49 protein-coding genes (2 of these 49 only partly in view) are annotated in these 56,352 nt (G+C 68.5%); 16 read left to right on the forward strand and 33 right to left on the reverse strand.

What is annotated here, in order from left to right; genetic code table 11:
- Window positions 1–13, reverse strand: partial view of a CGNR zinc finger domain-containing protein gene (locus tag KHO18_RS03955; protein ID WP_211942797.1) — the beginning only. It extends 638 nt beyond the left edge of the window; the window shows 13 of its 651 coding nt (coding positions 1–13); the start codon lies at window positions 11–13; the stop codon falls past the left edge of the window.
- A gap of 57 nt (window positions 14–70) precedes the next feature.
- Window positions 71–1,042 carry a LysR substrate-binding domain-containing protein gene (locus KHO18_RS03960; RefSeq protein ID WP_211942798.1) on the reverse strand — a complete coding sequence of 324 codons (972 nt, stop codon included), beginning with the start codon at window positions 1,040–1,042 and terminating at the stop codon, window positions 71–73.
- A gap of 91 nt (window positions 1,043–1,133) precedes the next feature.
- On the opposite strand from KHO18_RS03960, the gene KHO18_RS03965 reads away from it, so the two are divergent.
- Complete coding sequence (locus tag KHO18_RS03965) at window positions 1,134–2,489, forward strand: D-serine ammonia-lyase (protein WP_144197007.1); 1,356 nt, start codon at window positions 1,134–1,136, stop codon at window positions 2,487–2,489.
- Here KHO18_RS03965 and KHO18_RS03970 read toward each other — a convergent pair.
- The 5 genes from KHO18_RS03970 to KHO18_RS03990 all read right to left on the reverse strand — a co-directional run bounded on the left by KHO18_RS03970 (window position 2,461) and on the right by KHO18_RS03990 (window position 8,331).
- Window positions 2,461–3,444, reverse strand: a complete 984-nt coding sequence (locus KHO18_RS03970; protein WP_144197008.1) for a Bug family tripartite tricarboxylate transporter substrate binding protein — start codon at window positions 3,442–3,444, stop codon at window positions 2,461–2,463. The two genes, KHO18_RS03965 and KHO18_RS03970, sit on opposite strands and share 29 nt — an antisense overlap.
- Before the next feature lie 120 nt (window positions 3,445–3,564).
- Window positions 3,565–5,886 (reverse strand): caspase family protein, encoded by a 2,322-nt coding sequence (locus KHO18_RS03975; RefSeq protein WP_211942799.1) that lies wholly within the window; start codon window positions 5,884–5,886, stop codon window positions 3,565–3,567.
- Window positions 5,887–5,903: 17 nt separating this feature from the next.
- The gene (locus KHO18_RS03980) at window positions 5,904–6,578 is read right to left on the reverse strand and encodes a matrixin family metalloprotease (RefSeq protein ID WP_211942800.1); all 675 of its coding nucleotides are present in this window, start codon (window positions 6,576–6,578) and stop codon (window positions 5,904–5,906) included.
- Window positions 6,579–6,606: 28 nt separating this feature from the next.
- Window positions 6,607–7,374 (reverse strand): hypothetical protein, encoded by a 768-nt coding sequence (locus tag KHO18_RS03985; RefSeq protein WP_186296804.1) that lies wholly within the window; start codon window positions 7,372–7,374, stop codon window positions 6,607–6,609.
- A 12-nt stretch (window positions 7,375–7,386) separates the two neighbouring features.
- On the reverse strand, window positions 7,387–8,331 hold the full coding sequence (locus tag KHO18_RS03990; RefSeq protein ID WP_211942801.1) for a hypothetical protein: 945 nt from the start codon (window positions 8,329–8,331) through the stop codon (window positions 7,387–7,389).
- 234 nt (window positions 8,332–8,565) lie between these two features.
- Here KHO18_RS03990 and KHO18_RS03995 point away from each other — a divergent pair, with 234 nt between their 5' ends.
- Window positions 8,566–9,030, forward strand: a complete 465-nt coding sequence (locus tag KHO18_RS03995) for a RidA family protein (RefSeq protein WP_144197011.1) — start codon at window positions 8,566–8,568, stop codon at window positions 9,028–9,030.
- Window positions 9,031–9,053: 23 nt separating this feature from the next.
- Here KHO18_RS03995 and KHO18_RS04000 read toward each other — a convergent pair whose 3' ends face one another.
- From KHO18_RS04000 to KHO18_RS04020, 5 genes are all read right to left on the reverse strand, one after another.
- Complete coding sequence (locus KHO18_RS04000) at window positions 9,054–10,349, reverse strand: CaiB/BaiF CoA transferase family protein (RefSeq protein ID WP_144197012.1); 1,296 nt, start codon at window positions 10,347–10,349, stop codon at window positions 9,054–9,056.
- Between the two features lie 5 nt (window positions 10,350–10,354).
- Window positions 10,355–11,512, reverse strand: a complete 1,158-nt coding sequence (locus tag KHO18_RS04005) for an acyl-CoA dehydrogenase family protein (protein WP_144197013.1) — start codon at window positions 11,510–11,512, stop codon at window positions 10,355–10,357.
- Window positions 11,513–11,539: 27 nt separating this feature from the next.
- The gene (locus KHO18_RS04010; protein WP_144197014.1) at window positions 11,540–12,526 is read right to left on the reverse strand and encodes a Bug family tripartite tricarboxylate transporter substrate binding protein; all 987 of its coding nucleotides are present in this window, start codon (window positions 12,524–12,526) and stop codon (window positions 11,540–11,542) included.
- Window positions 12,527–12,552: 26 nt separating this feature from the next.
- Window positions 12,553–13,761 (reverse strand): acetyl-CoA C-acetyltransferase, encoded by a 1,209-nt coding sequence (locus tag KHO18_RS04015; RefSeq protein ID WP_211942802.1) that lies wholly within the window; start codon window positions 13,759–13,761, stop codon window positions 12,553–12,555.
- Window positions 13,762–13,826: 65 nt separating this feature from the next.
- On the reverse strand, window positions 13,827–15,158 hold the full coding sequence (locus tag KHO18_RS04020) for an acetyl-CoA hydrolase/transferase family protein (protein WP_144197016.1): 1,332 nt from the start codon (window positions 15,156–15,158) through the stop codon (window positions 13,827–13,829).
- 236 nt (window positions 15,159–15,394) lie between these two features.
- Between KHO18_RS04020 and KHO18_RS04025 the strand changes: the two genes are divergently transcribed.
- Together KHO18_RS04025 and KHO18_RS04030 are read left to right on the forward strand one after the other, a co-directional pair.
- Window positions 15,395–16,561, forward strand: coding sequence for an acyl-CoA dehydrogenase family protein (locus KHO18_RS04025; RefSeq protein WP_144197017.1), 1,167 nt, complete (start codon window positions 15,395–15,397; stop codon window positions 16,559–16,561).
- Between the two features lie 99 nt (window positions 16,562–16,660).
- A complete protein-coding gene (locus KHO18_RS04030) occupies window positions 16,661–18,193 on the forward strand; it encodes a class I adenylate-forming enzyme family protein (protein ID WP_144197018.1) in 1,533 nt (510 codons plus the stop codon).
- A 9-nt stretch (window positions 18,194–18,202) separates the two neighbouring features.
- Here the strand turns inward: KHO18_RS04030 and KHO18_RS04035 are convergent, their stop codons facing one another.
- Window positions 18,203–19,105, reverse strand: a complete 903-nt coding sequence (locus KHO18_RS04035; protein WP_092297325.1) for a LysR family transcriptional regulator — start codon at window positions 19,103–19,105, stop codon at window positions 18,203–18,205.
- A gap of 396 nt (window positions 19,106–19,501) precedes the next feature.
- Here KHO18_RS04035 and KHO18_RS04040 point away from each other — a divergent pair, with 396 nt between their 5' ends.
- Window positions 19,502–20,272: an alpha/beta fold hydrolase gene (locus KHO18_RS04040; RefSeq protein WP_144197019.1), complete on the forward strand. Its 771-nt coding sequence runs from the start codon at window positions 19,502–19,504 to the stop codon at window positions 20,270–20,272.
- Between the two features lie 58 nt (window positions 20,273–20,330).
- Window positions 20,331–21,233 (forward strand): ketopantoate reductase family protein, encoded by a 903-nt coding sequence (locus KHO18_RS04045; RefSeq protein ID WP_211942803.1) that lies wholly within the window; start codon window positions 20,331–20,333, stop codon window positions 21,231–21,233.
- Window positions 21,234–21,272: 39 nt separating this feature from the next.
- Here KHO18_RS04045 and KHO18_RS04050 read toward each other — a convergent pair whose 3' ends face one another.
- From KHO18_RS04050 to KHO18_RS04060, 3 genes are all read right to left on the reverse strand, one after another.
- The gene (locus tag KHO18_RS04050) at window positions 21,273–22,775 is read right to left on the reverse strand and encodes a tripartite tricarboxylate transporter permease (RefSeq protein WP_144197021.1); all 1,503 of its coding nucleotides are present in this window, start codon (window positions 22,773–22,775) and stop codon (window positions 21,273–21,275) included.
- A gap of 10 nt (window positions 22,776–22,785) precedes the next feature.
- A complete protein-coding gene (locus KHO18_RS04055; RefSeq protein ID WP_144197168.1) occupies window positions 22,786–23,247 on the reverse strand; it encodes a tripartite tricarboxylate transporter TctB family protein in 462 nt (153 codons plus the stop codon).
- 275 nt (window positions 23,248–23,522) lie between these two features.
- Window positions 23,523–24,482, reverse strand: a complete 960-nt coding sequence (locus tag KHO18_RS04060) for a Bug family tripartite tricarboxylate transporter substrate binding protein (RefSeq protein ID WP_144197022.1) — start codon at window positions 24,480–24,482, stop codon at window positions 23,523–23,525.
- Window positions 24,483–24,653: 171 nt separating this feature from the next.
- Between KHO18_RS04060 and yddG the strand changes: the two genes are divergently transcribed.
- Entirely contained in the window at window positions 24,654–25,574 is a 921-nt protein-coding gene (gene yddG / locus KHO18_RS04065; RefSeq protein WP_144197023.1) for an aromatic amino acid DMT transporter YddG, read from the forward strand.
- A gap of 3 nt (window positions 25,575–25,577) precedes the next feature.
- Here yddG and KHO18_RS04070 read toward each other — a convergent pair whose 3' ends face one another.
- The 10 genes from KHO18_RS04070 to KHO18_RS04115 form a co-directional block, all read right to left on the reverse strand.
- The gene (locus KHO18_RS04070; protein ID WP_144197024.1) at window positions 25,578–26,555 is read right to left on the reverse strand and encodes a Bug family tripartite tricarboxylate transporter substrate binding protein; all 978 of its coding nucleotides are present in this window, start codon (window positions 26,553–26,555) and stop codon (window positions 25,578–25,580) included.
- Window positions 26,552–27,868, reverse strand: coding sequence for a DUF1254 domain-containing protein (locus tag KHO18_RS04075; protein ID WP_144197025.1), 1,317 nt, complete (start codon window positions 27,866–27,868; stop codon window positions 26,552–26,554). Before KHO18_RS04075 ends, KHO18_RS04070 begins: the two co-directional genes overlap by 4 nt.
- Before the next feature lie 30 nt (window positions 27,869–27,898).
- The gene (locus KHO18_RS04080) at window positions 27,899–29,218 is read right to left on the reverse strand and encodes a DUF1254 domain-containing protein (RefSeq protein ID WP_211942804.1); all 1,320 of its coding nucleotides are present in this window, start codon (window positions 29,216–29,218) and stop codon (window positions 27,899–27,901) included.
- A 23-nt stretch (window positions 29,219–29,241) separates the two neighbouring features.
- Window positions 29,242–31,395 (reverse strand): acetate--CoA ligase family protein, encoded by a 2,154-nt coding sequence (locus KHO18_RS04085; protein WP_211942805.1) that lies wholly within the window; start codon window positions 31,393–31,395, stop codon window positions 29,242–29,244.
- Between the two features lie 99 nt (window positions 31,396–31,494).
- The gene (locus tag KHO18_RS04090; protein ID WP_377731544.1) at window positions 31,495–32,568 is read right to left on the reverse strand and encodes a porin; all 1,074 of its coding nucleotides are present in this window, start codon (window positions 32,566–32,568) and stop codon (window positions 31,495–31,497) included.
- A gap of 46 nt (window positions 32,569–32,614) precedes the next feature.
- A complete protein-coding gene (locus KHO18_RS04095) occupies window positions 32,615–33,622 on the reverse strand; it encodes a Bug family tripartite tricarboxylate transporter substrate binding protein (RefSeq protein ID WP_211942835.1) in 1,008 nt (335 codons plus the stop codon).
- A 106-nt stretch (window positions 33,623–33,728) separates the two neighbouring features.
- Window positions 33,729–34,886 (reverse strand): acyl-CoA dehydrogenase family protein, encoded by a 1,158-nt coding sequence (locus tag KHO18_RS04100; protein WP_244844516.1) that lies wholly within the window; start codon window positions 34,884–34,886, stop codon window positions 33,729–33,731.
- A gap of 65 nt (window positions 34,887–34,951) precedes the next feature.
- The gene (locus KHO18_RS04105) at window positions 34,952–36,148 is read right to left on the reverse strand and encodes an acyl-CoA dehydrogenase family protein (protein WP_244844518.1); all 1,197 of its coding nucleotides are present in this window, start codon (window positions 36,146–36,148) and stop codon (window positions 34,952–34,954) included.
- A complete protein-coding gene (locus KHO18_RS04110) occupies window positions 36,141–36,851 on the reverse strand; it encodes an enoyl-CoA hydratase/isomerase family protein (protein WP_211942807.1) in 711 nt (236 codons plus the stop codon). Before KHO18_RS04110 ends, KHO18_RS04105 begins: the two co-directional genes overlap by 8 nt.
- Window positions 36,848–38,077: a CaiB/BaiF CoA transferase family protein gene (locus KHO18_RS04115; protein ID WP_211942808.1), complete on the reverse strand. Its 1,230-nt coding sequence runs from the start codon at window positions 38,075–38,077 to the stop codon at window positions 36,848–36,850. Before KHO18_RS04115 ends, KHO18_RS04110 begins: the two co-directional genes overlap by 4 nt.
- A gap of 193 nt (window positions 38,078–38,270) precedes the next feature.
- Between KHO18_RS04115 and KHO18_RS04120 the strand changes: the two genes are divergently transcribed.
- From KHO18_RS04120 to KHO18_RS04145, 6 genes are all read left to right on the forward strand, one after another.
- Window positions 38,271–39,272: a LysR family transcriptional regulator gene (locus tag KHO18_RS04120; protein ID WP_244844520.1), complete on the forward strand. Its 1,002-nt coding sequence runs from the start codon at window positions 38,271–38,273 to the stop codon at window positions 39,270–39,272.
- A gap of 200 nt (window positions 39,273–39,472) precedes the next feature.
- The gene (locus tag KHO18_RS04125) at window positions 39,473–40,735 is read left to right on the forward strand and encodes an alkyl sulfatase dimerization domain-containing protein (protein ID WP_211942809.1); all 1,263 of its coding nucleotides are present in this window, start codon (window positions 39,473–39,475) and stop codon (window positions 40,733–40,735) included.
- Between the two features lie 9 nt (window positions 40,736–40,744).
- Window positions 40,745–41,770 carry a Bug family tripartite tricarboxylate transporter substrate binding protein gene (locus KHO18_RS04130; protein WP_211942810.1) on the forward strand — a complete coding sequence of 342 codons (1,026 nt, stop codon included), beginning with the start codon at window positions 40,745–40,747 and terminating at the stop codon, window positions 41,768–41,770.
- 107 nt (window positions 41,771–41,877) lie between these two features.
- Entirely contained in the window at window positions 41,878–43,029 is a 1,152-nt protein-coding gene (locus tag KHO18_RS04135) for a catalase family peroxidase (RefSeq protein ID WP_244844522.1), read from the forward strand.
- Window positions 43,026–43,568: a cytochrome b gene (locus KHO18_RS04140; protein WP_144197029.1), complete on the forward strand. Its 543-nt coding sequence runs from the start codon at window positions 43,026–43,028 to the stop codon at window positions 43,566–43,568. The genes KHO18_RS04135 and KHO18_RS04140 overlap by 4 nt, the downstream gene beginning before the upstream one ends.
- 7 nt (window positions 43,569–43,575) lie before the next feature.
- The gene (locus KHO18_RS04145) at window positions 43,576–44,856 is read left to right on the forward strand and encodes a chloride channel protein (RefSeq protein WP_211942811.1); all 1,281 of its coding nucleotides are present in this window, start codon (window positions 43,576–43,578) and stop codon (window positions 44,854–44,856) included.
- Here KHO18_RS04145 and KHO18_RS04150 read toward each other — a convergent pair.
- The 3 genes from KHO18_RS04150 to KHO18_RS04160 are packed head-to-tail and all read right to left on the reverse strand — an operon-like array spanning window position 44,840 to window position 48,642.
- Window positions 44,840–46,018, reverse strand: coding sequence for a thiolase family protein (locus tag KHO18_RS04150; RefSeq protein WP_144197031.1), 1,179 nt, complete (start codon window positions 46,016–46,018; stop codon window positions 44,840–44,842). The two genes, KHO18_RS04145 and KHO18_RS04150, sit on opposite strands and share 17 nt — an antisense overlap.
- A 33-nt stretch (window positions 46,019–46,051) precedes the next feature.
- A complete protein-coding gene (locus KHO18_RS04155; RefSeq protein WP_211942812.1) occupies window positions 46,052–47,620 on the reverse strand; it encodes an AMP-binding protein in 1,569 nt (522 codons plus the stop codon).
- 11 nt (window positions 47,621–47,631) lie between these two features.
- On the reverse strand, window positions 47,632–48,642 hold the full coding sequence (locus KHO18_RS04160; RefSeq protein ID WP_144197033.1) for a Bug family tripartite tricarboxylate transporter substrate binding protein: 1,011 nt from the start codon (window positions 48,640–48,642) through the stop codon (window positions 47,632–47,634).
- 71 nt (window positions 48,643–48,713) lie between these two features.
- Here KHO18_RS04160 and KHO18_RS04165 point away from each other — a divergent pair, with 71 nt between their 5' ends.
- Window positions 48,714–49,460: a FadR/GntR family transcriptional regulator gene (locus KHO18_RS04165; protein WP_186296805.1), complete on the forward strand. Its 747-nt coding sequence runs from the start codon at window positions 48,714–48,716 to the stop codon at window positions 49,458–49,460.
- On the opposite strand, the gene KHO18_RS04170 is transcribed toward KHO18_RS04165, so the two are convergent.
- Window positions 49,457–49,921, reverse strand: a complete 465-nt coding sequence (locus tag KHO18_RS04170) for a winged helix-turn-helix transcriptional regulator (RefSeq protein ID WP_211942813.1) — start codon at window positions 49,919–49,921, stop codon at window positions 49,457–49,459. The genes KHO18_RS04165 and KHO18_RS04170 overlap by 4 nt on opposite strands.
- A gap of 103 nt (window positions 49,922–50,024) precedes the next feature.
- Here KHO18_RS04170 and KHO18_RS04175 point away from each other — a divergent pair, with 103 nt between their 5' ends.
- Together KHO18_RS04175 and KHO18_RS04180 are read left to right on the forward strand one after the other, a co-directional pair.
- Window positions 50,025–51,173, forward strand: coding sequence for an MFS transporter (locus tag KHO18_RS04175; protein ID WP_211942814.1), 1,149 nt, complete (start codon window positions 50,025–50,027; stop codon window positions 51,171–51,173).
- Between the two features lie 125 nt (window positions 51,174–51,298).
- Window positions 51,299–52,591, forward strand: a complete 1,293-nt coding sequence (locus KHO18_RS04180; protein ID WP_144197037.1) for a phospholipase D-like domain-containing protein — start codon at window positions 51,299–51,301, stop codon at window positions 52,589–52,591.
- Window positions 52,592–52,595: 4 nt separating this feature from the next.
- Here the strand turns inward: KHO18_RS04180 and KHO18_RS04185 are convergent, their stop codons facing one another.
- The 3 genes in view from KHO18_RS04185 to KHO18_RS04195 are tightly spaced (at most 4 nt apart) and all read right to left on the reverse strand, a layout consistent with a single transcriptional unit that may run on beyond the window.
- The gene (locus KHO18_RS04185) at window positions 52,596–53,180 is read right to left on the reverse strand and encodes a glycerol-3-phosphate responsive antiterminator (RefSeq protein ID WP_144197038.1); all 585 of its coding nucleotides are present in this window, start codon (window positions 53,178–53,180) and stop codon (window positions 52,596–52,598) included.
- Between the two features lie 4 nt (window positions 53,181–53,184).
- Window positions 53,185–54,735: an FAD-binding oxidoreductase gene (locus KHO18_RS04190; protein WP_144197039.1), complete on the reverse strand. Its 1,551-nt coding sequence runs from the start codon at window positions 54,733–54,735 to the stop codon at window positions 53,185–53,187.
- On the reverse strand, window positions 54,732–56,352 hold the 3' portion of the coding sequence (locus KHO18_RS04195; protein WP_144197040.1) for a glycerol-3-phosphate dehydrogenase/oxidase. It continues 59 nt past the right edge of the window; the window shows 1,621 of its 1,680 coding nt (coding positions 60–1,680); its start codon lies off the right edge, out of view — the gene reads right to left on this strand; its stop codon occupies window positions 54,732–54,734. The genes KHO18_RS04190 and KHO18_RS04195 overlap by 4 nt, the downstream gene beginning before the upstream one ends.

Raw genomic sequence — 56,352 nt, forward strand, 5'->3', positions numbered from 1 at the left:
TAGAGGCGGGCATGGCGTTCTCCTGTGCCGATCCAATGTAACCGATTAAATGTCGGTGTCCAAGTTACGGTCATTTGGGGGCGGAACCGTCCAGCGCCAGCAGGCGCCGCCTTGCCGTGTCGAAGGCGGCACCTTCGGCCAGCAGCCAGGTTTCGACCTCCGCCACCTGCGGCGAGGGGGTGGGCGTGGGGGCGCGCACAAGGTGGTAGGCCGCCTCGCTGCGCACGTGCAGGCCCCACAGGTCCACCAGCCGGCCCGCGGCCAGTTCGTCCAGGACCAGCGCCGTGCGGCCCATTGCCACGCCCTGGCCGGCCAGCGCGGCGCCGATGGCCAGTTGGGACAGGTTGAAGTGCTGGCCCCCGGCCATGTCTGGCAGCGCCACGCCCGCATGCCGCAGCCAGACCTGCCATTCGTGGCTCTCGCCGGCGCCTTCCCACGGGCTGGCATCGTGCAGCAGCATCGAGGCGCGCAGGCCGTCCGGCGAACGGAGTGCCGGGTGGGCCGCCAGATAGGCCGGGCTGGCTACCGGCAGCAGCCATTCGTCGAGGAAGGGCGTGGCGCGGAGGTCGGGGTAGTGGCCGGGGTCGAAGCGCACGGCGGCGTCGATGCCCTCGCGCAGCATCCGCGAACGGTCCAGCGCGTGGAACTCGCCATGCACGCGCAGGCCGATGTCCGGATGCTGGCGGAAGAAGTCGCCCAGACGCGGCGTGAGCCAGACCATGGCGAAGGAGGGCGAGCAGGACAGCGCCACCGGCGGGCGATGCCCGGGCTTGCGCAGTTGCGTCAGCGTGCTCTCCAGCGCCTGGAACGACTCGCGCGCCACACCGCGCAGGCGCTCGCCCTCGGGCGTCAGCACCAGCGCGCGCGGCGTGCGCACGAACAGCGGTCGTTCGAGCCACTGTTCCAGCTTGTTCACCTGCTGGCTGACCGCGCCCTGCGTCACGCACAGCTCGCGGGCGGCCAGCGTGAAGCTGCCATGGCGCGCCGCCGCCTCGAAGCAGCGCAGCCAGCTCAGGACGGAGGCGTTGAGGGTGTTTGTCATCAACAAGACTAATGCATCGATCAGTACAAATGGTTTGTCGGGCGGGGCGGTGGGGTCAACAATGAGCGGTCTTCCTTCCCCTCCATGCGCCATGACGCTCCACCTGTCCTCGATTTCGGCTGCATTGCTGGCCGACCTGCAAGCCGCCCGCCCGCTGATGTGGACGAATCCGCACCGCAGCGCGGAGGCCGACGTCCAGACCGTGGTGGATGGGCGGCGCATTAGTCTAGCTGATATGCGTGCGGCGCAGGCGCGGTTCGCCCGCTTCGCGCCGCTGCTGGCGCGGCTGTTCCCGGAACTGGAAGCCAGCGCGGGGCGGATCGAATCGGACCTGCTGGGCGCGCCGGGCATGCAGCAGGCGCTCGGGCTGCCCACGCGGCACGGCTCGTTGTGGATCAAGGCCGATCACAGCCTGCCCATCGCCGGGTCGATCAAGGCGCGCGGCGGCATCCACGAGGTGCTCGAATTCGCCGAAGCGCTGGCGCTGCGCCACGGGCTGGTCGATGTCGATGGCGACTACCGCGTGCTGGCCGACGCCCCGGCGCGCGCGCTGTTCGGCCGCTATCAGGTGGCGGTGGGCTCCACCGGCAACCTGGGCCTGAGCATCGGCGTGATGGCCTCGGCGCTGGGCTTCCGGGCGGCGGTGCATATGTCCGCCGACGCCAAGGCATGGAAAAAGACGCGTCTGCGCGCGCGGGGGGTGGAAGTGGTGGAGCACACGGGCGATTACGCGGCGGCGGTGGCCGCTGGCCGGCGCGAGGCGGAGGGCGATCCGTACAGCTATTTCGTCGATGACGAGCGCTCGCTCTCGCTGCTGCTCGGCTACAGCGCTGCGGCGCTGCATCTGCACGATCAGTTCGAAGCGGCCGGCCTGCGCGTGGACGCGGACCATCCGCTGTTCGTCTACCTGCCGTGCGGCGTGGGCGGCGCGCCGGCTGGCATCGCTTTCGGGCTCTGGCAGCTGTACGGCCCGCACGTGCATGCGTGCTTTGTCGAGCCGACCCAGTCGCCGTGTTTTCTGGTGGAGATGCTGGCGCCCGGCGCCTCGGTCTATGACGTGGGCCTGACCAATCGCACCGAGGCCGATGGGCTGGCGGTGCCGCGCGCCTCCGAACTGGCCGCCGAGGCCATGGGGCCGCTGCTGGCCGGGGTGTGCACGGTGCCGGATGAACGGCTGTTCCTGGACCTGCACCGGGTGCGCGAGTCGGAAGGGCTGCGCATCGAGCCCTCCGCCGCCGCCGGTTTCAGTGGGCCGCGCATGCTGACGGACAGCGCCGCCGGCCGCGCCTACCTCGCCCGGCACGGCCTGGATGCGGTGATGCCGCAGGCCACCCATCTGGTGTGGACTACCGGCGGCCTGTTCGTGCCGCCGGACGAGTACGCGCGATTCGCCGAACGCGGGGCAGCCTTGACTTCGCCTACTCCGGCTGAATCCCCGCCAGCTTGATCATGCGCTGCCAGTTGGCCTGGTCCTCCACGATGGCCTTGGCCAGTTGCGCGCCCGACGCCGGGTAGGGGTTGGTGCCGCGTTGGGTGTGATGGGCGGCGGCTTCCGGCGAGTTCACGAATTCGAGGGTCCAGGCCTGCAGCTTGTCCACCACCTCGGGCGGCGTGCCCTTGGGCGCGAACAGGCCGGTCCAGCTCACCACGGAGATGGCCGGCAAGCCGGCTTCGGCCATGGTCGGCACATCGGCCATGGCCGGCACGCGGCGGTCGCTCATCACTGCCAGCGCGCGCATCTTGCGCGATTCGATCATCGGCACGGCGGCGGAGATCTCCAGCACGGTGAAGTCCAGCGTGCCGCCGAGCAGGTCGGGCAGCAGGTTGGCCATGGCCTTGTAGGGCACGTCCTGGGTGCGGATGCCGGCGGCGTCGTTGAAGGCGGCCAGCATCACCCGGTAGCCGGCGCTGCTGGTGCCGTAGTTGAGCGCGCCCGGCCTGGCGCGCGCGGCGGCGGTCAGGTCGGCCACGTTGCGGTAGGGCGAGTTTGCCGACACCACCAGCGCCACGGGCACGGTGGAGAGGCGCGCCACGGGCACGAAGTCGCGCGGGCTATAGGGAATCGACTTGAACAGGAAGGGGTTGGCCGCCATGGTGGAGGCCGACGCGAACAGCAGCGTGTAGCCGTCCGGCGCCGACTTGGCGACGTAGTCCGCCGCGATCATGGTGTTGGCGCCGGGCTTGTTCTCGACGATGAAGCTGCGCCCGGCCTTCTTGTGCAGGTATTTGGCGAGCAGGCGGGTGTAGTCGTCGATGCCGGTGCCGGCGCTGGTTACGGACACGATCTTGACCGGCCGGTCGGGGTAAGCCTCGGCATGGGCGGGGGTGGGCGCCGTGACGGGCAGCGCACCCAGCAGGATGGCAGCGGCCAGCCACCGCGTCAGGAAGGTATTGCGTAGCATTCCGGTCTCCGTGTCAGCGCAGTCGAGCGATGCGCGATCATGGCGCCGGATGCCAGCTTCATGCCTCCCCGAGGCGGGGGGGCAGGGTCTGCCCTGTGGTGTCGGCGCCCTCCCTCCCGTTCAGGCCGTCAGCACCCGCAGGCCGGCAGGCGGTACGCTCGCGCGGAGTGACCGGGCCGGCACGGCGCGCAGGCTCTCGGTGGCGGTCTGGCGCAGGCTGTCGTCGGCGGCCCAGACCATCAGCGGCGGCAGGGCAGTCTGCGCCACCACGCGCCGCCACATCGCCTCGGGAATCCAGTCCTCGCGCCGCTGGGCCGCCGCCACCAGCAGCTTCCAGCTGCGCTGGAACATCGGCGGGCCGGTCAGGGGGGCGAAGCGCCGCAGGCTCGCCGTCGCGCATTGCTGGCCGAGCGCGGCCACATCGGGATGGCTATCGCCCACCAGCTTGCGCAGGCGCGTCACCACCACGTCGAGCAGGGAGATGTCACGGCCGGGGTCGCGTTCGCGCTCCACCAGCAGCAGATGGCCGCCGATCAGGCCGCCAATCGGGTTGGTGCAGTTGCGCAGCAGGATGTCCTCCAGTTCCGCGCTCAGGATGCGCCGCTCGTCGGCCAGCGCCAGCCGGGCGGTCTCGATGATCTTCTCCAGCGCGGCATCCGGCTGCTGGTCTGGCCGCCGCATCATCAGCGACACCCGGGGGCGCGCGCTGGGCGCGTGCTCGCCGGGTTGCGTGCGGCGCAGCACGTAGGCTTCCAGCCCCCATGACTCGCAGGCGATCAGGCTCTGTTCGATGACCGGGCCGTTGTCCACCTTCTGCCGCAGGTAGTAGACGCCGGGCGGCACTGCCTGCACGGCGCAGGCGTGGGAGTCCGCATCGGTGTGGCGCGCGCTGCCGCGCTCCATGCTGATGACGAGGTTGTCGTCGGCATCCACCACCTGCACGTCCCGCCAGGGCGCGATATTCCGCTGCGGCACCTCGGTGCTGCTCGCGGCGCGCGCCATCACCATCAGCGTGGCCTGCTTGCCGTCGCCCTCGCGCAGCAGGCGCAGTGCGGTGGCCAGCGCCGTCTGCCGGTCGCGCTCCTGGGCGCCGTCCTCGGGCAGGCCCACCGGCGGCAGCACCGACGAGGCGGGTTTGGCGATCTGCGCGGCGGGCAGCGGTGGCCGGCCACTGTCGAGCAGGATCACGTGCTGCGCCAGGCTGCGCCCGATCCGGGTCTTGATCTTGAAGAGGCCGAAGGGCAGCGGCGTGGAGAGCTTCGACATGCCGTTATCCACCAGCGAGAAGCGGCTGTCGATGACGAAGATCTCGGCGGCGGGGTCGGCCGGGTCGATGTCGAGCGGGAACATCGTGCCGTCGGGGGCCGGCGTAACGGGCGGGCCGGTGGCCGTGATGGCAATCGACACATTGTTGGTGACCTCGAACCCCTGCCGGAGGCCGGCCTCGGGCACTTCCACCACGTACAGGCCGGGCGTCAGCGGCAAGGTCATGGCGGGCTGTGCCGTCATCGCCTCCGCGCGGGGCGGTATGCCGGACCACAGCCGCAGCGGCTTGCCGGCGGCCTCGAGCGGCAGGGTGAGCGTGACCGTGTAGCGCGGCGGCGGCACCCCGCGCGCGAAAATCAGCCCGGCATCTTCCTGCACGATCTCCGGCTCCTTGGCCACGTCGCCATCGCGCAGGTGCGCTGGCGTCATGCGGGCGCAGAGGGCGTTGCGCAGCCAGTCCGCCAGGCTGCGCCCGGTGACGCGCCCGTTGGCGTCGGACGCCGCCCCGCGCAGCCCTTGCAGCAGCGCCCAGGTAAAGGCGCCGTGGATCTTGTCGCCGTCTTCGGGAATGCCGATCTCGATGGCCTTGAGCGGGCGCTGCGCCGCAAAGGCGACGAAGGTGGCCGCCGGCGGGTCCGTGGCCTGCACCGGAGACAGTTGCGGGTCGCGCGGCTGCAGGAAGGAGACCCGGTTCATGCAGCAGTCCATCCACAGCACGAACTCGCGGAAGTAGCCGGCGTCCTGCAGCCAGTTCAGCCAGCCCGTGGCGTGCACGTTGAAGGTGCCGAGCGTGGCGCTGGCATTGGCCGCGAACAGGCAGCCGCGTTCGCGCCCCGGCGAGAAGCCGTGGCCGGAGACGAAGATGTACAGCCGGCGGCCCACCCGCAGCCCGCGCCGCTGGGCCTGGTTCTGCCGGGCGATGGCGTTGAGCCGGCCAAAGGCGGTCTCGATCTCGTCAGTGGTGGGCAGCGCGGTGTCGCCCGCCTCGGTCAGGCGGGACTTGATCACCTGGATCTGGTCTTCGCTGGCGAAGGCGCCGCCGTTGGGGTCCATCAGCCACGCCTTCACGGCATCGACATCGTTGGCGGGCCCCTGGAGATTCGCGTCCGCGCCCGGCTCGCCCAGCTGCGGGTAATGATTGATCCCGATCAGGATGGCGCGGTCGTCGGCATTCATGGCGCGGCAGGCAGGCCCTACTGCGGATAGGCCTGGCGGATGAAGTCCTTGTCCGACTCGGACAAGGCCGAATTCATACCCGCCGTCACGCCGTTCAACGTCCACGTGGCCGGGATCGGGTACATCATGATCGAGGTCGGGTCCACCGCCGTGCCGGCCACGTCATCGGGATTGAACGCCGCGAACATATTGTTCTCGATGGTGGTCTTGTCCCAGTTGTTCGGCGGCCCGGACAGGTCGCGGATCACCTGCTCGCGGTTCCACTGGATGGCGTTGAGCGGATTCTGGTGCTCGTGAATCAACCCGATGGCGTGGCCGAACTCGTGCAGGGTCACGCGCAGGATCTCGTCTTCCTCGGTGTCTTCGGTGAACCAGCCGTAGTTCATGGTTGGCTGCGGCGGCTGGATCAGCCGGGCGTCGGTGCCGATGAACGACCACGAACCCTTGCCCTCCAGGAAGTCGATGCGGATGTCGGTGGGGCCGCTGTCCCGCACATCGAACTGGAGGTTGGCGAACTGCAGCCAGAGATTGGCGGCGTTCATCACGCGGTCCTGCAGCGTGCGGGAGCCGGACAGGAAGCTGATGGTGAGTACCGTGCCCGGCTGCCACCGTTTGCCGGTCAACATGGCTATCTTGCCGGGTACGCCGTTCGTCATCGGGAAGCCCGCGCAGAAACGCTTGTCGTTGCTCATGGTGCATGCTCCATTTGTGATGACCGGCCTACGCGAGCAAGCCGGTGATAACGCCCACCGCCTTGGTGGCACGATCGATCAGTTGCGACGCCTTGGTCAGCACGTCGGTGGCCTGGCGCATCTCCTGCGCCGTGCGCGTGATGTCGCTGGTGATGGCCGCGAGCTGCGCCAGGCTGGCGCGCACGGCATCTGACTCCAGGATGTCTCGCAGCCGCAGTTGCGCCAGGGCGTCGAGCTGGTCGGTGATATCGGCCAGACTGGCCTGGAGGGGGTTGCGCTCGGTATCCGTGGACGCGAGGCCGATGCGGCGCAGCAGCTCGCGCTGGGCCTCGGTCAGCGCGGTCAGCGTCTGGTCGCGGGCGGCGTTCAGGCGCGCGCGGGGGGAATCCTCGATGGGCTGGGGGGCACCGAAGGCCACCGGCGCGGCCGGGGCGGCGGGGCGCTGGGGCGCCATGGGGGCGGTCGTCGCGCGCACTTCCCCCGGGATGGTCCAGCCATCGGGCAGGGCCTTGCGGCGCCCGTCGAGAAACCAGGTGGCGTCGAACTGGTCCGACCGCGCCACCATCAGCACCAGCACCAGGAAGTAGGCGAAGAAGCCCACCGCGAGGCCTACGCCGTAGTAGCCGAACAGGGTGCCGCTGGCGCCGCCGAACAGCGCCGTCACGGCCGCGCCGCCAATCACGCCCAGCAGGGCGATGAGGTCGCTGAACTGCACGTCCCCCTTGCGGTAGCGATTGGTGAAGTACACGAACCAGCCCAGCACCACCCCAAACGCGAAGGCTCCACATTCGGCCATGTCTGTCTCCGATCAGCTCGCAAAGGCTTCCTGAACCGCGCGGGCTTTCTCGCGGAAGGTCTTCAGGGCGGTGACCACGGCGGCCACCTGCCGGGTGTCGTCGTTGAGCGCCTGCGCCAGCGCGGCATGCGCCTTGACCATGTCGTCAGCCGCCGCGCGCGCGTTGGTGCGCCTCAGCGTTTCGATGGCGTCCGTCTTCGCCTGCAAGGTGGTCAGCGCAGCCGTGTAGTCGTCCGGGCTCATGCTGGCGTTGATCTGGCCGGCCATGGTCGTGCCCGCCAGCAGCAGCCCGTCGGCACGCGCCTTGCGCAGGGTGTCCAGCGCCTGCCCCATGGCATCGCCGAGCACGGCTACGGGCTCGTTGGCGGCGGTCACGCCGCGCTTGAGCATGTCGAAGCGCCGCTGGTTGAGCGTGGCCACGCCCACGCTGAAGGCCAGCCCGGCAATCGCGCCGAACTCGTTCGGCAGGCCCACCTTGGCCGTGCTGGCCAGCCCGGCGAGCGAGCCGGTCAGCTTGGAATTCGCGGCCTCCAGCGCTTCCTGGTCCTGGGCATTGGTGATGGCGGCGAGGGCATCGGCGTAGTCGCGCAGCGCGTGGATCAGCGGCGCGGCGGAGGTGGACTCGCGCGGGGCCGACTGGCGCGGCGCCATCGCGGGGTCGGCCGGCTGCAGGGCGCAGGGCAGCGTGTTGTCCGCCGCTGGGGCGGCCGAGACCGTGGCCGGCAGCGCGCATCCGGGGCTCAGCGCCACGCGCGTGCGCGTTGGCGTCAGTTGGGTCTGCTGGATGACAGCCCGTTCCGCCGCCACACCCTTCGTGCCGGACTGGTAGGCCGTGGCGAGGTCATTGACCCCGGCGCGGAAGCTCTCGACTTCGGACTTGTAGAGGTAGGGCGAGCAGGCGGCGAGGCAAGTGCACAGGCAGGCGGCCAGCATGCCGAGCGGCGTGGATCTGCGCATGCTGGCTCCTTTGGCCGGGAATCTCATCAGGGATAGATGATAAAAATGCCAAAGGAAACATTTCTGTGTTCGGTGGCGAACGGAAGCAAATCAGCATGTGCGCCTTGCTAGGCCGGCCGGGCGGACTTGTTCCGCCGTGTATCAAATCAAGTTCTGCCCAGCGGGTTTATCGGCACATGGCGCGCTCCTATAGTGGCTTCCAAGGAACCGCTGTATCGATATAGGAGCTTGATCATGACCGTCGAATCCAGACTCGCCGCACGCGGCCTGACGTTGCCGCCGCCCCCGCAGCCGCTGGGCAGCTATACCGCCGTCAGCCGGGCCGGCGACCTGTTGTTTATCTCCGGCCAGCTACCGTTGCAGGACGGCAAGGTGGTCTGGCAGGGCCAGGTCGGCAAGGACCTGACCGTGGCGCAGGGCCGGCAGGCGGCCGAGCTGGCCGCGCTGAACGTGCTGGCGCAGATCCACGCCCATCTGGGCGGCTTCGAGCGGCTCGACCACATCGTCCGGCTGGAAGGCCATGTGACCAGCGCGCCGGGGTCGTTCGATCAGCCGGCGGTGCTCGACGGCGCGTCCGACCTCTTCGCCGAGGTGCTGGGTGACAAGGCCGGCCATGCCCGCGCCGCCTATTCCCAGACCCAGCAGCCGGGGAATGCGGCGGTGATCCTGGTGGTGATCGCGCAGGTCAAGGGCGCCTGACCGGGGATTTTGTCGGCGTGCCGCTACACCACGCCCTTGGCCCGCAGCGCGGCCACGTCCTGCGGGGCGAGTTTCAGGTAGTCGCGCAGGACCTCTTCCGTATGCTGGCCGAGCGCCGGCGGCGCGTAGCGCAGCGTGGTGGGCGTGTCCGAGAGCCGCAGCGGGCTGGCGGTGGTGCGCACGCGGCTGACCGGGTCGCCGGCACGGGGTTCGTCGGCGCGGTAGCGCGCCTGCTCGATTTGCAGCCCACGGTGCTGCACGTGCGGGTCGGCGAACGCCTGCTCGACGTTGTTGATGGGGCCGCAGGGCACGGACCTGGCTTCCAGCAGGCGGATCCAGTCGTTCGTGGGCTTGCCGCGCGTGACGGCGACCATCATCGGAATCAGGGTCTTGCGGTGGACCACGCGGGCGCTGTTGGTGGCAAAGCGCGCGTCCGTCGCCCAGTCGACCTCGGCGGCCTCGCAGAAGCGGGCGAACTGGCCGTCGTTGCCGATGGCGAGCAGCATGTTGCCATCCGCCGTCGGGAAGTCCTGATAGGGCACCACGCTGGGATGCACATTGCCCTGCCGCGTGGGCACGTTGCCCGCGTTCAGGAAGCCGGCGCCCTGGTTGGCCAGCACTGCCATGGCCACGTCCAGCAGCGCCACGTCGATGCACTGGCCGCGCCCGGTGTGGTGGCGGGCTTCCAGCGCGCCGAGGATGGCCGTGGTGGCGTACATGCCGGTGAACAGGTCGATCACGGCCACGCCCACCTTCATCGGGCCGCCGCCGGGCTCGCCGTCCGCATGGCCGGTGATGCTCATCAGCCCGCTCATGGCCTGCACCAGCAGGTCGTAGCCGGGGCGGGCCGCGTACGGGCCGGTCTGGCCGAAGCCGGTGATCGAGCAGTAGATCAGGCGCGGGTTCAGCGCGCTCAGGGTCTCGTAGTCGAGCCCGTAGCGCTTGAGGCCGCCGGTCTTGAAGTTCTCGACCACCACGTCGCTCTGCTTGGCCAGCTCGCGGATCATGGCCTGGCCCTCGGGCGTGGACATGTCCACGGTCACCGAGCGCTTGTTGCGGTTGCACGCCGCGAAGTAGCTGGCCTGCGCGGTCGGGCCGTCATCGCCGGCGAGGTAGGGCGGGCCCCAGAGGCGGGTGTCGTCGCCTTCGGCTGGCTTCTCGATCTTGATGACGTCGGCGCCCATGTCCGCCAGGTTCTGGGTGCACCAGGGGCCGGCGAGCACGCGCGAGAGGTCCAGCACGCGCAGGTGGCTGAGGGCGCCGGTCTGCGGGGACGGGCGGGGCAGGTCGGGGTGGGTTTGGGCTTGGGGTGTGGTCATGGGGCTCAGCCGTTGCGCGCGTCGCGGATCATGTTGCGGGCGATGATGACCTGCTGGATCTGCGTGGTGCCTTCGTAGAGGCGGAACAGGCGCACGTCGCGGTAGAAGCGCTCGATGCCGTACTCGGCGATATAGCCCGCGCCGCCCAGGATCTGCACCGCGCGGTCTGCCACGCGGCCCACCATCTCGGTGGCGAACAGCTTGCAGCAGGAGGCTTCGGTGGAGACGTTGCGGCCTTCGTCGCGGCGGCGTGCGGCGTCGATCACCATGCACTCGGCGGCGTAGAGTTCGGCCTGGCTGTCTGCCAGCATGGCCTGGATCAGCTGGAAGTCGCAGATCGGCTGGCCGAACTGCTGGCGCTCGACGGCGTAGTTGAGCGCATCCCGCAGCACGCGCTTTGCCACGCCCACGCTGACGGCCGAGATATGCAGGCGGCCCTTGTCCAGCACCTTCATGGCGGTCTTGAAGCCCTGGCCTTCCTTGAGCCCGATCAGGTTGGCGGCCGGCACGCGCACGTTCTCGAAGATCACGTCGCAGGTGTGGGCGCCTTTCTGGCCCATCTTCACGTCGCGCTTGCCGAAGCTGATGCCCGGCGTCTTCGCATCGACAATAAAGGCCGAGACGCCGGCCGAGCCCTTGATCGACGGATCGGTGCGCGCCATCAGCGTGAACATGCCGGCCTGCGGCGCGTTGGTGATGAAGCGCTTGGTGCCGTTGACCACGTAGTCGTCGCCATCCCGCACGGCGGTGGTGCGCAGCGAGCCGGCGTCCGAGCCGGCGTCCGGCTCGGTCAGCGCGAAGGAGGCGAGGATCTCGCCCGTGGCCAGCCGGGGCAGCCACGCGGCCTGCTGCTCGGGGGTGCCATCCATCAGGATGCCCTGCGAGCCGATGCCAACCGTGGTGCCCAGCAGCGAGCGAAAGGCCGGTGCGGTCTGGCACAGCTCCATCACCACGCGGGCCTCTTCCTCCATGGTCAGCTCCAGGCCGCCGAAGCGTTCGGGGATGGTCATGCCGAACAGGCCCATCTCGCGCATGTCCTGCACGATGTCCTGGGGGATTTCGTCGGTTTCGGCCACGAGCGCCTCGGCCGGGACCAGCCGCTCGCGCACAAAGCGGCGCACGCTGTCTAGCAGGGCTTCGAGGGTGTCGTTATCGCGGATCATGGTTGGTCGTCCTTTGCTTCGTCTCGGTCAGTCAAGTGTCACGCCCTGCAGCACGCTGGCCCATTGGGTGCGCTCGCGTGCGGCGGTGCTGACGAGATCCTCGGTGGTGCCGTTCCACTGCTCGTACCCCAGTTCGGCGTAGCGCTTGCGCAGGTCCGGGTCGGCCACGGCGTGCTTCACGGCGGCGGTCAGCTTCTGGGCGACCTCGGGCGTCAGGGCCTTGGGCGCGTAGATGCCGTACCAGCCGCCGGCCTCGTAGTCCTTCAGGCCGGCAATGCCGGATTCGCGGAAGGTGGGCACGTTGGGCAGCGCCGTGCTGCGGTTGGGCGAGCCCACGGCGATGGCGCGGACCTTGCCGCCGTGCACGTAGCCGCTGGCGGTGCTGATGATGTCGAACAGCATGTCGATCTGGCCGCCGATGGTGTCCGTCATGGCCGGCGCATTGCCCTTGTACGGGATGTGGTTCAGCTCGACGTTGGCCTGCCGGGCGAACAGCGCGGCGGCCACGTGGTTGGAGCTGCCCACGCCTGACGAGCCATAGCTGAGCTTGCCCGGATGCGCCTTGGCGTAGCTGACCAGCTCCTTGGTGGAGGTGAACGGCTCGCTGTTGTTGACCACCAGCATGTTGTAGTAGCGCGCCACCGGCGCGATCGGCGTGAGGTCCCTGGCCGGGTCGAACGGCATGCGCTTCATGATGTTGGGCGCCACCGTGATGGCGGCGCTGGCCGCGAACCACAGCGTGGTGCCGTCGGGCTTGGCGCGCACGACCTCGTTGCCCGCCAGCGTGGCGTTGGCGCCGGGCTTGTTGTCCACCACCACCGTGGCGTTGAGGGCCTTGCCGAGCGCGGCGGCGAACAGCCGCGCGCCCTGGTCAGCCGGGCCGCCGGCCGCGTAGCCCACCACCAGGCGGACCGGCGGGTTGGACTGGGCCATGGCGGCGCCCGCGCCCAGCACGGCGGCGCCAAGGATCAGGCCCGAAAGCAAGGTCCGTCGAAGTCGAAATGATGTGTGCATGGTTGTCTCCTTCATCCTTCTTGTTGTCAGTAGCGCTCGAAAACGGCCGCAATGCCCTGGCCGCCGCCGATGCACATGGTTTCCAGGCCGTAGCGGCCGCCCCGGCGTTGCAGTTCGTGCAGCAGCGTGGTCAGGATGCGTACGCCCGTGGCGCCAATCGGATGGCCGAGCGAGATGCCCGAGCCGTTGACGTTGAGCTTGCTGTCGATCTCGCCCTGGTCCTGCCAGTCCCAGCCCTTCAGCACGGCCAGCACCTGGCAGGCGAAGGCTTCGTTGAGTTCGACCAGATCCATCTGGTCCAGCCGCAGGTTCAGGCGGGCCAGCAGCTTCTTCACCGCCGGCACCGGGCCGATGCCCATGTGCGAGGGCTCGCAGCCGGCGGCGGCCCAGCCGACCAGCGTGGCCATCGGCGTCAGGCCCAGTTCGGCCAGCTTGTCTTCGGCCACGATCAGGCAGGCGGCGGAGGCGTCGTTCTGCTGGCTGGCATTGCCAGCGGTCACGGTGCCGCCCGGCATCAGCGCGCGCAGCTTGCCGAGGGATTCGGTGGTGGATTCGGGGCGATAGCCCTCGTCACGCGCGAAGCGCAGGGCTTCGCCCTTGCGCTGCGGCACGGAGACGGGAACGATCTCGGCGTCGAAGCGGCCGGCTTCCCACGCGGCGGCGGCGCGCTGGTGGCTGCGCAGCGCGAAGGCGTCCGCGGCTTCGCGGCTGATGCCGTAGTCACGCGCCAGGTTCTCGGCGGTTTCGATCATCCCCGAGATCTCGCCGAAGCGCGACACCGGCTGGGAGCGCTCGCGGCCCCGGTCGAGCCGGTCATAGAAGCGGACGTTGCCCGAGCGCGCGCCCCAGCGCATATCGGTGGTGTAGTACTCGATATTGCTCATGCTCTCCACGCCGCCCGCAATGACCACGTCGGCGGCGCCGCTCTGCACCATCATCGCCGCCGTGACCACGGCCTGGAGCCCGCCACCGCAGCGGCGGTCCAGCTGCATGCCCGGCACTTCCACCGGCAGGCCGGCCTGCAATGCGGCCCAGCGGCCCACGCAGGGGACTTCGCTGTTGGCGTAGGACTGGGCAAACACCACATCGTCGATGCGCGCGGGGTCGATGCCGCTGCGCTCCACCACGGCACGGACGGTGGTGGCGGCCAGTTCCTCGACGGGCACCGGGCGCAGGCTGCCGCCGAAGGTGCCAACCGGGGTGCGGACGGGGGTAACGATTGCGGCTCTGCGCATGGGGAGTCTCCTGTGAATCTGGTCTGGGATGGAAATCGGTGGGAATCGATAGCAATCGATAGCAATCAGGCGGCGGCCGGCACGGTGACGAAAGCGGCGCCGCACTGGCGCAGCAGGGCGTGGGCCTGGCGGTCCAGCGCCTCGCGGTGTTCCGGTGCGGCGATGTCGATCATGCGGCGCACGCGGCGCGACAGGGGCAGCCCGCGCAGGTCGGCCACGCCGTATTCGGTGACGATCAGCCCGGCGTCCGATCTGGCCGTGCTGACCGGGCCGGACAACTGCGCGACGATGCGGCTGGCGCCCTTGGTGGTGGCGCCCATGGTGGTGGCTCCTTTCGCGGTGGCCGGCAGCGCGATGATCGGCAGGCCGCCGTGGCTGCGCGCGGCACCGCGCAGGAAGTCCGCGGCGCCGCCCACGGCGCCCATGTAGACGCCGCCGGCCACCTCGGCATTGATCTGGCCGGTCAGGTCCACCTCGATGGCGCCGTTGATGGCCGCCAGCTTGTGCTGGCGCGCCAGCACCTCGGGGTCGTGGGTGTAGGTGGTTTCGCGCAGCTGCAACAGCGGGTTGCGATGCGCCCAGCGGCGCAGGCGCGCGCTGCCCATCAGGATGCCGCCGATGCCGATGCCGGTATCGACGGTCTTGCGTGCGTGCGTCAGCGCGCCGGACTCGGCCAGCGCCACCATGCCGTCGCCCACGGCGCCGCTGTGCAGCCCCAGGTCACGGTGGCCGTGCAGCGCCGCCAGCACCGCTTCGGGCAGGTTGCCGATGCCCATCTGCAGGGTGGCGCCGTCCTCGATCCGGCCGGCGATGTGGCGGGCAATCGCCAGTTCCACTTCCGAGGGGGCGCCGCGTTCGAGGTCGATCGGGCCAAATTGCGCATCGACGGTCAGGGCGATGTCAGCGGCGGTCAGGTAGTGGCTGCCATGGGTCCACGGGATGTCCGGGTTGACCTCGGCGATGATCACGCGCGCCCGGTCCAGCACGGCGGGGAGATATTCGTGCACCAGCCCGAGGCTATGGCGGCCCTCGGCGTCAGCCGGGGAGACCTGCACCAGCGCCACGTCCACCGGCAGCGTGCCGGCCCGGATCAGCCCGGGCAGGTGCGAGTAATGGCTCGGCACGATGTCCAGCAGGCCGGCGCGCGCCAGCTGGCGGTGCGGGCCGCTGGCGGCGTAGCCGAAGAAGTCGATCACATCGGACTGGTCCGGCTGCAGTGTGTCTGACTGGCCGATGCCGACAAAGACACCCAGCCGCCCGCCCTGGGCGATGGCGTGGCGATGGGCGACCAGCGCCCGCGTGAGCGTAAGCGGCTCGGCGGTGGCCTGGCCCCACCAGATGCGGTCGCCGGGGCGGATCAGGGCGCGCAGCGCGGCGGCCAGCGAGTGGGCATCCATGTCCGGCGTGTCTCCTGTTTGTCATTTTTGGGTATGGGCTGGAGCATGTTGGCATTTGCGCGTCGGCGCTATTTGAGAATGCCAATGGTGGACTTCGCCTGTTGCGAAATCAGCCTCCCGGCGCGGCCTGGCGGGCTGTCTTCTGCTCCGGCAAAGGCCCGGTTCCGCAAACGTTGATTGCGCCACACGGCAAACCTGGCGAGCATGGCAACGCCAACAAAAGCGGGAGACGCGCCATGATCGAACAGACCCAATCGAATAACTTCCAGGAAATCCGGGACGCCGTGCGCAGCCTCTGTGCGGCGTTTCCCGACGAGTACTTCCGCAAGATCGACGAGCAGCGGGGCTACCCGGAAGCCTTCGTCAATGCGCTGACCGACGCCGGCTGGCTGGCGGCGCTGATTCCGCAGGAGTACGGCGGCTCGGGGCTCGGCCTGACGGAAGCTTCGGTGATTATGGAGGAGATCAACCGCTGCGGCGGCAACTCGGGTGCCTGCCACGGCCAGATGTACAACATGGGCACGCTGCTGCGCCATGGCTCGGACGCGCAGAAGCAGAAATACCTGCCGAAGATCGCCTCGGGCGAGTGGCGCCTGCAGTCCATGGGCGTGACCGAGCCGACCACCGGCACGGATACCACCAAGATCAAGACCCGGGCCATCAAGAAGGACGGCCGCTACGTGGTCAACGGCCAGAAGGTGTGGATCAGCCGCGTGCAGCACAGCGACTTCATGATCCTGCTGGCCCGCACCACGCCGCTGGACGAGGTGAAGAAGAAGAGCGAGGGCATGTCGATCTTCCTGGTGGACCTGCACGAGGCCCAGAAGAAGGGCATGGTGGTGCGCCCGATCCCGAACATGGTCAACCACGAGACCAACGAGCTGTTCTTCGAGGATCTGGAGATTCCCGAGGAAAACCTGATTGGCGAGGAAGGCAAGGGCTTCAAGTACATCCTCGACGGCCTGAACGCCGAGCGCACGCTGATCGCCGCCGAGTGCATCGGCGACGGCTACTGGTTCATGGACCGCGTGACCAAGTACGTGACCGAGCGCCAGGTCTTCGACCGGCCCATCGGCCGCAATCAGGGCGTGCAGTTCCCGATTGCCGAGTCGTTCATCGAACTGGAAGCCGCCAACCTGATGCGCTGGAAGGCGTGCGAGCTGTACGACGCGCACGCGGCGATGGGCGCGCAGGCCAATATGGCCAAGTACCTCGCCGCCAAGGCGAGCTGGGAGGCAGCCAATGTCTGCCTGCAGTTCCACGGCGGCTTCGGCTTCGCCTGCGAGTACGACATCGAGCGCAAGTTCCGCGAGACGCGCCTCTATCAGGTGGCGCCGATCTCCACGAACCTGATCTACTCCTATGTGGCGGAGCACATCCTGGGCCTGCCGCGCTCGTTCTGAGCGGCAATCGACCTTGTCCGTTGCACGCCAGATGCACCGCCCCTACACTGGCGGCACTCAAGCCAAAGCCAGCCTTCATTGATCGAGGAAGACCCAGACATGTGTTCGGACCGAACCCCCGCCCAACGCATCAGCGACATCCCCCGTCACTGGGCGCTCGCCACGCCTGACCGCCCGGCGGTGGTGGAGGAAGGGCGCGCCGTGTCTTATGGCGAACTCTGGGCCGATATCGAGGCCGCGCAGCAGTACCTGCGCACGCAGGGCGTGGCCGGCGGCGACCGGGTGATGATCGTCGCCGAGAACTCGCTGTCCGTGGTGACGCTGCTGTTCGCGCTGTCGGAGATCGGCGCGTGGCCGGTGGTGGTCAATGCGCGGCTGTCCGAGCGGGAGGTGGAGGTCATCCGCGCGCATTGCCGGCCCCGGCTGATGCTGTTCACGCACGGCGCCTCGCCCGATGCCCTGCGGCACGGCGTGACCTACCGCGCCCGGGAAACCGCGCCGCCGGGCCTGGGCCCGCTGATGGCCGGCGCGGTGGACCCGACCAGCGAGCGCGTGCCTGAGGCACTGGCGCAGGAAGTGGCGGCGCTGATCTACACCTCGGGCACCACCGGTCAGCCGAAGGGGGTGATGGTGTCGCATCGCGGCCTGCTGCACTTCGCGCGGGTCACCGTGGCGTCGCGGCGCATGGTGCCGGACGACTGCGCCTACGCGGTCATGCCGATGTCGCACATCTTCGGCATGGGCACGGTGCTGCTCGCCACCTTCCAGGCGGGCGCCAGCCTGTACCTGTCGTCCCGCTTCAATGCGGCGGATGTGACGCAGGCCATCGAAGCCGGCGCGATTTCCATCCTGCAGGGCGTGCCGACGATGTTCCACCGCATCCTCGCCCATCTGCGGGCGGCCGGCGTGCAGCGGCTGGCCTCCACCCGGCTGCGCTATTTGTACACGGGTGGCGGTCCACTCGACCCGACGCTCAAGCAGGAAGTGGAGGGCATGTTCGGCCAGCCGCTGCATCACGGCTATGGCATGACCGAGTACGCCGGTTCGCTGTTCGTCACGCATATGGATCGCCCGCGCACCGATTGCGCGGCGGGGGAGATCGTGGAAGGGGCCGAAGTGCGGCTGATCGGCGCGGATGGCCAGCCGGTGGAGACGGGCACGCCGGGCGAAATCTGGGTCCGGGGGCCGGGTGTCATGCTTGGCTACTATCTCGCGCCGGAACTGACCAGGCAGGTCATCAGCGAGGACGGCTGGCTCAATACCGGCGATATCGGCCGGCTCGGGCCGGACGGCGCGCTATACATCGTCGGCCGGACCAAGGACCTGATCATCCGCTCGGGCTTCAATGTCTACCCGATCGAGGTGGAGTCGGTGCTCAACGCCCATCCGGCGGTGCTGGTGTCGGCGGTGGTTGGCGTGCCGACGTCGGACGGCAACGAGGAAGTGGTGGCCTTCGTCGAGATCAAGGAGGGGGAGAGCTTCGACGCGGACGCGCTGCGTGCCTTCGTGATGGACCGGCTGTCGCCCTACAAGCGGCCGGAGCGCTACCTGCGGCTGGGGGCGATTCCGAAGACGGCCAGCGGCAAGCTGCTCAAGCACCAGCTGCGGGAAATGCTGGCCGGGCAGGGGTAACTTCTTCGCCTAGTCCTGGCGGCCCTGGCCGTCCTCGACCAGCAGATCCACCAGCTTGCGGGCGAACAGCGGCAGCGCCGCCAGATCCGCCACGCAGATCTGGAGGCGGCGCTCCGCCCAGTCGTCCTCAAGCTGGACGATGCTCAGCGCCATCGACTTGGCGTGCCGGACGGCCGTGCTCTCCGGCAGCACGCCGATGCCCACGTTCGCCTCGATCATCCGGCAGGCCGTCTCGAAATTGCTGACCTGCACCCGCCAGCGCAGCGAGCGCTGGAGGTCAGCGGCGGCGCCTTGCAGGAAGGTGTGGATGGCGCTGGCCTCGGGCAGGCCGATGATGTCGTACTTCAACGCCTCGATGAACCCCACGCGCTTGCGCTGCGCCAGCGGGTGGCTGAGTGCCACCGCCAGCACGAGGCGGTCATTCCGGTAGGGCATCATCTCCACCCCTTCGGCACGGAGATTCCCCGCGACGATGCCGATATCGACGGCGCCTTCCTGCACCGCACGCAGAATGTGCGGGCTCAGGCGCTCCTGCATGTCGATCGTCACGTCCGGATGATTCACCAGATAGGTCCGCAGCACGGCCGGCAGGTACTCGCTCATCGCCGTGGTATTGGCGAACACCCGCACGTGGCCTTTCACGCCGGATGCGTATTCCTGAAGGTCGCCACTGAGCTGTTCCAGCTGGCGGATCACGCGCCGTGCATGGGCCAGCAGCGTTTCCCCCGCGCCGGTGACCTTCACGCCATGACTGCTCCGGCTGAGCAGCTTCACGCCCACGTGTTCCTCCAGATTCTTGATCCGGGTGCTGGCAGCCGCGAGCGAGAGATGAGAACGTTCGGCGCCGCGAGTGAGGCTGCTGGCCTCCGCGATATGCGTGAAGAGTTTCAGGTCGACGAGATCAAAGCGCACGAGTGGGTTCGCGGAGGCGGGAAGCGCCCGGGAATGAAAAGATGAATTGGGGGGATTTTGCGCTTGCAGCCGGCCTATTGCAAAGGCATGGAAGGCTTGTTCTGCCTTGCAGTATGGCGCAGCAGGTCAGGCACCTTTTGCGGGATGCCGGCTGCGGGAGGGGCTTCAGCGCATCGCGCGGCGGATTCCGGTAGCATCCGGCTCGCTGTAGATCGGGACTGGCCCCCGGCGCCTTTGTATCGGTTTGTATCCGGGGTGGGCGCCGATACATGGGCATACCGATCCACGCATTCATCACATCGGGGCGATACATGGCGGCGCTTCAATCCATGCAGGGCAGGCGGCCGTCACGCACAGCCCGTCTCCTGTGTCCCATCACCCATTGAAAGGATCGACATGTTGAATCGCACGCTTGCATCGCTGGCCGTCGCGGCCCTCGCTTTCTCGGCCGGCTCGGCCGCCTACGCAGCAGAGAAGGCCCCCACCTCGGTCGTGATCGTGCACGGCGCGTTTGCCGATGGCTCGGACTGGGCCAAGGTGATTCCGCTGTTGCAGGCAAAGGGCATCAAGGTGCAGGCCGTGCAGAACGGGCTCAATTCGCTGGGCGATGACGTGGCGGCCACGCGCCGCGCCATCAACAACCAGCCGGGCAAGGTCGTGCTGGTGGGCCATTCGTGGGGCGGCACGGTGATTACCGAGGCGGGCGCCGCCGACAAGGTCTCCGCGCTCGTCTACGTGGCCGCCTTCGCACCGGATGCGGGGCAGTCCACGGAGGAAGTGGGCAAGGCTCACCCGCCGGCGCCGGGTATCGGCAAGCTCGTGGCCGATGCGGAGGGCTACCTGTCGTTGCCGCCCGACGCGCTGGCCAGCGATTTCGCGCAGGACGTGCCGGCCGCCCAGGCACGGGTCATGGCCGCCACGCAGGGCCCGATCCAGGCGAAGGCGTTTGGCGAGAAGACCACCGTTGCGGCATGGAAGACGCGGCCCTCCTGGTACATCGTCAGCCAGAACGACCGGATGATCCCCCCGGCGCTGGAGCGCGAGATGGCCAGCAAGATCGGCGCGAAGGTGACCACGCTGCCGACCAGCCACGTGCCGCAGCAGTCGCGGCCGGCCGAGGTGGCGAAGGTCATTCTTGACGCCGTGCAGACGGTGCAGCGGCAGTAAGGCGCGCGGCAAGGCACTCCGCCGCGCAGGCAATTCCAAGCAATGCGAGGAACATCAAATGAAAATCGCGGTGATTGGCGCAGGTGCGGTGGGCTGCTTCTATGGCGGGATGCTGGCGCGGGCCGGTCAGGACGTGGTGCTGATCGGCAGGCCGCGGCATGTCGATGCCATCCAGGCGCGCGGCCTTCGATTCGAGTCGCTACAGTTCGATGAACAGGTGAGCGTCGCGGCAAGCCCCCATGCGGCGGCCGTGGAGGACGCCGATATCGTGCTGGTCTGCGTGAAATCCGTTGACACGGAGCAGGTTGCCGACGAGATCCGCGGCCACCTCAAGCGCGAAGCGCTGATTGTGTCCCTGCAGAACGGCATCGACAATGCGGATCGGCTGGAGGCGGCGTTGGCACGCCCCGTGATTCCTGCCGCCGTCTACGTCGCCAGCGAGATGGCCGGCGATGGGCACCTCCGGCATCACGGCCGGGGTGACCTGGTGATCGGGCCGGAGCAGGGCAGCGAGCTGGTGGCGCGCCTGTTCCACGACGCCGGCGTGCCAACGATTGTCTCGGCCAATGTGGCCAGCGCGCTCTGGGAAAAGCTGATCCTGAACTGCGCGTACAACGCCTTGTCCGCGATCGTCAATCTGCCTTACGGCGAGATTCGCGGCGTGGCGTCCGCCGAGGAAGCGATGCGCAACCTCATCGCGGAGTGCCTCGCCGTGGCGCGCGCCGAAGGCGTCGATATCGACCTCGATGCGGCCAGCCAGCTCGAACGGATTCGCCGCACCATCCCTCTTGGCCAGTACTCGTCGATGGCGCAGGACTTCGCCCGGGGCCGCGCCAGCGAGATCACGGCCCTCAATGGCGCCATCGTCCGTCGTGGCAACGCGCGGGGCGTGCCAACGCCGGCCAACCAGCTGATCGTCGCGCTGGTGGCGCTGCTGGAAAACCAGTACCGCCAGAAATAACCAGCGCGGCGGCGCCCGATGGCGCCGCCGCGCTTGGCCTCACTCCTCCTGGAATGCCTCCTCGCGCTTGGCCTTGATCGCGGGCAGCGCCACCACGGCCACCAGCGCCGCGGCCGCCATCAGCAGGCCAAGCGACAGCGGACGCGTCGTGAACACCGTGTAGTCACCGCGCGACAGCAGCAAGGTGCGCCGGAAATTCTCCTCCATCATCGGCCCGAGCACGAAGCCGAGCAGCAGCGGCGCCGGCTCGCACTTCAGCTTATGGAACACATAGCCGATGAGGCCGCAAGCGGCTGCCGCGAAGACATCGAACACCGTGTTGTTGACCGAGTAGACCCCGATGCTGCAGAACACGAGAATGGCCGGATAAAGGAAGCGATACGGCACCGTCAGGAGCTTGACCCAGACGCCGATCAGCGGCAGGTTCAGCACCACCAGCATCAGGTTGCCGATCCACATGGAGGCAATCAGGCCCCAGAACAGCGCCGGGTTACTGGTCATCACCTGCGGGCCGGGCTGGATGTTGTGGATGGTCATCGCGCCCACCATCAGCGCCATCACGGCGTTGGGCGGAATACCCAGCGTCAGCAGCGGGATGAAGGACGTCTGCGCCGCAGCGTTGTTGGCCGATTCCGGACCCGCCACGCCTTCGATGGCGCCCTTGCCAAACTCATGGGCGTATTTCGACGTCTTCTTCTCCAGCGAGTACGCCGCGAACGAGGCCAGCGAGGCACCGCCGCCCGGCAGGATGCCTAGCGCCGAGCCGAGCATGGTGCCGCGCAGCACCGCCGGGATCATGCGCCGGAAGTCCTCCCGGCTCGGGAAGAGTCCGGTGACGCGGTCCGTGAAGGTCTCGCGGTGTTCCTTCTGCTCCAGGTTGGCGATGATTTCGGCAAAGCCGAACAGGCCCATTGCCAGCGCAGTAATGCTGATGCCGTCGGTCAGTTCCGGCACATCGAACGAAAACCGCGCGGCGCCGGAGTTGACGTCCGTGCCAACCAGGCCGAGCAGCAGGCCAAGGACGATCATGGCCACTGCCTTGACGAGCGATCCCGACGCCAACACCACGGCGCCGATCAGACCGAGCACCATCAGCGAGAAGTACTCCGCCGGCCCGAACTTGAACGCCAGCTCGGAGAGCGGCGTGGCAAACGCGGCCAGGATCAGCGTGGCGACGCTACCCGCGAAGAAAGAGCCGAGCCCGGCGGTGGCCAGCGCCACGCCGGCACGGCCACGGCGCGCCATCTGGTAACCGTCCAGCGTGGTCACCACGGCTGACGATTCGCCCGGCAGGTTGACCAGGATAGCGGTGGTGGAACCGCCGTACTGCGCGCCGTAGTAGATGCCGGCCAGCATGATCAGCGCGGCCACTGGCGGGAGCGTGTAGGTGATGGGCAGCAGCATGGCGATGGTCGCCAGCGGCCCCAGGCCGGGCAGCACGCCGATCAGCGTTCCCAGCACACAGCCCAGGAAGGCATAGGCCACGTTCTGTAGCGAGAGCGCCGTGGAAAATCCGAGCGCGAGATGACTGAGCAACTCCATTCCATCACTCCTAGTTGGTCAGGAACGCCGGCCACACCGGCATCTGCAGGTTGATGCCGTAGACAAACGCCACGGTACTGATCGCCACGAGGACCACCGCATTGAGCGCGGCACCCCTCCAAGTGAACTCATGGCTGGCCATCGACGAGACAAGCACCAGCGCCAGCACGGACAGCACCATGCCGAGCGGCTTCAGCAGCAGGCCGAACAGGACCACGGAACCCAGGATCCACAGCAGCGTCTTGATGTCCCAGCGCGCCATGCTATCCGCTTCGCCTTCGCGAGACATGGACCCGGCTGCCACCACGGCGCCGAGCAGCGCCAGCACGATGCCGAGCCAGAACGGGAAGTAGCCCGGCCCCATCTTGGCGGCCGTGCCCATGGAATAGCCACGGGCAACGAAGGAAAAGCTGAGTCCGACGACGACGAACATCAGCCCTGAAAGTAGATCTGTCTGCTTGCGTATGCGTATGCGCATGCGAGGTCTCCTTGGGGGCGCGCGGATCGGACGGCGCGCAAGGCGCCGACACAACCGACTCTGTTTTTGGAGTTCCGAAAGATACATCATGTTGTGATGTATTTTGATGAAGACAAGGGTTATCCCCTAGAAATCCGTGGAGGGCAGCGATGGGGGTAGTATTCGTTGCGGTGGCCGGCGCGCCACAATGAAAATCGCCCGGCAGCCTTGATGACTGCCGGGCGATTGCCTGGATTTGGGAGGGGGGCGCCGTCAGCCGGCGACGGCCTTCAGTCCGCCGTGGCCCCCGACCGCTTCACCACCGTCGACCACTTCTTGATCTCGCTGTCGATGAACTTGCCGGTTTCGGCCGGGGTCATCGGCATTGGCTCGGAGCCACGGTCGGTGATGAACTTGCGCAGTTCCGGCGATTGCAGCGCCTTCACCGTCTCCGCGTTGAGCTGGTTGACGATGGCCGGCGGCGTGCCCGCCGGCGCCATCATCACCGCCCACCCCAGCGCTTCGAAGCCCGGCACGCCTTCTTCGCGCACGGTTGGCACCTGCTGCAGCTGGGGCACGCGCTTCGCCGTGGTCACGGCCAGCGCCACGGCCTTGCCGGACTGGATCAGTGGCATGGCGGCGGTCACGGAATCCACCATCAGCGGGATCTGGTTGCCCAGGAAGTCCGCCTGCGCCGGGCCGCTGCCCTTGTACGGAATATGCACGATGAACACGCCGGTCTGCGCCTTGAGCATTTCTGCGGACAGGTGCTGCGTGCCGCCGATGCCGGCGCTGGCATAGCTGTACTTGCCCGGTGCCGCCTTGGCCTTGGCAATCAGCGCATGCAAGGACTGGAAGCCCGATTGCGGCGTGGCCAGGAAGACCAGCGGCACCGAGAACACCCCGGAGACCGGCGCGAAGTCCTGGCGCGGATCGTAGTTGATCTTCTTGTAGAGCGTCTGGTTGATGGCCATCGCGCTGCCGCCCATGACCAGTGTGTAGCCATCGGCCGGGGCCTTCGCGGCGACTTCCATGCCGATATTGCCGCCGGCGCCGGCGCGGTTTTCCACCACGATGGACTGGCCGAGCTGCTTGCCGAGCCTCTCGGCCAGGGCGCGCGCGAAGATGTCGGTGGCCTGTCCGGGCGGGAAGGGCACGATCAGCTTGATGGGACGGTCCGGATAGGCGGCGTGGGCGGTGCTGGCGATGCCCAGCAGCAGGGCCACAAGGGTGGTGCGCGACGGCTTCAACTGAATCTCCTCAAACAATGGGCAATGACGTGACGTCTCTCGATGGCGTCTACGGGCGAGATTCTACGCCCCATGCCCCCACGTCCCCAGCCAGTCGGCCAAATTCGGCAGGCCCTGGCCCGGGCCGATTAGAATGCCGCTCCTACCGTCCACATTGTCGTATCCGAGCACATGGCAGTCACGCATAGCAGAAAGCAGGCCACGCTGATCGGGCTGGTCGCGATCCTCCTCTGGAGTTCGATCGTCGGCCTGATCCGGGGCGTCAGCCAGAGCTTTGGCGCCACCGGCGGGGCGGCGCTGATCTACACGGTGGCCTCGGGGCTGCTGTGGCTCTCCGTCGGCGCCGTCAGCATCCGCGCGCTGCCGCGTGCCTACCTGATCTGGGGCAGCCTGCTGTTCGTTTCGTACGAGCTGTGCCTGTCGCTGTCCATCGGCTATGCCAACAGCGGCAGGCAGGCCATCGAGGTCGGCATGGTCAACTATCTCTGGCCAAGCTTCACGATGCTGGCCGCCATCCTCTTCAACCGTCAGCGCGCCAACTGGCTGATCGTGCCGGGCTTCCTGATGGCGATCCTGGGCATTGCGTCGGTGCTCGGCGGCGAGCAGGGCTGGGATCTGGGCGGCATGGCGCGCAACGTGCAGGACAACCCGCTCAGCTATGGCCTGGCGTTCGCCGGCGCCGTGATCTGGGCCGGCTATTGCACGGTGACCAGCCGCATCGCGCAAGGCAAGAACGCCATCACGCTGTTTTTCATGCTGACGGCGCTCACCCTGTGGGGCAAGTACCTGTTCACACACGGCGAGACCATGGTGTTCAGCTATGCCGGCTGCATCTACCTGGCGCTGGCGGCCTGCGCGATGGGCTTTGGCTATGCGGCGTGGAACGTCGGCATCCTGCATGGCAATGTGACGGTGCTGGCCGGCGCCTCGTACTTCATTCCGGTGCTCTCGGCCGCGCTGGCTGCGGCACTGCTGCAAACGCCGCTTTCCTTCTCGTTCTGGCAGGGCGCGTCGATGGTCTGCGGCGGCTCTGTCCTATGCTGGCTGGCTACGCGCGGGCGGCACACGCCCCGCGCGCCCCAGCAGGAGTAAGCGTTACTCCAGCACAATCCCCCGTGCCTTCACCAACGCGCCCCACTTGGCCACTTCGCTGTCGATGAATCCGGCAAAATCAGTGCTGGTGCCGGGCACCGGTTGCAGGCCGAGCGCCAGCAGCCGCTTGACGATCTCCGGTTCGCCCAGTGCCTGCGTCGCATCCCGATTCACCTGCTGGACGATGCCGACCGGTGTGCGCGCCGGGGCGACTATCCCGAACCAGCCGTGCCCCACCACGCCGGGCACGCCCTGCTCGGCAAACGTCGGCGCGTCACGATAGACCGGCGTGCGGGCTTCTGCCGCCACGGCAATCACGCGCAGCTTGCCTGTCTGGATGAACGGCAGCGCCGTGGTGATCGCGGTCAGCGTGGCATCCACGCGGCCGGCCAGCAGCTCCGTGTAGGCGGTGGCGTCGCCGCGATAGTGCACGTTCAGCGCCTTGAACCTGGCCTGCTGCGCGAACAGTTCGGCCGTCAGGTGCGGGCCGGAGCCGATACCGGGCGAGGCGAACGTCACGCCATCGGGCTTCTTCTGGGCCATCTTGACGAAGTCCGCCACCGTCTTGACCGGCGAATTCGCGTTGACGATCAGGAAGATCGGCCCAAGCACGCGCGGCCCCACGGCGACGAAATCCTTGTGGATGTCGAACCGCTGCGCGAGTCCCGCGCCCGTGTTGATGGCGAACGGCGCGGCGGCCCAGAGCAGGGTATAGCCGTCAGGCGCGGCATGGGCCACCGTCTCGCTGGCCAGCCGCGTGCCGGCGCCGGGCTTGTTTTCCACCACCACCTGCTGGCCGTACTTGCGGCTCAACGCCTCGGCCAGCACGCGGGCCGAGGTGTCGTTGGACCCGCCGGCCCCGTAGGGCGAGATCAGCCGCACCGGCCTGGCGGGGTAGGTCTCCGCGAACGCGGCCGGCGCCACGCCCGCCAGGGCCATGGCGCCAAGCAGGCGGCGGCGTATGCGTTGTTGCGGCGTCATGCGGCACCTCCCGTGCGCTGGATGACCGGATACCGGTAGGTCCTGTCGAGGTGGGCGGCCTGCGGCACGTAGAGCCGCAACGCCACGTAGAACGGCCCCGGCGGCGCCGGCAGCCAGTTTCCGTGCAATGCCGGATCGGCCGGAGGCTGCGCGGAAAGCCAGAGCGTGAGGCTGCCATCGGCACCACGCTGGAGCGACGCCGAGCGGTCGCCCAGCGAATAGCGGTCAATCGCGTTCGGTACGAGCATGCAGTCCTGCTTGTCGTACATCGTGAGGGACCAGAAGGCGCCCACCTGTGGCGGATTGTCGGCGGGGAAGTCGAGCCGGTATCCGTGCCGGCCGTCGAGCGGCTCGCCATCGCCGCTGCGGTCCGCAATCACGTACATCGCCTCCTGCACGCCCAATGCGCCGATATAGTTGCGCGCCACGTGCGCACGCTGAGCGAAGTTCCCGCCATAGGATTCGCGGACCTCGACGGACATCGCCCAGCCGCCGCCCATGTCGGACGACTGGGGCACTGCCAGCGCCTCTAACACGTCGTGCAGCGCCGCGCCCAGGATTTCGCGCTGGCTGGCGCTGGGCACGACATCCGGACCGAGGCCGACGCTGGCGAAGCTGCCCACCCGCCCAGCTTCGGCGGCGGGCGGCGGGTTCTCGCGCAGCGCCCGGGCGACCACCTCGGCAAAGCGCTGTGGATCGCCGAGTTGCTCGCCCGGATGCATGCCGGTGTCGAACGGCCGCGCAGCGTCGGCGCCATCGAGCGTGGTCAGGTGGATGGCGTCCTGCAGCGCGTGCACCACCGGGAGGTCCGCATCACCATCCACCAGCAGGCGGCCGATCATCCAGACCGCATCGGTCGGGCAAGGCACGGCGTGCATGTCCGCCGGCATTTCGCCACGCCACGATGGCCCGTGCAGCAGGAAACGCCCCGCCGCCGTGCCCGTGGTGCGGCTGCCGATATAGCCGAACGGGTTCGTGTAGAAGTCGAGCAGGCCCAGCACGTAATAGCGCCCGTTGAAGTCCGGCACATGCAGCACGACCGGCCCCTGCGACAGATCGAGCCACGCGTTGGTGTAGAGCGTGTCGTTGTTCGGCGTGACGACCTGACGGTGCTGCGGGCCCAGCAGCGCGCGCGTGTGGATCAGGTGGTTGATCCAGCGTAGCGTGGACGCGGGGCCGTCTCCGGCGAAGTTGCCTGCGCGGTTGCGTCGCGGGCACGTGGCCGCGCGCATGCGCGCCATCTCGTACAGCGGCAGCGTGTAGATCACGGCATCGCGCGCCAGCGCGGGTGTACCGGCTTTCTCTTGGGGCATGGTGTCTCCTGTCTTGTTCTGACGAGCTGCTCAGCCGGCGCGGCGCACGGCGGGGATGGTGTATTGGCCGTCCATGAACGCCTTGCCTGGGTGATAGAGCCGCAGGATCAGGTAGAACGGGCCTGCCGGCGCAGGCAGCCAGTTGTCATCCTGCGCGGGACGCGCGTGGCTCACGGGGATGACCAGCGTGCCATCGGCCTCCATGCGCAGGCCCGGCGTGCGGTCGCCCACGGCATAGCGGCCGATGGCATTGGCGGTGAAGAAGCGGTCCTCGCCATAGAGGGACACCGACCAGAACGCATCGGCCGGCGGCAGCATGCCCGGCGCGAAGCGCAGTTCGTAGGTGTTGCGGCCATCGAGCCGCTCGCCGTCGGCGTCGAAATCGGCCATGGCATAGACCGCCTCGTCCGCGTGCAGCGCGCCCAGCCCCTTCATGGCCGTGCAGGCGCGCAACAGCCAGTCGTCGCCATAGGTGCCAAGCCGCATGCTGTAGCCCCACGCCTTGTGGCCCTGGCTGCGGGTGTGCGCCTCGATGATGGCCAGGCCTTGCTGGTAGGCGCTGCGCAGGCCGGCCACGACCGGCGCCCGCAGGGAGGCGAAGTCAATCTCCTCCCCGAGCCGCAGCCCCGCCTTGCGCAGCAGCGTGAACAGCCCCTGCTCGGCAGGTGCGGGCGGGAAATCGCCCATCGCGCGGTACAGGTTCTGGAAGAAGTCGATGGCCGCATCGCCGGTTTCCTGCCAGTGCGCCACGCTGGCGGGGCGTGCCGGCCCCGCGCTGCGCACGATCTCGAAGCCCTGTTCGAAGGCATAGGCGCGCGGCAGGTCGTCGGGGCCCTGCACCAGCACGCGGCCGATCAGCCAGACCAGCGAGGTCGGCGCGCGGACGACCTGCGCGTGTGCCCCGGAAGGCTGCTGCCCGGGCCCGAGCAGTTCCACGTCCGCACCGGCGAGCGGCACATTGCGTGGCCCGAGGTTCGTGAAGTTGTTGGTGTGGGCATCGAGCAGTTCGATGACGTAGTAGCGGTCGGCGTCGGGCAGCGGCGGCACCCGCAGCGTGACCGGCCCATCGGCCAGATTCAGCCAGCCGCAGAAGTAGAGCAGGTCATTGGCCGGCGTCACGATGTCGCGGTCTTCGTGCGTCCACTGCCGTGCGCTGGCGGAGAGCGTGTTCATCGGCGCGCGGCCATAGCGCGTGGGCGCATCGACCGAGGTTTGCAGGCGGCAGGTGCGCAGTGTTTCGATCAGCGGATAGCCGTAGATCACGAGCGGCAGCGCGGCGGCGGCGACCAGGGCCTCCTGCGGGCTGGCATGGACGGGCGCGGCGAAGACAGGCGGTGCGGGATGGTTCATGTCGTTGGGCAAGGGGGTGGGGGTCAGCCGGGGTGGCGGAGCGTGATGACGGCGTCGGCGGCGCACAGGCCATCGGCGCCGACGATGAATGGGTTGATCTCGAGGGTATCGAGCCGGTCGCCGAGGGCGGCAGCGGCGCGCGAGACCTTGACGAGCACGTCGGCCACCGCGTCCAGATCAAGGGCCGGGCGGCCGCGATGCCCGGTGCAGAGGGCCTCCGCACGGCTCTGCGCGAGCATGGCGCGGGCGCGTGCCCGACTCAGCGGGGCGAGGCCGAACGCCATCTGCCGGAAAATCTCGACGGCGGTGCCGCCGATGCCGGCCAGCGCGACGAGGCCGAACACCGGGTCGCGCCGCACACCGACCATGATCTCGCCCCAGCCGCGCACCATGCGCGCGACGATGGCGCCTTCGAAGTGCGCGGGCTGGCCATCGGCATCACGCGTCTGCCGCACGGCGGCTTGCACGCGGGCGAAGGCGTTGCGCACGGCCGCCGCGTCCTTGAGATGCAGCACCACGCCGCCAATATCGCTCTTGTGCAAGATGGTGCGCGAGCACAGTTTCACGGCCACGGGGTAACCGAGCGATTCGGCGATGCGCACGGCCTCATCGGCGTCGTGCGCCACGCCGAGCGCCGCCACGGGCACGCCGGCTTCAGCCAGCCACGCCATCGCTTCGGCTTCCGACAGCGCGGTGGCGTGCCCGGGAAAATCCGGCGGGGCGATGGCAGCGGGCGGGGCGTGCGCCTCGGCCGGGGCGCTGGCCAATGCCTCCATGGCCGCCGCTTTCGCGAGCGCGGCCACGGCTTCCATCGTGTGGGCCGGTTCGCGGAACACCAGACATCCGCGTGATTCGAGCCAGGCGCGCTTCTCGTCGTCCATCACGCCCGATACCAGCAGCGGGGCGGATTCCGGCTCCGTGGCCAGTGTCGCCACGGTCTGCTGCAATTCGGTCCACAGGCGCGGGGCGTTGGCGCCGCCGGCCAGGAACGCGGCTACGCTGCCGTACTCGCCACAGCGGGCCACGCCGGCCAGCGCATCGAGAAAGACCTTCGGCTGCGCCACGACCTGCCCGGTCACGTCGATGGGATTGTTGGTGCTGGCGAAGGGGATGGCGGTGCGCAAGGCGTGGGCGGCTGCGTCGGGCATGGGCGGCAGCGGCAGTCCCAGCGACTCGGCACTGTCGGCCATCATGATGCCGACGCCGCCGGAGACCGTGACGATGGCTACCGGTGCCACCGCATCGGCCGGCAAGCCGCCGCGCGCATGCCAGCGCGCGGGCCGGCGCCCTCGCGCCAGCGTGTAGCCCAGGCGGAAGAAGGCTTCGAGCGTCGGGGCGCGATGCACGCCGTACTCGTCGAACACAGCCTGATAGACCGCATCTTCGCCCGCCAGGCTGGCGGTGTGGGATTGCGCGGCGCTGGCGCCGGCCGCCGTGGTGCCGACCTTGGTCATCACCACTGGCTTGCCGGCGTCACGCGCGGCAGCCAGCGCGCGGCGCAGTCGTGCGCCGTCCCGGGCGCCTTCCATATAGGTCAGGATCACGCGGGTATCGGGGTCGTGCGCCAGCCACTCGATCACATCGGCCACCTGCACGCCGGCTTCGTTGCCGGTGGTGACCCAGTGGCTCAGCCCGAGCCCGGCCTCGCGCGCCAGGGCAAACGCGTACGCCCCAAACGCACCGCTCTGGCTGACCAGACCGACTTCGCCCACGGGCGGCACGCCAGTCAGCGGGATGGGCGAGAACGTGGCGAACATGCGCGCGCGCAGGTTCATCGCCCCGAGGCAGTTGGGGCCAAGGAGTTGCACGCCGTGCGCCTGCGCATTCGCGGCCAGCGTTTGCTGCAGGGCCGCGCCGCCGGCGACTTCCGCAAAGCCGGAGGTGAAGACCACGGCGGCGCGGGTGCCGGCGCGGCCAAGCTGGGTCATCACGTCCGGCGCGCTGGCTGCGGGCACGGCCACGATGGCCAGGTCCACCGGCTCGCCGATGGCGTCGATGGTGGGATAGGCGCGCAGCCCCTGCACCGTGTCCGCGCCGGGATTCACCGGGTAGACGCGGCCGGCATAGCCGAGTTCGCCGAGCAGGCGGATGGGCATGCCGCCCACCTTCTCGGGCTGTGTGGAGGCGCCGATGACCGCTATCGAGCGTGGACGCAGCAAGGGTTCCAGATCCAGCATGTTGTCTCCGTTTGGCGCGGCGTGGGGCACCGCTGTTGCAGAAATATAGACCGATCGCCGGCGTTCCGATACCGGCCGCCCGGGGTGTCTGCCGCGTGGTCAGAAGCGGTGCCGCAGGCCCACGCTGATCGAGCGCGCGTCATCGCCGCTGCCAGGATCAATCGCGATGCTGTTGTTGGAGACGCTGCCGCCCGGGCTGTTGTGCACATAGACCGCGCGCAGGTAGGCGGTGGTGCGCTTGCTCAGGTCATGGTCCCAGCCAATGGTCATCGACCATGGCCGTTCGTCGCCGCCCAACACCTGCCGCTTGAGCGCGGCGGCCTTGAAGGTGTCACGCGCAGTGACGTTCCAGCTGAACGTGACACCGTAATGGCGCGCCACGCGCGTATTGGGCAGCCGGCTGTTTGCCGTGCTGAACAGCAGGCCCACCTCCACCGGCTTGAAGCGGTACGAGCCGCCGACGAAGTGGTTGGACGTCAGCGCCGTCTCCACCTGCGGCGTGGCCGCGCCGGTGTACATGCCCTGGTAGCTGTAGAACGCGTAGGCGTTGCCGGCTTCGTAGGCGACGTTCATGCCGAAGTTGGTGCCAGAGCGTGGGGCCCCGGGCACTTCTCCCGGTGCCACGGCGGCGCCGAACGAGAAGCCGCCCCAATTCGGCGAGAAGTACTGCAGGGCATTGTCGAAGCGCGCGCCGTAAGCCACCTGGCCCGTGCCCTGTGACGCCGTGACGCTAAGCAGGTTGAACGGCGACACCATGCCGTTGAGCAGGAACGGGTCCAGCCGCAGCAGCGCGTAGAACGACGGCGTGTATTGGCGGCCCAACCGGACCTCGCCCCACGACTCGTTCGACAGCCCCATCCACGACTGGCGGCCGAACAGGCGGCCATTGCCGAAGAACTCGGCGCCGGTGTCGATATTGAAGCCCGATTCGACCAGGAAGTTGGCCTTGGTGCCGCCACCCAGATCCTCGATGCCGCGCAGCCCCCAGCGCGACGCGGCCTGCTGGCCCTCACGCATGCGCACCACGCTCTCCGATCCCCTGGCGTACTCGATCGACGCATCGACCACGCCGAACAACTGCACCGTCACGGCCGATGCGCTCCCGCATCCCACGGCGAGGCCCATGCTGATGGCACGTTGCAGGTTTCGCCAGCGGCTCGACTTCTCTCTCATTGCTGTCTCCCGTTCTTTGTTTTGGATGTTGTGTTGATACGTCTGGTTACTGCGGCGTCACGCCGGCGGTCTTCACCACCTCGCCCCACGCGCCGAGGTCGGCGCGCACCAGATCGCCGAGTTCGCCGGCCGTGGAGGGCTTGCCCGGCTTCAGGTACATCGCGGCAAAGCGCTGCTGTTCCTCGGGCGACTGGAGGATGCGGTTTACCTCGGCGTTGAGGCGATTGACGATCGGCGCCGGCAGGTTCTTCGGCCCGAACAGCGCAAGCCAGCTGGCCTGGTTGAAGGGGATACCCTGCTCGCCCATGGTGGGCACGTCCTGCGCGGTCAGCATCCGCTCCGGGCCGGACGCGGCCACGCCACGGATGCGGCCCGATTTCAGGTGCGGCACGACGGAGAGCGCATCGGTGAAGGCAATCGTCACGTGGCCGGCCGCCAGGTCGTTGGTGCACTGCACGGCGCTCTTGTAGGGCACGTGCCGCAGGCGCATGCCGGTCTTGGCCTTCAGGTACTCCATGGTGAGATGGCCGCCCGAGCCCACGCCCCAGGAGCAGTACGCCAGCTCCGTGGGACTGGCCTTGACGTAGGCGATCAGTTCCTTGAGGTTGTGCACGGGCACGGTGGAGGTGACGACGAGCAGATTGCCGCCGGGGGCGCTGGGCCGGGCGATGGGCGTGAAGTCCTTCAGCGGGTCGTAGGGCAGGTTGGCCGTGATCCACGGGTTCACGGTCAGCGTGGCCGAGTAGGTGAACAGCAGCGTGTAGCCATCGGGCTCCGCGCGGGACACCATCTCGCTGGCGATGATGCCGTTGGCGCCCGGGCGGTTGTCCACCACCACGGGCTTCTTCAGCGCGATCGACAATCGCTCCGCCACGAGGCGCGCGGTCTGGTCGGTCACGCTGCCTGCGGCGGACGGCAGGATCATGCGAATGGGCCGATTGGGGTAGGGCGCCGTTTCGGCATGGCCCAACGCGGGGCCCAGGCCGGACAACGTGGCGAGCGTTGCGGCAAGGGTCGGTAACACCCCGCGGATGCCAGTGTGCTGGCTTTCCATCATGCTGTCTCCGTAGCGGCGCATTGGCCGCGCAAGCCGGTACGTTGCCGGCGTGTCGTGGATGGGCGCACCTTGCGTCGGTGCGGCGCGCCCGGGTGAATGCCGCTCAGGCGGATGCCTGGGCGGCGGATTCGAGTGCATCCAGCCGGGCGAGATGCCAGTCGGCATCGCCGAACAGGTTCGCATGCGCGGCCAGCCGCTTGTAGCAATGGCCGACCTCCATCTCGTCGGTCATGCCCACGGCGCCATGCAGTTGCACGGCGTCTTCACCGAGCGCACGCCCGGCTGTGGAAACGAACGCCTTCGCGCAGGACACCGCGCGCATGCGCGTGACGTCATCGGCCTGCAACGCGGCCGCGGCGGCCTCCGTGATGGCGCGGGCCTGCTCGATGCTGACGAACAGATCGACCAGCCGGTGCCGGATCACCTGATTGGCGCTGAGCGGGCGGCCGAACTGCTGGCGCGTCATCACGTACTCCCGCGTCAGGGCGAAAGCCCGCGTCATGGCGCCAACCGCTTCGGCGCAGGCCATGACCGTGGCGCGGTCGATGGCGGCCTGCACCATCGGCCAGGCCGTGCCGGGCGGGCCGATACGGGTGTCGTCCGGCACAGTTACGCGCCGCAGCGTGACCGTGGCGGTCTGGCGGCCGTCGTAGGTGGGTAACGCCTGTACGCTGACGCCGCGCGCACCGGCGGGCACGGCGAACAGGGTCAGCCCATGGCGATCGCGGCGGGCGCCTGCGGTGCGGGCCAGCACCAGCAGCACATCGGCACATCCGCCGCCGAGCACAAGTGTCTTGCTGCCATCGAGCACCCATTGCGCGGTGCCACGCTGTTCCGCCTGCGTGGCGACGTCGAAGGCATCGTGGCGGCCTTGCGCCTCGAAGGCGGCCAAGGCGGCGAAGCTTTCCCCGGCGGCGATGGCCTCGGCCATGGCGAGATACGCCGTGTTGCCAGCGTTCGCCAGCAACGGCGCACACAGGGCCACGTTGGCCAGCCACGGCTCCGCCGGCATGGCTTGCCCCAGCGCCTCGGCCAGCAGGGCCTGATCCATGTCGTCACCGAGTCCGCCGCAGGCTTCCGGCAGGCCGAGCGCCAGCCAGCCCATCTCGGCGAACGTGCGCCAATGCCTGCGCGAGAACCCATCGGACTCTGCCAGCGCGGTCCGGCGCTGTGCGAAGTCATAGCCGCGCGCCACAAAGCGCTCCACGCTGGCCTGCAGCATGCGGCGCTCTTCGATGCGCGCGTCGTCGCGGTCTTCCATGCTTGAGTGTCCTGTCATGTGGTGTGGGTTGCCGGCCGGTTGAATCCGCAGCCGGTTGCCGTCCTTCAGAGTCCGAGTACCTGCTTGGCGAGCAGTTCGTGCTGGATTTCGCTCGACCCGCCGGCGATGGTGTAGCCGCGTGTCACGAAGCGGCGCGCCGAGGCGGCGGGTGTGTACGGCGAGCGATCCGGCTGCGTGGCGGGTGGCTCGAAGTGCGCGGCGCGGTCGTAGGCCAGCGTGTCCGGGCCCAGCGCATCCACCGCAAGGTTCTCGATGTCCTGGATCAACCGGCTGCCGATCAGCTTGAGCATGCCGGTCTCCGGCCCGAGCGCGCCGCCGGCCCGTTCGAGCCGCCGGAAGCGCAGCACCGTGGCCGCCAGTGTTTCCAGCCGCACCTCAAATTCCCGCAGGCGCCGCGCGAACCAGGGGCGGCGCAGCAGCGGTTCGCCGGCTTCCTCTACCTCGGCGCCAATCGCCCGTACCTTGGCCAGCCGCCGGCGGTTCTCGGCCACACGCGCCAGATTCAGCCGCTCGTGTTCCAGCAGTGACTTGGCGATGGACCAGCCCGCGTTCTCCTCGCCGACGCGCATGTCCACCGGCACTTCCACGTCATCGAGAAAGACCTGGTTGAACAGATGCCAGCCGTGAATGCCGATCAGCGGCCGTACGCTGACGCCGGGGCTGCGCATGTCGATCAGCAGGAAGCTGATGCCTTGCTGCGCGCGTGCCTCGGTATCGGTGCGCACCAGGCAGAACATCCAGTCCGCGTACTGCGCGTAGGACGTCCAGATCTTGCTGCCGTTGACCACGTAGACCTCGGTGCCGTCCGGGCGCGTCCGGCGCACCGCGCGGGTGCCCAGCGACGCCAGGTCCGACCCGGCATTCGGCTCGGAGTAGCCCTGGCACCACCAGTGTTCGAGATTGAGGATGCGCGGCAGGAAGTACTGCTGCTGGGCGGGCGTGCCGTAGCGGATCAGGATCGGGCCGATCATCTCGATCGATATGCCGCCGGTCTCGGGGGCGTGGGCCAGCACCAGCTCTTCCTGCAGCACGGCGCGCTGCGCGGCACTCCAGTCGGCCCCTTGCCAGGCGGCTGGCCAGTGCGGCGCGAGCCAGCCACGCGCGGCCAGCCGGCGCTGCCAGTCGATCATTTCGTCCTTGCTGACTTCGAGCCCGAGGCGCACTTTCTCGCGCACGGTTGGGGGCAGGGCCTCCGCCAAGAAGGCGCGGACCTCGCTACGCAGCGCTTCGAACTCAGCCATGACGGATCTCCTTGTCGGCGCAGGCATCGAACCAGTCGGCCGGCGGCAGGCGCGTGCTGGCGGCGCGCAGGCTGCCCTTGATGGTGGCCACCGCGTCGGCGGGGAAGCCCGCAATCGTCGCGGCCAGCGCCTGCGCACGGGCCACGACGTCCGCGTCGGCAATGACCTCCGTCGCGATGCCAAGCCGCAGGAGTTCGCTGGCCGGCACGCGCTCGCCCAGCAGGCACAGCCGCGCCGCCACGGCCTCGCCGTGCCGCAGGGCCAGCCAGGCGATATTGCGTGGCGCATTCATGCCGATGCGCACTTCCGCGATCTGCAGGAACGCCTGCGCCCCGCAGACCAGCAGGTCGCCGGCCAGCGCCAGCGCGGCGCCGCCGTTCACCGCGTGACGTTCGAGCGCGACGATCCACGCCTTGCGGCTGCGCATCAGGCCGCCATGCACGCGATCCCAGCGCGCCGCGAAGCCGCTCATGCCATCGGGATGCGCCTGCAGCGCTTTCAGATCGAGGCCGGAGCAGAACGCGCCGTTGGCGCCGCGCAGCACCACTGCGCGCAAGGCGGGCTCGCGTTCGAGCGATTCGATGGCCTCGCCGAGCGTTTCGGCGGTGGCCATGTCGATGGCATTGCGGGTTTCCGGCCGGTTCAGGGTGATCTCGGCCCAGCCGTCATGCCGGTCGAGCAGGATGGGGGTATCGCGTGTCATGCGCCGGCCTCCGTCATGTCGAGGGATTCGACGGCGATGGCGCGTGCCTGCGCCATCGTGCGAATCGTTGCGTTGTCATAGCCAAGTTCGCGCAGCACCGCGGCGGTGTGCTCGCCCAGCCTGGGCACGGAGGGCATGGCGGTGGGCGGCAGGCCGGCCATCGTGAAAGGCAGGCCCGGGAGGGCAAGCTCGCCACCCAGGCCGTCGCCGACGCGCATCAGGAGGCCGCTTGCCAGCACGTCGGCGCTGCGTTCCACCTGCCGGTAGTCGCGCACCACGCCCACCACCACCTGATGGCGCTCCAGCAGCGCGCGCGCCTGCTCCCCGGTGTATCCACGCAGGGCGGCGTGCAGCACGTCCAGCAGGGCCGGGCGGTGTTGCACGCGCAGCGGGTTGCTCGCGAAGCGCGGGTCCTGTGCCAGCGCGGGTTGGCCGATGGCCTCGCACAGCCGCACCCAGTGCTCGTCGAGGTAGGCCGACAGCACGATATGGCCATCGGCCACGGCGATGACATCCGCCGCCGGCGCGGCTTTCGGCTGGCTGTTGCCGCTGCGCACCGGCAGGGCGCCCGAGCACTGGTATTCGGACCAGAGTTGCGCCTGGAGCTGGATACCCACGGTCAGCAGCGAGGTCTCGATGGTCTCGCCCCGGCCGGTGCGCAGGCGCCGGAACAGCGCGGCGAGGATGGCGTTGGCGGTGGCCAGCGCCGTGGCCGCGTCGATCAGGGCGAAGCCGGCCTTCAAGGGCTGGCCGCCCGCTTCGCCGGTCACGGACATCATGCCGCTTTCGGCTTGCGCGGCGATGTCGAGCCCCGGCCGCAGGCGCGACGGGCCGCGCGTGCCAAAGCCGGTGACGGACGCGTGGATCAGCGCCGGTTTGGCGGCGCGCAGCGAGGCGGCGTCGAGGCCCATCGACTCCATCGTTCCCGGCCGGGCGTTGTGGAGCACCACGTCGCACGACAGGGCGAGCCGGCGGGCGGCCTCGGCGCCAGACGGCTGGCGCAGGTCCAGCGCCATGCCGCGCTTGCCACGGTTGTAGGCCAGGAACATCGGGCTTTGCGTGCTGGTGCCGTCGAAGCGCCGTGCGCTGTCGCCGCGCAGCGGCTCCACCTTGATCACGTCGGCGCCCAGGTCGGCCAGCATCATCGCGGCGCCGGGCGCGGCAATGAACTGGCCGAACTCGGCCACGCGGATGCCTGCCAGCGGCAGGTCTTCTGGAGTTGCCATCGATCTCTCGTTTCGTGACGATGCGTGGCATCGATGGAAGGGGATGATGGGGCACGCCTGGCACAGCCGGCAGCCTCCGCAAAAAGGGGTGCGATAACCCACGGTTAGCACCCCGGGTTATCACTGATGCCGGCAAATCCCGCTATGCTCGCAGGCAGGGCGTTACCACGCGGTCTTTGGGGGGAGGCGAGTCATGCGTCTGAGCCAGTTGCAGGATTTCATTGCCGTGGCGGAAAGCGGCAGCATTCGCGCCGGGGCCAAGGCGCGCGATGTATCGGCGCCGGCCATCACCAAGAGCATCCGCCAGCTCGAGGAAGAGCTGCACGTGCCACTTCTGACCCGCACCACGCGCGGCGTGGTGCTGTCGCGCTTCGGCGAGGCGTTCCTGCGCCGGGCGCGCCTGATCGCCACCGAGGCGCGCAAGGCCACGGAAGAGATGACCCAGATGCTGGGCACGCGCAACGGCGTGGTGCGCATCGGCGCCACGGGTGGGCCGGCTAACCTGCTGCTGCCGGCGGTGCTGAAGCGCTTCCGCACCCAGCATCCGGACGTGCAGGTCTGTATCGACAGCGGCGTCTATCCCGAACATCTGGCCGACCTGCGCGCGGGCGTGATGGACATGGCGGTGAGCCCGATTCCCGATGAGGGCATCGAACGCGAGTTTGTCTGCGAGCCGCTGTACAACAACGATTCGGTGGTGGTGGCGCATCAGGAGCATCCGCTGCGCCATGCGCGTACGCTGCGTGAACTGGTCGGCTCCGACTGGGTGCTGACCGGCCGGCGCATGCAGGGCCCGGGCGCGGCGATCCTCGACGCCTTCCGCGCGCAGGACCTGCCGCTGCCCCGCGTGGCGGTGCGCTGCGACACCATCGGCATGATCCAGACCCTGTTGCAGGACCGTTCGCTGCTGTGCCTGCTGCCGCGCCAGCTGGTGCCGGGGCGCCTGGCCACGGCCGGTCTGGTGGCGCTGCCGATCGAAGACCCGCTGCCGAGCCACGCGGTGAGCCTGATCTACCGTGCCGATTCGCCGATGACGCCGGTGGCGGAGCAGTTCGCCACGCTGCTGCGCCGTGAGGTGCATTACCTCAGCAAGATGCCGGACAGCCCGCTGCGGCGCCAGGTGCCGAACCCGGCACCTGCGGCCCGCGCAACCCCGATCCCGATCGCCCCGATCGCCCCGATGGTGGCTGGCTAGCGCAGCAGGCGCGCGCCGGGAATTCCCTGCGCCGCGCAGGTGATAACCGGCGGTTCACAGCGAAAATTTCGTACCCCCCGCCAGGGCGCGCCGGTGCTGGCGCCGCAGGCCGCGCGCCGTGCCGCCCGGGGACTTTCCCCACTGACGATAGTGCGCGGTCTGCGCGTGAAATGTCCCTTCGCCAAACTGGAAGGGATGCCATGAACGAGATCGAGGATCGTCCGGCCGCACTGATCACCGGCAAGGGGATCGACCGCATTGCCGAGGGTGTCTGGTTGCTGCACGGACAGGGCCAGACCTTCGTCGCCGACGTCGGCAACGGCCTGCTGGTGGTGGACAGCGGCCCCGGCGGGTCCGTAACGGCCGGCATGATCGAGGTGCTGCGCACGCAGACCCCGCTGCCGGTGATCGCACTCTGCTACAGCCACGGCCATCTCGGCTACAACGCGGGCGTGCAGCAGTGGATCGACCACGCCACGCAGCGCGGCGAGCCGGCGCCGCGTGTGCTGGCCCATGTGAACGTGCTGGCGCGCCAGAGCCGCTACCGCGAAACGCAGCGCCTGCAGGAGCGCATGGCCGAGATCCAGTTCCGGCATCGCGCCGGGGCGCTGGCCGGCAAGCTGCGGCAGACCACGCCGACCGAGACTTTCCGCGACGGCATGACCGTGGGGCACGGCGAGCGGCGCGCGGAAATTCTCTGGGCGCCCTCGGAGACCGACGATGCCGTGGCGGTCTGGCTGCCCGGCCGGCGGCTGCTCTATGGCGGCCCGGCCATCATCGATTCCATTCCCAATATCGGCACCCCGTTCCGCACCCTGCGCGACACCGTGCGCTGGGCCGAGACGCTGGAGCGGCTGGCCGGCCTGCGCCCGCAGACCGTGGTGCGCGAGTTCGGTGCCACGCTGGAAGGGGAGGACACCTGCCAGCACGTGCTGCTGCACACCGCGCGGGCCCTGCGCTGGATGCGCGAGGAGGTGGTCCGCCTGATGAATGCCGGCTGCAACGAGCGCGAGATGCTGGCGGCGCTGCGGCCGCCGCCGGACCTGTTCGAGCAGCCATGGATGCGGCCGACCTACGGCGACCCAAGCTACATCGCCCGTGACATCTACCGCTCCGAAAACGGCTGGTGGGACCGCAACGCCACCACGCTGCATCCGGCGGCGCCGCAGCAGGTGGCCAGCGAGATGGCGGCGGCCATCGACAACCACGGCGCGGTATTGCGGCACGCCCAGGCCCTGGCCGCGCGGGGCGACCTCCAGCTGGCGCTGCATGTGATCGACCTGCTGGCCCTGGTGCCCGGCGATGCACCACACGTGACCGAGGCGCGCCAGCTCAAGGCCGAATGGCTGCGCGCACGGGCCAAACAGGTACAGAGCTATGTGTCGCGCAGCCTGTACGTGGCGGCCGCCATGGTGCTGGAGGCGGGTTCGGCGGGTGTGGAAGACAACTTCGGCATTCACTGAGGCATGGCGATGACACGACGCTTCCCCCTTCCCGATGATGACGAGACCGACGTCGGACGCCGCACGCTGCTGAAGTCGATGGCGATGGCGATGCTAGGGCTGGCTGCTGCCGTAAAGCCGGCCGGCGCCGCCAGCCCATGGCCGTCCCGCCCGGTGCGGCTTGTGGTGCCGGGGTCCGCCGGCAGCGGCCCCGACCTGTTCGCCCGGCCCATCGCGGACCAGCTGGGCAAGGTCTTCGGGCAGTCCTTTGTGATCGACAACAAGCCCGGCGCCACCGGCATCATCGGCAATGACATCGTGGCCAAGGCCGCGCCGGACGGCCACACGCTGCTGTTCACCTACGCCGCCACGGTGGTCATCAACCAGACCCTCCAGCCGAAGATGCCGTACGATGGGCTGCGCGACCTGATTCCCGTGGTGCAGGTGGGGGCGGGCGGCAACTTCCTGGCGGTGGTGCCGGACTTTCCGGCGCGCGACCTGAAGTCCTTTGTGGAGCATGTACGCACGCGGCCGGACGCCTATGACTATGCGTCGTGGGGCATCGGGTCTGGCGGCCACCTGACCATGGAGGCCCTGAAGATGCAGACAGGCATCCGCATCCGGCACGTGCCGTACAAGACGGTGCCGCAGATCCTGAACGACATGCAGGGTGGCATCGTACGGGTGGCTTTTGTCGATACCTCCTCGTCGGTGCCGCTGATCCGCGCCGGCAAGCTGCGCGCGCTGGCCATCAGCGGCACCCGGCGCGCGCCGGCCACGCCCGAGGTGCTGACCATGACCGAACAGGGCTATCCGTTCGAGACCAACAGCTGGTACGGCATGTTCGCGCCGGCGGGCACCAGCGCCGCCATCGTGCAGCGGCTAAACGCCGAGGTGAACCGGATACTGACCAGCGCGGCTATGCGCGAGCGCTTCCTGCTGCTGAACATGGCAATGCCGCAGGTCAAGACCCCCGAGCAGTTCGCGCAGACTGTGCGCGACGACGTCTCGGCCTGGGGCAACGTCATCCGTACCAATCACATTTCCGTGGACTGAACAGGGGGGGGCGGGGCGCGGCGGCGGGGTTATCGGGCGGGTCGCGCAGGTCGTGCATGGCGGTGTGCGAATCGGACAAAGCGTTGCCTGTTCCAAACGCGCGCGCCGTGGAAATCGACAAGTATTGGTCTTCGGTACCCAAGGATCCTGTTCAACAAGGAGCGAACATGGACGAAGACCCCCGCAAACTCAGCCGCAATGCCGTTGCGATCCGGCTGGGCGCCATTGGCGCCGCCGTCGTCTGCATGGCGTGTGGCTTCGCCTATGTTGGCGGCTGGTTCACGCCTGGGCGGCTGACCCAGGGCAAGGTGATCGACGGCTTCGAGGCCGTCAACGGCAAGCACGTGGGCTTTCGGCGCAACCACGCCAAGGGACTGTGCGCGACCGGGTGGTTCGACAGCAACGGCGCGGGCGTGCCGTTCAGCAAGGCCGATGTGCTGGCGCCCGGGCGTGTGCCTGTCACTGCACGCTTTGCCTTCGCAGGCGGCATGCCGTTCATCCCGGACGCCCCGAATCTGGTGCGCAGCCTGGCAATGCAGTTGAAGCCGCCCGGCGGAGAAGAATGGCGGACCGCGATGATCGACATCCCGGTGTTTCCGTTCGACAACGTGCAGGCCTTCTACGCGCAGATGATCGCGTCGGTACCCGATCAGAAGACGGGCAAGCCCGACCCCGAGAAGATGAAGGCGTTTGCCGCCGCGCATCCGGCGTTCGTGTCGGCCGTCGGCATCGTGGGCAAGCGGGCGGTGTCTTCGGGTTTCGCAAACAGCACCTACAACGGGCTCGACACGTTCGTCTTTGTCAACCAGGCGGGCGCCTCCGTGCCGGTGCGCTGGTCCGCCGTGCCGGTTCAGCCGTTCGCGCCGGTGGGCCCGCAGGCGGCTGGCGATCCAAACTACCTGTTCAATGCCCTGATTGCCGACGCCGCACGTCAGCCATTGCAGTGGAAGATGGTGGTGACGATTGGCCACGCCGGCGATCCGGTCAGCCCGAATCTTCCCTGGCCCGACGACCGCACACACGTGGAGGTGGGTACCGTGACGCTCGACAAGCTGACGGCGGAAGACGCCGGAACCTGTACCGACATCAATTTCGATCCCACCGTGCTGCCGGCCGGCATGACGACGTCCGCGGATGGCATCCCGAGCGCCCGGTCGGCTGCCTATGCGCGGTCTTTCACCCTGCGGGAGCGAGAGCGCGCGGCCAAGCCGCCCGGTGCCGTCACCGAAGCCGAAGTGCAGGCAGGAGGTCGATCATGAGAACGACTGGCCGAGGCTTCTCGCTGCCTTCCCGACTGCTTCACTGGGCGATGGCCGTCCTCATCCTGGCCATGCTGTGTATCGGCGTCGGCATGGTGGCGACGGTCTCTCCGCGATATCTCGCGCTGCTGTCGCTGCACAAGACAATTGGTGTCGCCATCCTGTTGCTGGTGCTGGTCCGGATCATCAATCGCTTCATCCACCGTCCGCCGCCGTTGCCGCGGTCGATGCCTCGCGCACAACACCTTGCGGCGATTGCGTCGCACGTGCTGCTGTACGGCTTGATGCTGGCCATGCCGCTGATCGGTTGGGGCATGCTCTCGGCAGGGGGGTATCCGGTGGTGCTGGCCGGTGCGGTGCAGCTCCCGCCCATCTTGCCGCATCACGCCCAACTCTATGCGTGCTTGCGGCAGGCCCATGCGGTTGGGGCGTACCTGCTGCTGGGCGTCGTGCTGCTGCACATCGCGGCTGCGCTGTACCACGGCATGATCCGGCGCGATGGCGTGCTGGAATCGATGACGACGGGTACCCCACGCTAGGGGCAGGATGCGATCCGCGCACGGCACCCAGGCCGCCGCGACGGGGCGCCTGCTCCTTGCCGCCACGCTGACGGCAGTGGGCGCCGGCCTGGGCGGCATGGCCCTGGCACTGCTGCTCCATGCCATCCAGCACCTGGCCTATCACTACAGCCTCGCTCACGTGGTGAGCCATCAGAGCTTCCTGTCGGGCGTGGAGCGTGCCACGCCGCTACGGCGGCTGATGGTGGCGCTCTGCGCCGGCGTGGTGGCGGGGGTTGGCTGGTTCGCCGTCTATCGCTTCGGGCGGCCGCTCGTCAGCATCAAGCGGGCTGTGGATGAAGGCGCGCCGATGCCACCCGGGGCGACCCTCGCCCACGCGCTCCTGCAGATAGTCACCGTGGCACTGGGGTCTCCGCTGGGCCGTGAAGTGGCGCCACGCGAGATTGGCGCGCTGGTCGGCGGACGCTTGTCTTTGCTATTCGCGCTACCTGTGGCGCAACGGAGATGGATTGTGGCGGCCGGTGCGGGCGCGGGGCTTGCCGCGGTCTACGGCGTACCGCTGGCCGGTGCTGTCTTCACGCTCGAAGTCCTGCTCGGCACGTTTCACCCGGCTGCTGCGGCTCTGGCGTTGTTCATGTCGACGCTGGCCGCGCAAACGGCGTCGCTTGGACTCGGCACGAACGTGCAGTATGCCGTGCCAACGCTGGCGCCCGGCCACTGGCTCAGCGTGTGGGCCGTGTTGTTCGGCCCGATCTTCGGCATGGCCGGCGCTGCATTCAGCCGGGCGACTGCCGCTGCCCGCTCCCGCGCGCCGCGTGGCGCGTGGCTCCTGTGGCTTTGCCTGCTGAACTTTGCCGTGCTCGGCCTGCTGAGCATCCGCTTTCCCGAACTGCTTGGCAACGGCAAGGGCCCTGTCCAGCTCGGGTTCGAGGGTGAGCTGACGCCCGCTCTGGCATGCGCGTTGCTGGCGCTCAAAATGGGCGTCATCTGCGCATCGCTGCGCGCCGGTGCGGCGGGTGGCTTGCTGACCCCCGGACTGGCCTGCGGGGCCTTGCTGGCCGTCGCCGGCGGCGCCCTTTGGAACATCGCCTTGCCCGGCATCTCGCCGGGCGCCTGCGCCATCGTGGGCGGGGCGGCCTTCCTCGCCGCATCGATGCGCATGCCCCTGACCGCCATCGTCCTGGTTGCCGAATTCACGCATCTGCCCTATGCACTGGCGCCGCCGCTCTTGCTTGCGGTGGCGGGGGCGGTGTGGGCGCAAAAGCTCTGCGCCGACCACGCCCGCGCACCGCTCAGAGCCGCTCGATGATCGTCGCGTTGGCCATGCCGCCGGCTTCGCAGATCGCCTGGAGGCCGTAGCGGCCCTTGTTGTCTTCCAGCGCGTGCAGCAGGGTGGTCATGATGCGCGCCCCGGAGGCGCCCAGCGGGTGGCCCAGGGAGATCGCGCCCCCGCGCGGGTTGAGCCGTGCGGGATCGGCGCCGAGTTCGCGCTGCCAGATCATCGGCACGGGCGCGAACGCCTCATTGACTTCGCAATGCGACATGTCTGCCATCGTCAGGCCGCTCTTCCTGAGGACGCGCTGGCTGGCGGGGATGGGGGCGGTCAGCATCAGCATCGGGCTATCGCCGCAGACGTCGAAGCCGGCGAAGCGGGCGCGTGCGTTGCAACCGAGCCGGGATGCCATGCGCTCGCTCATCAGCAGCAGCGCCGAGGCGCCGTCCGTCATCTGGGAGGAATTCCCGGCCGTGATGTGCCAGCCGACTTCGGGGAAGCGCGCGGCCAGTTCATCGGTGCGGAAGGCCGGCTTCAAGGTGGCGAGACTGGCGGGCGAGGTGTCCGGCCGGATGGTTTCATCGACTTCCACCACGCCACGCGGGGTGACGATCGGCAGGATCTCGCGCCGGAATGCGCCCTGTTCCCGGGCCAACTGGGCGCGGCGGTGGGACTCCGCCGAATAGGCATCGAGTGCCTCCCGCGAGAGCGCGCCCCGGCTGGCCATCAGTTCCGCCGCCACGCCTTGCGACACCAGACCGGGCGCGTAGCGCTTGGCAAACGAGGGGCCGTAAGGGTCTTGCCCCATGCGCGCCGTGCCCATCGGCACGCGGCTCATCGACTCCACGCCGCAGGCGATCACGATGTCGTAGACCCCCGCCATGATCCCCTGCGCGGCGAAATGGATGGCCTGCTGGCTGGAGCCGCACTTGCGGTCGATGGTGGTCGAGGGCACGTGCTCCGGGAAGCCGGCGGCCAGCCAGGCCACGCGGCCGGGCGTGGCGGACTGCTCGCCCACCTGGCTGACGCAGCCGGTAATGACGTCGTCGACCATGCCCGGGTCCAGCCGGTTACGCTCGACCAGCCCTTTCAGGAGCTGCGCCAGCAGTTCGGCGGGGTGGACTTCGGCAAAGGCGGCGCCGGGTTTGGCGCGGCCCATGGGCGTGCGGATGGCGTCGATGATGAAAGCTTGCTGCATGCGGGTCTCCAGAGGGTCTGTTGTCTGTGTCGATTAACTGACCTGACGGTCCTGCCCGCCCCAGTAACGGGCCCGCAGGGATTTCTTGTCGAGTTTGCCGAGCGAGGTGAGCGGCAGCGCCGTCTCGAACGAGACGGACTTTGGCGCGCACACCACGCCCTTGTGCGCGGTGACGAAGTCGATCAGCGCCTGCTCGGTGACCGATGCATCCGGCTTGAGCACGACCAGCGCGGTCACGGCTTCGCCCCACTTGGCGTGCGGCACGCCAATCACCGCCGACATGGCGACGGCGGGGTGCGCGGCCAGGCAGTTCTCCACCTCGCTCGAGTAGACGTTGAAGCCGCCGGAGATGATCATGTCCTTGGCCCGGTCGACCAGATACAGGTAGCCGGCGGCGTCGCGGCGCGCCATGTCGCCCGTATGGAGCCAGTCCCCGGCCAGCGTCTTCGCGGTTTCCTCCGGCCGGTTCAGGTAGCCCGACATCACCAGCGGGCCGCGTACGCACAGTTCGCCGATCTCGCCCGGTGGCACTTCCCGTAGCTGCGTATCCAGCAGGCGCACGTCGTTGCCCGGAATCGGGCGTCCGCAGGAGCCCATCAGATGGGGGCGGGCGGGGTCGTGCTCGTCCGCGCGCAGGTAGGTCACCGTCATCGGCGCCTCGGCCTGGCCGTAGATCTGACCGAAAATCCGGCCGATCCGCCCGATCGCCTCGGCCAGCCGGGCCGGCGCGATGGGCGCGGCGCCGTACCAGATGCGGTGCAGGCCGGACAGGTCATGGTCCGCCAGCCCCGCGAAGTCGAGCAGCCCGTAGATCTGGCTCGGCACCAGGAAGGTACAGGTGATGCGGTGGCGCGCAACGGCTTCGAGGAAGGCCAGCGGATCGTATTTGTCCATGAAAACCACCGTGCCGCCCTGCAGGAAGGTGGGCAGGATGGCGGCGCCCGCCGCGTGGGAGATGGGCGTCGTGGCCAGGAATCGCGCTTCGTCGGGCCACTCCCAGCAGGCCAGCTGCTGCAGCGTCATCGTCACGGCGGTCCGGTGAGACTGGACCACACCCTTGGACTTGCCCGTGGTGCCACCGGTGTAGCCGATCTTGAAGACATCGCCGGCTTGCACGTCGAGCGGGAAGTCGCCGGCGTCCATGGTCGCGGCGGCCGCCACCAGGTCGGTGCCGAACGGCGCCGGGCCCAGCGTCAGCACATGCCTGACGATGCCGAGCCCGGCCAGCGCCGCGCCGCGCTCGCCGTGCCGGGGCGTGTCGATCACCAGCGCCTGGATGCCGGCATCGCGCAGCACGAAAGCCTGATCCTCGGCGGAGCCGAGCGGGTGCAGCGCCGTGTAGCGCAAGCCAAGGAGCTGGGCGGCGATGATCGCGGCCATGGCATCGACACGATTGCCGGCCAGCATGGCGATGCCATCCTGGCGGCGCAGGCCGATCGACAGGAAGAGCCGCGCTATCTGGTGGCAGCGGGCCTCGAGTTCGCCGTAGGTCAGGCGAATGTCCTGCCCGACCAGCGCCTCGCGGTCGGCAAACGTCTTGAATGCCGAACGGTACAGCGCGGCGACGGTGGTGCAGCCGTAGAGTTGTCCTGTGTCCCCCATCTCACATCTCCTTACTGCTTTTCAATATGGGTGGCGTCGGCAAGTTCAGCGAAGCGGTCGGAATCCGATTTCATCTCCTTGAAGAAGGCTTCCGGGGTGCTGCCTTCCACGCCGAAGTCCAGCTTCTCCAGGCGCGACTTGACCTCGGGGTCGGCCAGCGCGGTGTTCAGGGCGCCGTTGAGCTTGCGCACCACGCCGTCGGGCGTGCCCTTCGGCACCAGCATGCCGACGTAGGACTGGTCATCGAAGCCCTTCAGGCCGAGTTCCGCCAGCGTGGGCACATCGGGAAGGGAGGGCAGCCGCTTCGGGCCGAATACCGCGAGCGGCTTGGTGGCACCGCTGGCGATAAAGGGCTTCTGCGCGGCCACGGTGTCGATCAGCATGTCCACGCGGTCGCCCTGGATGTCGTTCATCGCGGCGGGCACGCCGTTGTAGGGCACCTTGACGATGCGGGTGTTGGCGAGCCGGTTGAGGCGCGCGTAGTAAAGCTCGAAGACGCCGGCAGTGACCGCCATGGTGGAGCTTCCCGGCTGCTTCTTCTCCAGGTCCATGGCCTGCTTGAAGGTGTCAGCCGGATAGGACTTGCGGGCAACCAGCACCAGATTGAGGTTGACCGCCTTGCCCACGGGCGAAAAACTCTTCTCGAAGTCCACCGGAGGGTTCTTATATAGCGCGCGTGCGACCACGAGCGGCGCACCGCCCATCAGCACCGTGTAGCCGTCTGGCTGGCTGCCGGCCACGAACTGCGCGCCGATCGCCCCGGAGGCCCCCGGCTTGTTGACCACCATGACCGACTGGCCGAGCACGCGCGTCATGCGGTCGGCCAGGACGCGGGCTACGATGTCGTTTGCACCGCCCGCCTGATAGACCACCACCAGCTTGACCGGCTGCGTCGGATACGTGGCGTCCCGCTGGGCGTGAGCGGTGCCGCCGATCAGCGTCGAGGCCAGCAAGGTGGCTGTTGCCGCCAGCCACGCACGGCGCGGGGAGGGGGTTCTCGTGGGCAGGTGCATTGTCGTCATCGTCGTCTCCTTTAGCCTTATCATTGGCGTGCCATAATGGCTTAATGGTTGAACCATTCTATCGGCAAACGATGACTACAAAACTAGACCCTCGGGTAAATCCTGACGATGTGGCGCAGACGCCATTTCGGCCGATTGCGGTCCGGCGTGCGGCGGACGAGATCGCGAACCAGATCCGCAAGGAGATCGCCGGGGGACGCCTGAAGCCGGGCACGCGCCTGCCGGCGGAGCGGCAACTGGCTGCGGAGCTCGGGGTATCGCGCAATACCCTTCGCGAGGCGGTGCGCTCGCTTGAGCAGTCCGGGCTGGTGGAGACCAAGAAGGGCGCGCATGGCGGGATCTTCATTACCCGCGCCGATGGCTCAGTGGTGATCGAGGGGCTGATGGACCTCTACCGCCTCGGCGGCATTACGCCGCGCCAGCTCATCCAGGCCCATATCTCGATCGAGCCCGCCATCGTGCGCGAGGCCTGCCGGCTGGCGACGGAAGACGACGTGGCCCGGCTCTATCGCAATATCGATGCCGCCGAGGCCGCCACGGCGGCTGGCGAATTCGAGAAGCGGTTCACCTTGAACCATGAGTTCCACAAGATGCTGGCGCGCATCGCCGGCAACCCGATCCTGGTCGTCTTCATGGACGGGCTGATTTCGCTACTGGTGGAGTTCATCCTGCGGATCGGCACCTACGAGAACGAAGAAATTTTCGCGTCGCGGCGCCGATTCATGGCGCATTTCGCGCGTGGCGACGCCGAGGCTGCCGAGCAGGAGATGCTGCGATCGCTGGAGCGGTTCCTGGAGGGGTATTTCCCGCACGACTAGCGGCCGGCCAGCTTCCGCACTTCGGCATCGTGGGGCATCAGCGTGCTGCCATCGTGCGCGCGCGGCACCATGCGCGGAATCGGCTTGCCCGAGGTCCGCTCCACCAGATCCGAGTGCGGCTCTCCCTGTGTGAACAGATGACTCTCGGCCCATTGCCGCAGCGCCACCACCACGGGGAAGAGTTCCTCGCCCCGGGGCGTGAGCACGTATTCCTGATAGGCGCTGCCGTCTGAGGCGGGTTGCTGGTCGAGGATGCCGGCTTCCACCAGCCGGCGCAGCCGGTCCGCCAGCACGTTGCGCGCCATGCCCAGATTGCGCTGAAAATCGCTGAAGCGGCGCATGCCGTCGAAGGCATCGCGCACGATCAGCAGCGACCAGCGGTCGCCAATCACATTGACGCTTCTCGCCACCGGACAGGCTTCGGCTTCGGCGTGGGCTTCAGCCGCTTTGTCATCACGCATCTCATTGTCCCTCGATCGCCGCAAGTGGTTGCATTTTAAAACCACTTCCGCTAGCCTTCAACTGGTTTTAATTTGCAACTAGTTATGGGGGGGTAGATTGCGTATGCGTCGGAGCCTGATGCTGCTGTTTGCCTGCGCCAGTGGCCTGAGCGTGGCCAATGTCTACTATGCGCAGCCGCTGCTGGACGCCCTGGCGCGCGACTTCGCCATTCCGGCCTTCGCCATTGGCGGGGTGGTCACCGTCACGCAAGTTGGCTGCGCGCTGGCCCTGGTGCTGCTGGTGCCATTGGGCGATGTCTTCGCGCGGCGGCACCTGATGCTGGCGCAGGCGCTGGCTCTGGTGCTCGCGCTGGTGGCGGTGGGGCTGTCGTCCTCCACGGTTGGCCTGTTCGGCGCGATGTGCCTCACCGGCATGCTCGGTACGGCCATGACGCAGGGGCTGATTGCCTACGCCGCAGCCGCTGCGCCGGCGCAGGAACGTGGCCGCGTGGTCGGCGCGGCCCAGAGTGGCGTCTTCCTCGGCTTGCTGCTCGCCCGCGTGGTGGCAGGCGTGGTCAGCGACCTGGCCGGATGGCGCGCGGTGTACTTCGGCTCGGCCAGCGCCATGCTGTTGCTGGCGGCGGGGCTCTGGGCGCGACTGCCCAGCTTGCCGGCCGCTGCCCAGCGCATCGGCTACCCGGCGCTGCTCGTGTCGATGTTCGGGCTGCTGCGCCATAACCGGGTCTTGCAGGTACGCGGCATGCTTGCGCTGCTGATGTTCGCGGCGTTCAACATCTTCTGGAGCGCGCTGGTGCTGCCGCTGAGCGCGCCGCCCTATGCGTTCTCGCACTCGGCCATCGGCGCGTTCGGGCTGGTGGGGGCGCTCGGCGCGCTGGCCGGCGCCGGCGCGGGGCGGCAGGTGGATCGGGGGTTTGGCGAGCGCACCACGCTGCTGGCGCTGCTGTGCCTGATCGCGGCATGGCTGCCACTGGCCGGCATGACGGTATCGCTTTGGGCGCTCGTGCCGGGAATCCTGCTGCTCGACCTCGGCGGCCAGGCGCTGCACGTGACCAATCAGAGCCTGATCCTCAATACCCAGCCGGACGCCCAGGGCCGGCTCGTGGGCGTCTACATGCTGTTCTACGCGGTGGGCAGCGCGCTGGGCGCTTTCGGTACCTCGGTGGCCTACGCCGTGGCGGGGTGGGGCGGGGTTTGCACGCTCGGCGCGCTGGTCAGCCTGGTGGCGCTGGTGTTCTGGGCGAGGGCGCGATAGTGATTCGCATTTGCAAGTGACGAACGTTGGGTCGGTCCCACACCCCCGGGGGCTGCAATCCGCCAAAATTCGTCCACACTGCATGTTCGAGGAGCGCCGTCTCCCCTATAAAAGGAAGCCTGCCGATGCGCCACGTTCATGGAAGAGCCCGGACCACGTGGTATGTGCTGCTTGCCGTCATCCTCACGGCGGTCTTTGGCCTGCTGGCCTATAACCTGTTCGGCGGGGAGAAGCGCATCGAGCACCGGCTGGAGCGGCTCTACGCGACCGAAGACCCGCAGTTTTCCCGGGAACTGGGCGTCCTGCTGGGGCCGCCAGTGGTTGGCGGCAACGCCTATCGCGTGCTGAAGAATGGCGACGAGATCTTCCCCGCGATGCTCGGCGCCATTCGCGCTGCGCAGCAGACCATTACCTTCGAGTCATACATCTACTGGTCTGGCGAGATTGGCCGGGAGTTCGCGCAGGCGCTGGCCGAACGCGCGAAGGCCGGCGTGAAGGTGCATGTCCTGCTGGACTGGGTGGGAAGCCAGAAGGTGGACGACGCCGTGCTGCACATCATGTCGGACGCCGGCGTTGCCTTGCAGCGCTATCACCCGGTGCACTGGTACACGCTTGGCAAGCTCAACAACCGTACCCACCGGAAGCTCCTGATCGTCGACGGCAGGATCGGCTTCACCGGCGGCGTGGGCATTGCGCCGGAATGGACCGGCCACGCCCAGGACCCCCAGCATTGGCGCGACACGCATTTCCAGGTCGAAGGCCCCGTGGTGGCCCAGATGCAGTCGGTCTTCCTCGACAACTGGATCAAGGTGAGCGGCGAAGTCCCCCACGGCCCGGGGTATTTCCCGGCATTGCCGGAGGTGGGCAAGGGCATGGCGCAGATGTTCAGCAGTTCCCCCACCGGCGGCAGCGAGAACATGGCGCTGATGTACCTGCTCGCCATCACCGCCGCCACGCGCACCATTGACTTGTCGGCGGCGTACTTCGTGCCGGACGACCTGACGCGGAAGGCACTGGTCGCCGCGCTCAAGCGCGGCGTCAGGGTCCGGATCATCGTGCCGGGCGAGCATATCGACTCGGAAACCTCCCGTTCGGCGTCGCGGGCCCAATGGGGCGAGCCGCTGGCGGCCGGCGCGCTGATCGCCGAGTACGCGCCCACGATGTATCACTGCAAGGTGATGATCGTGGACGGGTTCCTGGTGTCGGTTGGCTCGACCAACTTCGACAATCGCTCCTTCCGCCTGAACGACGAGGCCACGCTCAATATTCTCGATCGGGACTTCGCGGCCGAACAGACGCGCATATTCGAGGACGACCTGGCCTTGTCCCGGCCGATCTCGCTGGCAGCATGGTCCAACCGGCCGTGGCGCGAGAAGCTTGCCGATCGGCTGAGTTCGCTGCTGGCCTCGCAGCTATAGGGCTTCAGGACTTCAGTGTCTTGCCTTCGAGGTTCCAGAGCTTGCGGTCGCTGGTCGAGACCGCCACCGCGCCATGCGCGAGCGCGCTGCGGATGTCGGTCTCGTTGCAGACAAAGCCGGACGTGACGATGGGCGGCAGCGCCTTGCGGTCCGCCTCGGGCAGGTGGGACAGCATCGGCGCCGGCATCAGCTGCACCAGGTTGGGGTCGCTCTGCTCCAGCGCCTTCACGCTGCGTGGCCATGTCGAGCGGTCGGTCACGAAGACCTTCTGCATTGTCACCATGCCGGCGCGGTTGGCGCGCTGGATGGTGGCCACGCGCGTGGACACCAGACTGGTCACCCCGATGTCCGCCAGGTAATCCACGCCACCCTTGTCCTGCGACAGCCCTTCGCAGCTGTCGATGTTGACGATGACGTACTTGCCGGCGCGGGTCAGCGTGGCAATCACGGGCTGCAGCTTGCGCAGCTCCACGTTCGCCACGATCGAGACTTCGGCCTCGCTGTCGACAAACGCATCGACCTGCTCCGCGCCGTAGAGCGTGGCGATGACCGGGTGGCGCGTCAGGCGGGCGCCGAGGGACCTGTCCATGGTGTTACTTCGCTTCGTGGGAAAGCACGTCGCTCAGGCCGAGCTTCCCGGGGTTGAGGATGTTCTGCGGATCGAGTGCCTGCTTGACCGCCACCAGCACCGGGAACGCCGTGTCCAGCGACGGCGCCATGTACGGCGCGCGCAGCAGCCCGATGCCATGATGGTGGCTCAGGGCCGCATTGTATTGGATCAGCACGGCGTTGGCGGCGTCCCAGGCGGCGCGATACCACCTCTGGCGGTCTTCCACGGCGACCTCGCCGCGCAGCGAAAAGTACAGGCAGGCGCCGTCCACGTAGGCGTGCGACTGGTGCGCGGAGCCGGCCAGCGTGCCGGGCACCGCGTTGATGGCGGCCACCACGTCGTCGTAGATCGCGGGCAGGTCCGCCCACGGCCCGGACATCTCCAGCGTATCGGCGACGAAGCCGGGGCTGCGCTTGAAGCCTTCGGCGCTCTTGCCGGTCAGGTAGCGCGTGTCGAGCCAGCGTTCGAAGATGGCCTTGTCGTCGAGCTTGTCGCCCAGTTCCGCGCAGACCCGCTCGCCGATCGCCATCACCGCATCGACCATATCCCGGGCGCCTTCGTCAGCCACCAGCAGCACGTTGGTGTCCGGCAGGCCGAACTGCACGCCGCTCTCCAGGGCGTCATAGAGCCGCAGGGCCGCCGGGTTTGCGCCGCGCTGCATGATTTCCCGGCACGCCTCCAGGCCGATGGCGAAGGTCTTGAAGCCATAGGCGATGGCGCGGCCGTAGTCGGGCAGGCGGTGCAGCTTCAGCCGCACGCGCACGATCACCCCCAGCGTGCCTTCCGAGCCGATGAACAGCTGCTGCAGGTCCGGGCCCAGCGCCGCGCGCGAGTAGCCGCCCACGGTGATGAGGCGGCCGTCGGCCAGCACCACGTCCATGCCGAAGACCATGTCCTCGATCTTGCCGTAGCGTGTGGAGAGCTGCCCGGCGCCCCGGCAGGCCACCCAGCCGCCCACCGTGCTGATGGCGTATGACGACGGCCAGTGGCCCATCGTCATGCCGTATTCCTGCTGGATGGTCTGCTCGAAGATGTCGCCGAACATGCCGGCCTCGACTTCCACGATCTGGCTGTCCTTGTCGAAGCCCAGCAGCTTGTTCAACTCGCAGACGTCGAGCACGATGCCGCCGCGTACCGGCAGCGCGGCGCCGGTGACGTTGCTGCGGCCGGCGGAAACCGTGACCGGCACCGCACTGGCGTGGGCGATGCGCATCACGGCCTGCACCTGGTCCACGGTGGACACGCGCACGATCACGCCGCGCGGCGTGGCCGGCTTGCCGCCGGTCTCGGTCATCATCGAGCCCGCCCACCAGTCGCGCGTCCACGTCACCACGTCGCCGGTGCTGGTCAGGACCGCATCCGCCACCTGGCGCAGCGCGGCCAGCGTGGCGTCGCTGAGCGGCACGGCGTCGCGCTGCAGGCCGGGGGCGTCTGGCGTCTCGGTAATGGTGGCTGCGTAGCCCGGCGGCGTGTGCGCGCCCACGACGTAGTTGCCGCGGTTGTAACCGCGCTTGATGGCTTCCTTGCTGATCATGCTGCTTCTCCCATGAGGACGGATTTTTCGAGTGCCACGGCGGCCAGGTAGTCGCTGACCTGCCGGGCGACGGCCGACTCGGACAATCCGAGTTCGGCCTGGAGGATCTGGCCCACGCGCGGTGCGGCGTGGGCGGAGGCATCGCGCGCCATCAGGCGGGCACGCATGCGGCGCGACAGCACGTCGTCCACGGTGCCGGCCAGCTCGTGGCGCACCGCGTAGACGACTTCCGCTTCGGTGTGGGGCAGGCCTTCGACAATGGGCCGGCCGAGCGCGGCATCGGCCTGGAGGATGTCGCTGACAAAGCGCGCCTCCGTGCCGTACCGCTCGCCCAGGTGCGCCGACATGCCGCCTGACGCCACGATGGCCTGTGCGTCATAGCCGGCGGCGCCGAGCAGGTAGGCGCTCTTCGTGCGGCACTTGCCGCGCTTGCCGATCACGCGCTGCGCGGCGTCGATGGTCTGCTCGGCCATATGGCGCGAGGTGGTCAGCTTGCCGCCGACGATGGTCACCAGGCCGTCATCGGCAACATGGATTTCATGGTTGCGCTTGATCTCGAGCGTCTTGCCGCCCGGCGGCGCCACCAGCGGCCGGCATCCGGCGATGCTGCCCACCACGTCTTCCGGCTGGAGGTCCGTCTTCAGCGCCGACCGTGCGCCTTCGAGCAGGAAGTCGAGTTCCTGGCGGGTGCACATCACGTTGTCGAGGTCGCCTTCGTAGTCCTCGTCAGTGGTGCCGAGGTAGGACACATTGCCCCAGCGCGTGATGGTGGCGCGGCGGCTGCGCCCCGGTACGGGAATCGTCACCGTGCAGTCGTTGCGGATCTTGAGCCAGGGAATGGCCACGTGCACGCCCTTGGCGGGGCGGATGTGCAGCGTCTTCTGTTCGCCGCGCTTGCGGCCGGTCCAGTCGCGCAGCCACACGCCGGTGGCCATGATGACCACGCCCGCACGCACGCGGATTTCCTGCTCGCCCGCGTGGACGATGGCGCCATCGACCTTGCCGTGGCCGTCGCGGGTGATCTCCATGACCTGCGCGTGGTTGGCCACGGCCGCGCCATGGAAGGCGGCGGTGCGCGCGATGTTCAGCGTCAGCCGCGCGTCATCCACCCGCGCATCGAAATACAGGAAGCCCCCGGTCAGGTGCTCCGGATTGAAGGTGGGGCAGTGCGAGAGGACCTCCGCCTTGGTCAGCTTCTGGTGCAGGATGCCTTCGCGCCAGCCGCCGGCCAGGTCGTACGTCCAGAGCAGGCTCTCGAATGCCTTGGCGAGCCGCTTGTCGAACACGCCGTCGCGCTCCATCACGGGAAACAGGAATGGCAGGCGTTGCACCAGATGGCGCGCGTTGCGGCGCAGGCGCTGGCGCTCAAGCAGGGAATGGCGCACCAGGCTCAGGTTGCCCTGCTCGATGTAGCGCAGGCCGCCGTGCACCATCTTCGACGACTTGGACGAGGTGCCCGAGGCAAAGTCGTTCTTCTCGACCAGCGCCACACGGTAGCCGCGCAGGCTGGCGTCCAGCGCCGCGTAGGCGCCGGTGACCCCGCCGCCGACGATGAGGATGTCGAAGGCCTCGCTGCCCAGGCGGTCCAGTTGCGACCGGCGGTCGAGCCGCAGCGGT

The organism is Cupriavidus campinensis, from assembly GCF_905397395.1.
In the GTDB taxonomy this organism is placed as follows: domain Bacteria; phylum Pseudomonadota; class Gammaproteobacteria; order Burkholderiales; family Burkholderiaceae; genus Cupriavidus; species Cupriavidus campinensis.

Bases quoted from the DNA above. Each gene is read 5' to 3' on its own strand.
- KHO18_RS04145 (WP_211942811.1), top strand. From the start codon at position 43,576: ATGCGATCCGCGCACGGCACCCAGGCCGCCGCGACGGGGCGCCTGCTC.
- KHO18_RS03960 (WP_211942798.1), bottom strand. From the start codon at position 1,042: ATGACAAACACCCTCAACGCCTCCGTCCTGAGCTGGCTGCGCTGCTTC.
- KHO18_RS04180 (WP_144197037.1), top strand. From the start codon at position 51,299: ATGCGCCACGTTCATGGAAGAGCCCGGACCACGTGGTATGTGCTGCTT.
- KHO18_RS04045 (WP_211942803.1), top strand. From the start codon at position 20,331: ATGAAAATCGCGGTGATTGGCGCAGGTGCGGTGGGCTGCTTCTATGGC.
- KHO18_RS03970 (WP_144197008.1), bottom strand. From the start codon at position 3,444: ATGCTACGCAATACCTTCCTGACGCGGTGGCTGGCCGCTGCCATCCTG.
- KHO18_RS03975 (WP_211942799.1), bottom strand. From the start codon at position 5,886: ATGAATGCCGACGACCGCGCCATCCTGATCGGGATCAATCATTACCCG.
- KHO18_RS04105 (WP_244844518.1), bottom strand. From the start codon at position 36,148: ATGGCTGAGTTCGAAGCGCTGCGTAGCGAGGTCCGCGCCTTCTTGGCG.
- KHO18_RS04000 (WP_144197012.1), bottom strand. From the start codon at position 10,349: ATGACCACACCCCAAGCCCAAACCCACCCCGACCTGCCCCGCCCGTCC.
- KHO18_RS04070 (WP_144197024.1), bottom strand. From the start codon at position 26,555: ATGACGCCGCAACAACGCATACGCCGCCGCCTGCTTGGCGCCATGGCC.
- KHO18_RS03965 (WP_144197007.1), top strand. From the start codon at position 1,134: ATGACGCTCCACCTGTCCTCGATTTCGGCTGCATTGCTGGCCGACCTG.
- KHO18_RS04185 (WP_144197038.1), bottom strand. From the start codon at position 53,180: ATGGACAGGTCCCTCGGCGCCCGCCTGACGCGCCACCCGGTCATCGCC.
- KHO18_RS04030 (WP_144197018.1), top strand. From the start codon at position 16,661: ATGTGTTCGGACCGAACCCCCGCCCAACGCATCAGCGACATCCCCCGT.
- KHO18_RS04115 (WP_211942808.1), bottom strand. From the start codon at position 38,077: ATGGCAACTCCAGAAGACCTGCCGCTGGCAGGCATCCGCGTGGCCGAG.
- KHO18_RS04150 (WP_144197031.1), bottom strand. From the start codon at position 46,018: ATGCAGCAAGCTTTCATCATCGACGCCATCCGCACGCCCATGGGCCGC.
- KHO18_RS04085 (WP_211942805.1), bottom strand. From the start codon at position 31,395: ATGCTGGATCTGGAACCCTTGCTGCGTCCACGCTCGATAGCGGTCATC.
- KHO18_RS04190 (WP_144197039.1), bottom strand. From the start codon at position 54,735: ATGATCAGCAAGGAAGCCATCAAGCGCGGTTACAACCGCGGCAACTAC.
- KHO18_RS04040 (WP_144197019.1), top strand. From the start codon at position 19,502: ATGTTGAATCGCACGCTTGCATCGCTGGCCGTCGCGGCCCTCGCTTTC.
- KHO18_RS04050 (WP_144197021.1), bottom strand. From the start codon at position 22,775: ATGGAGTTGCTCAGTCATCTCGCGCTCGGATTTTCCACGGCGCTCTCG.
- KHO18_RS03990 (WP_211942801.1), bottom strand. From the start codon at position 8,331: ATGCGCAGATCCACGCCGCTCGGCATGCTGGCCGCCTGCCTGTGCACT.
- KHO18_RS04010 (WP_144197014.1), bottom strand. From the start codon at position 12,526: ATGCACACATCATTTCGACTTCGACGGACCTTGCTTTCGGGCCTGATC.
- KHO18_RS04160 (WP_144197033.1), bottom strand. From the start codon at position 48,642: ATGACGACAATGCACCTGCCCACGAGAACCCCCTCCCCGCGCCGTGCG.
- KHO18_RS04080 (WP_211942804.1), bottom strand. From the start codon at position 29,218: ATGAACCATCCCGCACCGCCTGTCTTCGCCGCGCCCGTCCATGCCAGC.
- KHO18_RS04130 (WP_211942810.1), top strand. From the start codon at position 40,745: ATGACACGACGCTTCCCCCTTCCCGATGATGACGAGACCGACGTCGGA.
- KHO18_RS04140 (WP_144197029.1), top strand. From the start codon at position 43,026: ATGAGAACGACTGGCCGAGGCTTCTCGCTGCCTTCCCGACTGCTTCAC.
- yddG (WP_144197023.1), top strand. From the start codon at position 24,654: ATGGCAGTCACGCATAGCAGAAAGCAGGCCACGCTGATCGGGCTGGTC.
- KHO18_RS04020 (WP_144197016.1), bottom strand. From the start codon at position 15,158: ATGGATGCCCACTCGCTGGCCGCCGCGCTGCGCGCCCTGATCCGCCCC.
- KHO18_RS04075 (WP_144197025.1), bottom strand. From the start codon at position 27,868: ATGCCCCAAGAGAAAGCCGGTACACCCGCGCTGGCGCGCGATGCCGTG.
- KHO18_RS04100 (WP_244844516.1), bottom strand. From the start codon at position 34,886: ATGGAAGACCGCGACGACGCGCGCATCGAAGAGCGCCGCATGCTGCAG.
- KHO18_RS04025 (WP_144197017.1), top strand. From the start codon at position 15,395: ATGATCGAACAGACCCAATCGAATAACTTCCAGGAAATCCGGGACGCC.
- KHO18_RS04110 (WP_211942807.1), bottom strand. From the start codon at position 36,851: ATGACACGCGATACCCCCATCCTGCTCGACCGGCATGACGGCTGGGCC.
- KHO18_RS04095 (WP_211942835.1), bottom strand. From the start codon at position 33,622: ATGGAAAGCCAGCACACTGGCATCCGCGGGGTGTTACCGACCCTTGCC.
- KHO18_RS04125 (WP_211942809.1), top strand. From the start codon at position 39,473: ATGAACGAGATCGAGGATCGTCCGGCCGCACTGATCACCGGCAAGGGG.
- KHO18_RS04155 (WP_211942812.1), bottom strand. From the start codon at position 47,620: ATGGGGGACACAGGACAACTCTACGGCTGCACCACCGTCGCCGCGCTG.
- KHO18_RS04120 (WP_244844520.1), top strand. From the start codon at position 38,271: ATGCGTCTGAGCCAGTTGCAGGATTTCATTGCCGTGGCGGAAAGCGGC.
- KHO18_RS04165 (WP_186296805.1), top strand. From the start codon at position 48,714: ATGACTACAAAACTAGACCCTCGGGTAAATCCTGACGATGTGGCGCAG.
- KHO18_RS03995 (WP_144197011.1), top strand. From the start codon at position 8,566: ATGACCGTCGAATCCAGACTCGCCGCACGCGGCCTGACGTTGCCGCCG.
- KHO18_RS04015 (WP_211942802.1), bottom strand. From the start codon at position 13,761: ATGCGCAGAGCCGCAATCGTTACCCCCGTCCGCACCCCGGTTGGCACC.
- KHO18_RS04175 (WP_211942814.1), top strand. From the start codon at position 50,025: ATGCGTCGGAGCCTGATGCTGCTGTTTGCCTGCGCCAGTGGCCTGAGC.
- KHO18_RS03980 (WP_211942800.1), bottom strand. From the start codon at position 6,578: ATGAGCAACGACAAGCGTTTCTGCGCGGGCTTCCCGATGACGAACGGC.
- KHO18_RS04090 (WP_377731544.1), bottom strand. From the start codon at position 32,568: ATGAGAGAGAAGTCGAGCCGCTGGCGAAACCTGCAACGTGCCATCAGC.
- KHO18_RS04005 (WP_144197013.1), bottom strand. From the start codon at position 11,512: ATGATCCGCGATAACGACACCCTCGAAGCCCTGCTAGACAGCGTGCGC.
- KHO18_RS04170 (WP_211942813.1), bottom strand. From the start codon at position 49,921: ATGCGTGATGACAAAGCGGCTGAAGCCCACGCCGAAGCCGAAGCCTGT.
- KHO18_RS03985 (WP_186296804.1), bottom strand. From the start codon at position 7,374: ATGGCCGAATGTGGAGCCTTCGCGTTTGGGGTGGTGCTGGGCTGGTTC.